This window comes from Lentihominibacter sp., assembly GCF_046951855.1.
Taxonomy (GTDB): domain Bacteria; phylum Bacillota; class Clostridia; order Peptostreptococcales; family Anaerovoracaceae; genus Lentihominibacter; species Lentihominibacter hominis.
This window is the reverse complement of the sequence record NZ_JBKTXS010000015.1, coordinates 1-50,941: the sequence shown is the minus strand read 5'-3', so window position 1 is coordinate 50,941 and position 50,941 is coordinate 1. Positions and strand designations below refer to the sequence as shown.

At 41.2% G+C, this 50,941-nt stretch carries 43 protein-coding genes and 1 riboswitch; of the genes, 29 read left to right on the top strand and 14 right to left on the bottom strand.

Going from position 1 to position 50,941, the window contains the following annotated elements; all coding sequences use genetic code 11:
- Positions 1–42: 42 nt before the first annotated feature.
- The 3 genes from ACLR96_RS05750 to ACLR96_RS05740 all read right to left on the bottom strand — a co-directional run bounded on the left by ACLR96_RS05750 (position 43) and on the right by ACLR96_RS05740 (position 2,423).
- Positions 43–966, bottom strand: a complete 924-nt coding sequence (locus ACLR96_RS05750) for an Ig-like domain-containing protein (RefSeq protein WP_177270867.1) — start codon at positions 964–966, stop codon at positions 43–45.
- Entirely contained in the window at positions 966–1,418 is a 453-nt protein-coding gene (gene tadA / locus ACLR96_RS05745; RefSeq protein WP_177270866.1) for a tRNA adenosine(34) deaminase TadA, read from the bottom strand. Before tadA ends, ACLR96_RS05750 begins: the two co-directional genes overlap by 1 nt.
- A gap of 108 nt (positions 1,419–1,526) precedes the next feature.
- The gene (locus ACLR96_RS05740; protein WP_177270865.1) at positions 1,527–2,423 is read right to left on the bottom strand and encodes a hypothetical protein; all 897 of its coding nucleotides are present in this window, start codon (positions 2,421–2,423) and stop codon (positions 1,527–1,529) included.
- A gap of 59 nt (positions 2,424–2,482) precedes the next feature.
- Here ACLR96_RS05740 and ACLR96_RS05735 point away from each other — a divergent pair, with 59 nt between their 5' ends.
- The 15 genes from ACLR96_RS05735 (at position 2,483) to ACLR96_RS05665 (ending at position 23,916) form a co-directional block, all read left to right on the top strand.
- Complete coding sequence (locus ACLR96_RS05735; protein ID WP_177270864.1) at positions 2,483–3,121, top strand: CvpA family protein; 639 nt, start codon at positions 2,483–2,485, stop codon at positions 3,119–3,121.
- Positions 3,121–4,101, top strand: coding sequence for a helix-turn-helix domain-containing protein (locus ACLR96_RS05730; protein ID WP_177270863.1), 981 nt, complete (start codon positions 3,121–3,123; stop codon positions 4,099–4,101). Before ACLR96_RS05735 ends, ACLR96_RS05730 begins: the two co-directional genes overlap by 1 nt.
- 85 nt (positions 4,102–4,186) lie before the next feature.
- Positions 4,187–6,502 carry a M28 family metallopeptidase gene (locus tag ACLR96_RS05725; RefSeq protein WP_177270862.1) on the top strand — a complete coding sequence of 772 codons (2,316 nt, stop codon included), beginning with the start codon at positions 4,187–4,189 and terminating at the stop codon, positions 6,500–6,502.
- A gap of 180 nt (positions 6,503–6,682) precedes the next feature.
- Positions 6,683–8,848 (top strand): M28 family peptidase, encoded by a 2,166-nt coding sequence (locus tag ACLR96_RS05720; protein ID WP_177270861.1) that lies wholly within the window; start codon positions 6,683–6,685, stop codon positions 8,846–8,848.
- Between the two features lie 182 nt (positions 8,849–9,030).
- Entirely contained in the window at positions 9,031–10,659 is a 1,629-nt protein-coding gene (locus ACLR96_RS05715) for an amidohydrolase family protein (RefSeq protein ID WP_177270860.1), read from the top strand.
- Between the two features lie 2 nt (positions 10,660–10,661).
- Complete coding sequence (locus ACLR96_RS05710; protein WP_177270859.1) at positions 10,662–12,029, top strand: Sapep family Mn(2+)-dependent dipeptidase; 1,368 nt, start codon at positions 10,662–10,664, stop codon at positions 12,027–12,029.
- 365 nt (positions 12,030–12,394) lie between these two features.
- Positions 12,395–13,882 carry a ribosomal protection-like ABC-F family protein gene (gene abc-f, locus ACLR96_RS05705; protein WP_177270858.1) on the top strand — a complete coding sequence of 496 codons (1,488 nt, stop codon included), beginning with the start codon at positions 12,395–12,397 and terminating at the stop codon, positions 13,880–13,882.
- A gap of 131 nt (positions 13,883–14,013) precedes the next feature.
- Positions 14,014–15,639, top strand: a complete 1,626-nt coding sequence (locus ACLR96_RS05700; protein WP_177270857.1) for an amidohydrolase — start codon at positions 14,014–14,016, stop codon at positions 15,637–15,639.
- Between the two features lie 104 nt (positions 15,640–15,743).
- A complete protein-coding gene (locus ACLR96_RS05695; protein ID WP_177270856.1) occupies positions 15,744–17,387 on the top strand; it encodes an amino acid permease in 1,644 nt (547 codons plus the stop codon).
- A gap of 263 nt (positions 17,388–17,650) precedes the next feature.
- Positions 17,651–17,827, top strand: a riboswitch (Lysine riboswitch).
- A 224-nt stretch (positions 17,828–18,051) separates the two neighbouring features.
- Positions 18,052–19,314, top strand: a complete 1,263-nt coding sequence (gene lysA / locus ACLR96_RS05690) for a diaminopimelate decarboxylase (protein WP_177270855.1) — start codon at positions 18,052–18,054, stop codon at positions 19,312–19,314.
- Positions 19,315–19,390: 76 nt separating this feature from the next.
- A complete protein-coding gene (gene dapF / locus ACLR96_RS05685) occupies positions 19,391–20,224 on the top strand; it encodes a diaminopimelate epimerase (RefSeq protein ID WP_177270854.1) in 834 nt (277 codons plus the stop codon).
- A gap of 76 nt (positions 20,225–20,300) precedes the next feature.
- Positions 20,301–21,176: a 4-hydroxy-tetrahydrodipicolinate synthase gene (gene dapA / locus ACLR96_RS05680; RefSeq protein WP_177270853.1), complete on the top strand. Its 876-nt coding sequence runs from the start codon at positions 20,301–20,303 to the stop codon at positions 21,174–21,176.
- A 25-nt stretch (positions 21,177–21,201) separates the two neighbouring features.
- Complete coding sequence (dapB, locus tag ACLR96_RS05675; protein ID WP_177270852.1) at positions 21,202–21,921, top strand: 4-hydroxy-tetrahydrodipicolinate reductase; 720 nt, start codon at positions 21,202–21,204, stop codon at positions 21,919–21,921.
- A gap of 44 nt (positions 21,922–21,965) precedes the next feature.
- On the top strand, positions 21,966–22,658 hold the full coding sequence (gene dapD / locus ACLR96_RS05670; protein ID WP_177270851.1) for a 2,3,4,5-tetrahydropyridine-2,6-dicarboxylate N-acetyltransferase: 693 nt from the start codon (positions 21,966–21,968) through the stop codon (positions 22,656–22,658).
- Between the two features lie 259 nt (positions 22,659–22,917).
- The gene (locus ACLR96_RS05665) at positions 22,918–23,916 is read left to right on the top strand and encodes a helix-turn-helix domain-containing protein (RefSeq protein WP_412265410.1); all 999 of its coding nucleotides are present in this window, start codon (positions 22,918–22,920) and stop codon (positions 23,914–23,916) included.
- Here ACLR96_RS05665 and ACLR96_RS05660 read toward each other — a convergent pair.
- Positions 23,903–25,270 carry an MATE family efflux transporter gene (locus tag ACLR96_RS05660; protein WP_177270849.1) on the bottom strand — a complete coding sequence of 456 codons (1,368 nt, stop codon included), beginning with the start codon at positions 25,268–25,270 and terminating at the stop codon, positions 23,903–23,905. The two genes, ACLR96_RS05665 and ACLR96_RS05660, sit on opposite strands and share 14 nt — an antisense overlap.
- Before the next feature lie 166 nt (positions 25,271–25,436).
- Positions 25,437–26,507 (bottom strand): branched-chain amino acid aminotransferase, encoded by a 1,071-nt coding sequence (locus ACLR96_RS05655; protein WP_177270848.1) that lies wholly within the window; start codon positions 26,505–26,507, stop codon positions 25,437–25,439.
- 326 nt (positions 26,508–26,833) lie between these two features.
- On the opposite strand from ACLR96_RS05655, the gene ACLR96_RS05650 reads away from it, so the two are divergent.
- From ACLR96_RS05650 to ACLR96_RS05625, 6 genes are all read left to right on the top strand, one after another.
- Positions 26,834–27,538: a SanA/YdcF family protein gene (locus tag ACLR96_RS05650; RefSeq protein ID WP_243206880.1), complete on the top strand. Its 705-nt coding sequence runs from the start codon at positions 26,834–26,836 to the stop codon at positions 27,536–27,538.
- A gap of 13 nt (positions 27,539–27,551) precedes the next feature.
- A complete protein-coding gene (locus ACLR96_RS05645; RefSeq protein WP_177270847.1) occupies positions 27,552–28,781 on the top strand; it encodes a DUF362 domain-containing protein in 1,230 nt (409 codons plus the stop codon).
- Between the two features lie 97 nt (positions 28,782–28,878).
- Complete coding sequence (locus ACLR96_RS05640) at positions 28,879–30,021, top strand: aminotransferase class V-fold PLP-dependent enzyme (RefSeq protein WP_177270846.1); 1,143 nt, start codon at positions 28,879–28,881, stop codon at positions 30,019–30,021.
- Between the two features lie 172 nt (positions 30,022–30,193).
- Entirely contained in the window at positions 30,194–30,568 is a 375-nt protein-coding gene (locus ACLR96_RS05635) for a hypothetical protein (RefSeq protein ID WP_177270845.1), read from the top strand.
- 23 nt (positions 30,569–30,591) lie between these two features.
- Positions 30,592–33,366 carry an FAD-dependent oxidoreductase gene (locus tag ACLR96_RS05630; RefSeq protein WP_177270844.1) on the top strand — a complete coding sequence of 925 codons (2,775 nt, stop codon included), beginning with the start codon at positions 30,592–30,594 and terminating at the stop codon, positions 33,364–33,366.
- A gap of 2 nt (positions 33,367–33,368) precedes the next feature.
- Positions 33,369–34,547, top strand: coding sequence for an FAD-dependent monooxygenase (locus ACLR96_RS05625; protein WP_177270843.1), 1,179 nt, complete (start codon positions 33,369–33,371; stop codon positions 34,545–34,547).
- A gap of 58 nt (positions 34,548–34,605) precedes the next feature.
- Here ACLR96_RS05625 and rlmH read toward each other — a convergent pair whose 3' ends face one another.
- Both rlmH and ACLR96_RS05615 read right to left on the bottom strand, forming a co-directional pair.
- On the bottom strand, positions 34,606–35,085 hold the full coding sequence (gene rlmH / locus ACLR96_RS05620; protein ID WP_177270842.1) for a 23S rRNA (pseudouridine(1915)-N(3))-methyltransferase RlmH: 480 nt from the start codon (positions 35,083–35,085) through the stop codon (positions 34,606–34,608).
- Between the two features lie 2 nt (positions 35,086–35,087).
- Positions 35,088–35,882, bottom strand: a complete 795-nt coding sequence (locus tag ACLR96_RS05615; RefSeq protein ID WP_177270841.1) for an MBL fold metallo-hydrolase — start codon at positions 35,880–35,882, stop codon at positions 35,088–35,090.
- A 134-nt stretch (positions 35,883–36,016) separates the two neighbouring features.
- Here ACLR96_RS05615 and ACLR96_RS05610 point away from each other — a divergent pair, with 134 nt between their 5' ends.
- Together ACLR96_RS05610 and ACLR96_RS05605 are read left to right on the top strand one after the other, a co-directional pair.
- Positions 36,017–36,568, top strand: coding sequence for a ribonuclease HI (locus tag ACLR96_RS05610; protein ID WP_177270840.1), 552 nt, complete (start codon positions 36,017–36,019; stop codon positions 36,566–36,568).
- 60 nt (positions 36,569–36,628) lie between these two features.
- Positions 36,629–37,936 carry a metallophosphoesterase gene (locus tag ACLR96_RS05605; protein ID WP_177270839.1) on the top strand — a complete coding sequence of 436 codons (1,308 nt, stop codon included), beginning with the start codon at positions 36,629–36,631 and terminating at the stop codon, positions 37,934–37,936.
- Here the strand turns inward: ACLR96_RS05605 and ACLR96_RS05600 are convergent.
- The 6 genes from ACLR96_RS05600 to ACLR96_RS05575 form a co-directional block, all read right to left on the bottom strand.
- On the bottom strand, positions 37,898–38,227 hold the full coding sequence (locus ACLR96_RS05600; RefSeq protein ID WP_177270838.1) for an ArsR/SmtB family transcription factor: 330 nt from the start codon (positions 38,225–38,227) through the stop codon (positions 37,898–37,900). The two genes, ACLR96_RS05605 and ACLR96_RS05600, sit on opposite strands and share 39 nt — an antisense overlap.
- Before the next feature lie 148 nt (positions 38,228–38,375).
- Complete coding sequence (gene cysK, locus ACLR96_RS05595) at positions 38,376–39,314, bottom strand: cysteine synthase A (protein ID WP_177270837.1); 939 nt, start codon at positions 39,312–39,314, stop codon at positions 38,376–38,378.
- Between the two features lie 13 nt (positions 39,315–39,327).
- Positions 39,328–40,617: an O-acetylhomoserine aminocarboxypropyltransferase/cysteine synthase family protein gene (locus ACLR96_RS05590; protein WP_177270836.1), complete on the bottom strand. Its 1,290-nt coding sequence runs from the start codon at positions 40,615–40,617 to the stop codon at positions 39,328–39,330.
- A gap of 228 nt (positions 40,618–40,845) precedes the next feature.
- The gene (locus tag ACLR96_RS05585; protein WP_177270835.1) at positions 40,846–41,283 is read right to left on the bottom strand and encodes an Rrf2 family transcriptional regulator; all 438 of its coding nucleotides are present in this window, start codon (positions 41,281–41,283) and stop codon (positions 40,846–40,848) included.
- Positions 41,284–41,616: 333 nt separating this feature from the next.
- On the bottom strand, positions 41,617–42,744 hold the full coding sequence (locus ACLR96_RS05580) for a glycoside hydrolase family 3 protein (RefSeq protein WP_412265405.1): 1,128 nt from the start codon (positions 42,742–42,744) through the stop codon (positions 41,617–41,619).
- 24 nt (positions 42,745–42,768) lie between these two features.
- A complete protein-coding gene (locus ACLR96_RS05575; RefSeq protein ID WP_177267827.1) occupies positions 42,769–43,368 on the bottom strand; it encodes a biotin transporter BioY in 600 nt (199 codons plus the stop codon).
- A 169-nt stretch (positions 43,369–43,537) separates the two neighbouring features.
- On the opposite strand from ACLR96_RS05575, the gene dapA (ACLR96_RS05570) reads away from it, so the two are divergent.
- The 5 genes from dapA (ACLR96_RS05570) (at position 43,538) to ACLR96_RS05550 (ending at position 49,302) form a co-directional block, all read left to right on the top strand.
- On the top strand, positions 43,538–44,413 hold the full coding sequence (gene dapA / locus ACLR96_RS05570) for a 4-hydroxy-tetrahydrodipicolinate synthase (RefSeq protein ID WP_177267826.1): 876 nt from the start codon (positions 43,538–43,540) through the stop codon (positions 44,411–44,413).
- A gap of 153 nt (positions 44,414–44,566) precedes the next feature.
- Complete coding sequence (locus ACLR96_RS05565; RefSeq protein ID WP_177267825.1) at positions 44,567–45,055, top strand: MarR family winged helix-turn-helix transcriptional regulator; 489 nt, start codon at positions 44,567–44,569, stop codon at positions 45,053–45,055.
- Positions 45,052–46,791, top strand: coding sequence for an ABC transporter ATP-binding protein (locus ACLR96_RS05560; protein ID WP_177267824.1), 1,740 nt, complete (start codon positions 45,052–45,054; stop codon positions 46,789–46,791). The genes ACLR96_RS05565 and ACLR96_RS05560 overlap by 4 nt, the downstream gene beginning before the upstream one ends.
- On the top strand, positions 46,791–48,617 hold the full coding sequence (locus ACLR96_RS05555) for an ABC transporter transmembrane domain-containing protein (protein ID WP_177267823.1): 1,827 nt from the start codon (positions 46,791–46,793) through the stop codon (positions 48,615–48,617). Before ACLR96_RS05560 ends, ACLR96_RS05555 begins: the two co-directional genes overlap by 1 nt.
- Before the next feature lie 76 nt (positions 48,618–48,693).
- Entirely contained in the window at positions 48,694–49,302 is a 609-nt protein-coding gene (locus tag ACLR96_RS05550; RefSeq protein ID WP_412265401.1) for a DUF4825 domain-containing protein, read from the top strand.
- Positions 49,303–49,426: 124 nt separating this feature from the next.
- Here the strand turns inward: ACLR96_RS05550 and ACLR96_RS05545 are convergent, their stop codons facing one another.
- Positions 49,427–49,735: a GIY-YIG nuclease family protein gene (locus tag ACLR96_RS05545; protein ID WP_177267821.1), complete on the bottom strand. Its 309-nt coding sequence runs from the start codon at positions 49,733–49,735 to the stop codon at positions 49,427–49,429.
- 167 nt (positions 49,736–49,902) lie between these two features.
- Between ACLR96_RS05545 and moaA the strand changes: the two genes are divergently transcribed.
- The gene (gene moaA / locus ACLR96_RS05540; RefSeq protein ID WP_177267820.1) at positions 49,903–50,856 is read left to right on the top strand and encodes a GTP 3',8-cyclase MoaA; all 954 of its coding nucleotides are present in this window, start codon (positions 49,903–49,905) and stop codon (positions 50,854–50,856) included.
- The last annotated feature ends 85 nt before the right edge of the window (positions 50,857–50,941 follow it).

Genomic DNA, 50,941 nt, shown 5'->3' with positions numbered 1-50,941 from the left:
GTGAAAAAATAGGTGAGCTTTTGGCTCACCTATTTTCTTATGTTATTTTTTCTTGTTTTTGGAATTCTTTTGTTTTCCTGTCTGGTTTTTAGGATTTGTGGCGCTCTTTTTGCCCTTTTGTTCCTGAGCCTTAATAACTTTTACTTTATATTGGCTTCCGGCTTCAGATATAGGCCTTGGCGCGGAAACTTTTTTAGTTGAAGCTGCTTTTCTTTTAGCTGCTTTTTTTGCTTCTTTAGCTTCAAATTCTGCATCAAGCTCGGCTTCTTTTGCTTTTTGTTTAGCGAGTGCTTCAGCTTGTTTTGCCTTTTTCTTCTGGTCTTTTTCCACGATTTCTTCTACAGATTTACCTGTTCTTTTGGCTTCTTTATATGGATTTACGGTTTCTTTTTTGTTTTTCTGTTCATTTTCTTTTTCGGCTGCTTTTTTTGCGCTTCTGCTGGTAAAGAATATCATTCCGACAATCATCACTACCATCATTATTGTATATACTGTAGTGGATTTGGATTGATCAAGCGTTTTAAATTCAATGGTTTCTTTGGTTCCCAGTCTGGTGCCGTCTGTAGACTGGAGGCCGTCGCCTATAGTAAGCTTATACTTTGTATTTCCGGCGATAGTAACATCTGAGTCTATAACATCCGAAACTATCATCATAAGCCCTTCTTCTTTATGACTGTAATAAACTTTGATAGGAATAGCGTCGCCGTTTTTGTCTGTAAGTTTAAATTCCTTGGCGTTGGCCTTTCTCACGTCTTTGGATTCGGGAAGCATTTCCTTGCTAAAATAGATCTTGACACTGAGATTCTCTACAGAAACACCTTTGGCTCCGTCTTCGGGAGTCGATGACTTGATGGTAAAGCCTGCTTTTTCTGAGGCGGTATCCGACTCGCCTGCTGCAAAACTTGCAGGGGCCAGCATAGCCATCGTTATAATCATTAGGCAGATCAAAGCTCCTATTCTTTTCATTACTGTTTTTCCTCCGCTTTCCTTTTTCTTAATTGTTTAAAAAAGTCTTTCATTATGCCGGAGCATTCTTCCTGCATAAGACCTGTTTCTATTTCGGTAAAATGATTGAGTCTGCGTTCCTGAGGAATATTGAACACTGAACCGCAGGCGCCTGATTTTGGGTCCATGGTTCCTATGTAAAGTTTTTCGATTCGGGACCATACTATGGCTCCGGCACACATGCTGCAGGGTTCTGCCGTTACGAACATAGTGCAACCGATGAGACGCCATCCCTGTAAATGCTCGGCGGCCTGCCGTATGGCTGCCATTTCTGCATGTGCGGTGGGATCCTTTCTTGTTTCGGTCTCGTTGTGACCTCTGCCTATGATCTCACCGTCTCGTACTATTACTGCACCGACGGGAACTTCTCCCATATCGGCAGCTTTTTTTGCTTCCTCAAGAGCTTCAAGCATATACTTTCTCATATACCTTACAATGGTATCATATTTTGGCCTGTCTATCAAGGATATTTTGGTTTGTCTTTTATTAGGGCAAGGCAATGGGGAGGACATGAAAGGATACTATTTACTTGAGTTTTCTGCGGAAATAGGGAGTTCCTCTATGTGACCGTTATACCTGTTTATGGCTGCAATCCAGTAGCCATATATCTTCTTTCTTCGTTCGTCTACAGACAGAGTTTCATCGTGGGCTTCTGCTTCCATTCCAAGTATAGGCTGCCAGAATACGAAACCGGATTTCCCTCCGTCAGGCTGTTCTTCCGGGAAGAATCTTCCGGGAATGCCGAGAAAGTAATGGGTATCCTGCCATCCGTACAGAAAGTGTCCGTATTTTGTCATGGGAGCGTTTGATCCGGGAGATATCATAGGGAAAAGACTGCAATCAGTGATTTTTTTCCATGTCGCCTTTGTCATATCTTGATCGAAAGGAATTATGTCGGCAAAACTATCTTGTTTTTTTGCGATCTCTATACAGTTTTCGAGAACAAATTTATTGTAAAAAGGGCTGTAGTCCTTAGGTGTGGTGTTTTTTGCGGAAGTTTCTTCTTTTGAAAGCGTAAGATCGCCGCTGAGGACAGGGTGGAGCGCTTCGCGGGAATTGACCATGGACATTGCCGCAACAATAGCGGTGGAGAAATCCCAAAGAGCCATGCCCTGTCCGTCCAGATCGTTGAGATTTATACGGAAGCTGCCTTCTCCCGTGCCGTAAGCTGATAGTGATATGTTGCCTATCATATGATAATGGCGTTTTTCTTTTTTTACACCCGTGAAAATGAGTTTATATGAGTATTCTCCTCTTGGGAAAAACTTCACATTATCTACTGTAACAACGATAAGGCCTTTATCTCCATCGGTCTGTAATTTGATATATCCTCGCATTTCTTTATCCTGATCAAAAGAGAATCGTTTATTCTCCTCTTTCAGCATAATTGGTTTTCTGGTGATATTTGTGAAATCCATTGTGTCCTCCTTGTTTATTCATAGTTTTTTTAGTAATATATGAAAAGAGGGGAGAGGCTATGATTTTAGACATTATAATAATAATAATTTTAATAGTACCGATGTCAGTGGGATTGTTCAGAGGTTTCATATATATGCTGCTGCGTACTTTCAGCTGGATAGGAGCTGTAGTTGCGGCGTTTTTTCTTACAGGTCCTGTATCGAGAGCCATGCGGGATGGTTTTGCAGGAGATATGATATCTGACGGGGTTTCAGGGAAAATCAGAAGTTCGATGTCTTTTTCGGACACTATTCATGAGGGGCTTCCTGATATAATAAGCGGGGGGCTGAAAACGGCCACATCGGGGGCGGTTGATATCTTCTCAGAGATGATTACCAATGTGGTTATATCAGTGATAAGTTTTCTGCTGATTGTCTTTGCTGTAAAATTATTGGTCAGATTTTTCATAAAGCCTGCAGCAAGGCGCAGGGATCCGTCGATTTTAAGTGCGACGGACAAGCTCATGGGGCTGATGGTAGGTTTTTTTGAGGGTTTTCTTATGGTTTTCATTTTTATGGCACTGCTGATTCCTGTCACCGGACTGGCTTCTGAGGGAATGGCCCAGTCGATAGTTGAAAATCTCAAAGAGTCGGTGATAGCAGGACCTTTGTATGATAATAACTTCCTATTGGTTATAACGGGAGGAGTTTTTTCTTAATGTTTGACGATTTCTTCTTTTTCATGTATATCTTTGCCGGCTTTGCAGGAGTACTGGCGGTTATTCTGGCAGTGCTGCTGATAAAATATTGGTCATCCGGAAACAAGATTCTTCTTGGAGCTATACGAAATTTTACAGTCTGCACAGCATTGATAGATTTTCTTTACTTTTATTTTGATTACGATATGATTGTGAACGGCAGATATGGAAGTAATGCATTTCTGAGAATTGCAGACATTGGACTTTTTATAGGGCAGGTATATTTTTGGGCTGCTTATCTGAGAGAAAAGAGTATGCCCGGCAGTGAAAAGACAATGCGGGCAGAAAAGCTGTCTTTTGCTTTTATAGTGGTGTGTGCTGCTTTGGCTATAGCGGGATATGGCTTTCTTATGAGTGATTATTACAGCGCAGATACGCAGATAGAGCGTGTGGGAGCTATTGTTATTGAAGCAGCTATAAGTATTATTCTTACCACGGTGAATCTTTTTAATCTCAAACTCACTCTTCCTGAAATAATACAGAAAAAATGCAGACGTTATATAATATGGATTTCGGCGCTGCTTACCATTAACGGAATGTGGAACGGGTTTCTTGTGATATCCATGCTTACAGGGAATCTGGGATATATGATGCAAACTGTTTTTGATCCGACATCACTGTTTATATTAATTATAAACATAATGACTATACTTTTGATATTAAGTGAAGATTTTTCTGCCTTGTTTAAGGCTTCTGAGGATGTTAATGATGAATCTGATTGTCTAAATATACGGTTGGATTATATTGCTGAAACACATTTTCTAACTGAAAGAGAGCGTGAAGTTATGGAGTTGGCTTACAATAAAATGACTAATCCCGAGATTGCACAGAAGCTTTGTATTTCTAAATATACTGTGAAAAACCATATGCATAATATATTTGAAAAACTTGATATTTCAACGAGAACAGACCTTATAATGTTTATAGATAATGAAAAATAGTCCATAGTGGACTATTGATTTTTACTCTTTGTACGATTAAATTGTGATTAATCTGAAAATTCAATTTAATCGGAAGGAGTGTATAATGAAAAAAACATTGCTTGGAAAAGGCATGGTCGCTGTTACTGCGACCTTGGTGGTGTTGAGCGTGGTGTCTTTTACAGGATGTGGCGCCAGCTCTGACAGTGCGGTATCTGATGACATCGCAGCTCTTGAGAAAGCTGTAGATGAAGGATATGCTAAGGAGATGACAGAAACCTTGGCTTATGATAAAGCGCTTAACGATGTGGACACCAATTACAGAGGCGGAGGAAGTGAGGCGGAGATTGCCGCATCAGAGTATTTGGCGGAAGAGTTTGAGAAGATAGGTCTTTCTGATGTGACTCGTGATGAAGTTATTGTTGACGGATGGCAGACCGGTGAAAGTTATATGACTGTAGGGGACATCAAGATAGACGATATGGTTTCCTATCAGGCTACAGGAAGTCATAATACTAAAGGGGAAGCGAATCCGGTATCTATCAGAGATATGAGTCAGGCAGAGACAGGCGACCGAAAAATTGCAATAGATAAGGACTGGTCTTCCATGGAGATAGTAAATGTCGGTACAGGTACTCAGGAAGAGTATGAAGGGATAGATGCAGAAGGCAAGATTGTGCTGGCAGCAGTGAATCAGTGGACGGAGAACTGGATAGACCAGCCGTATACGGAAGCTTTTTATCATGGCGCAGCAGCTATCGTTACATATCAGTATGAAGAAGATCAGCAGGGATATGGAATGTATGACCTCATAGATAATGAGGACGCGTGTGATACTATTAATGTCCAGGATATATGTGCAGAAGATCTGATCCCGTGCGGCAGTATCTCCCCTAAAGATGCAGGCAAGATACTTGGGATGATGGAAAAAGAAAAGACTGATACTCTCGGTGACGTTGACTTTAAACTGACTTGTGACGTAATGCCGGATACGGAAGCCTATAATGTGGTAGGAAAACTCCCGGGAACGGAGAACACAGGGCAGCAGATAATTATCAGCGGTCATTATGATAAGTATCATGGCGGGGTTAATGATGACTGTACAGCTGTGGCTTTAACGGCCGGAATAGCTAAGGCAATGATTGATTCGGGATATGAGCCTAAAAATGATATTTATTTTGTAGCTCATGCAGCTGAAGAGTGGGGCCTATCGGGAGCGGCAGATGACTGGGCGATAGGTTCATGGCAGCAGATAACTAAAAAACATCCTGAATGGCAGGGAACGACTCTTGCCCTAATCAATTTTGAAATGCCGGCAATAGAATCCGGACAGACAGAAGGAACTGTTCAGACAAGTTTTGAATTAAATACAGCTGTGGACGGGTTTATTGAAGAGGATATGCTTAATTCTTCATATTATAAAGATGGTGTAACTGTTTCCAATGATCATAATATGGGGATGAGTGATTGTATCTCATATCAGCGAAACGGGGTTCCGGCTATAATCAACAGTCCTGATTTTGATGAGCCTGTAGAGGGAGAAGTAAGCAGCAGCAAAAACTGGATGATGGACAGATATCATACAGTGTATGATGATATGAGTACATATTCTTCTGAACTCATGGAGTATAATATTGCTTTTTATGGCGGTATGGCAGAATATCTTGATACAAATCCGGCTCTTGAGCTTGATATAACATCAAGATGTGATATGCTGAGCGAACAGATTGAAGGGACAGAAGCATACCTGACTGAAGATCAGCAGGGACTCATAGAACAGTACAAAGAGAATCTTGAGCAATTAAGGCTTGCAGGCGAAGCTCAGCTTAAGAAAGCTCAGGATATCAACGCAGAATATCAGGAAGCTTATAAAAATGAAGCAAGTGCTGATGAACTTTCAGATATTACAGCTAAAGGAACACAGCTCAATAAAATTACTCTGAAAGCTTTCAGGGCTATGGAAGACGAACTAATGGGCATGATTGGATCAGATACTAACATGACGCTTCATATGACTGCGCAGGCAACTTTGGAGGGATATGACAAAGTTATCTCTGATCTTAAATCCGGGGAGGTCACCGATGAGGGTGATGACAGTACATTAGCTTCAATAGCGAGCCTTGGAGGAGGAACAGAATTTACTGCATTCGGATACAGCAAGTATTCTTATGATAAGCTTTTGGAATCTGTAAACTGCGATGTTGTAACAGATACATGGGGATATGGAAAGTCTGCGAGACTCATCGATACATACGATGCAACACAGAACGTGATGACTCAGCTTTATGGAGAAGGTACGGCTGATTACAGTGCTTCTGTTGCAGGTTATGAGGCAGCGGCTGAAAAGATGAAGGAGGCGCTTGTAGGATTTGTTGAAAAAGAAGTTGCCGGTATGAATAAGGTGACAGAAATTTTAAAGTAATAAAATATTGAAGCTTGAGGCTTTCCGGGATATTTGGAAAGCCTCTTTTTTAGTGAGAAGGGGATGATATAAATGTATACAAAACAAAATATCAGTAGATCATTGCTTTTTTTGCTAATTTAATGTAAAGTTGGATTAATCAGAAAATTCAATTCATTTAACTGAAGGGAGAGTGAAATAATGAGAAGAGGCTTTAAGAGATTGACTTGTCTGGCAGCTTCACTCACAATGGTTATTTCTATGACGGCATGTGGAGGCTCGGACAATAAGGTAGACTCTGATTTGTCTGTAGAGGCTGATGTACAAAATTATATCGACAGCATAGATATGGAGTATGCATATGATCTGGCTGAAACACTGGCGTATGATGAAGAATACTGGGACAACGAACTGGGATGGAGAACTTCCGGTTCTGATGCAGAACACAAGACCGCTGATTTTCTTGAAAAAGAGATGAAAGAGATTGGGCTTACAGATGTAGAGAAAATTGCCACTACAGTGGACAAGTTTCAGTTCAACGATTCAAAGCTGACGATCGAGGGAACTGATATAGATCTTATGCCTGCGTCATATCAGTGCAACGGTACTGATGCCGACGGGATAACAGCGGAGATCGTAGATGTAGGAACAGGTTTTGAAGCTGACTATGAAGGTAAAGATGTATCAGGAAAGATAGCGCTTGCCGGAGTAGATCAGTGGAATGAAGCATGGATAGATAATTATATAAGACAGGCCTATGTAAACGGGGCGGTTGCTATTGTAACTTATTCTACCGGCGGATACGGAGAGCTTAATGATGATACTGTAAATGTACAGGATGTTTGCTGCGCTGACCTTATGCCTGTAGTTGCAATAAGCCCTAACCAGGCAGAAGATATACAGAAGGCTATAAAAGATGGGAACAGCAACGCGACATTGATGGTTGATGCAGTCATGGAAGAGGGAACAGGAACGACTTATAATGTTGTGGGAAAGATAAAAGGAAAATCATCGGATCAACAGATTCTTGTTGCAGGCCATTATGATAAATATTGGTATGGATTCCAGGATGATTCGGCTGCTGTTGCTCTGGATTTTGCAGTAGCAAAGGCGCTTATAGATTCTGATTATACTCCTGAAAACGATATTGTAGTAGTGGCTCACGGAGCAGAAGAATGGGGCGTTACAGATTCTCAGTTCGATTATACAACCGGAGCATGGGGCATGATGCATGAAGCTGATCTGGGATGGTCAGGAAAAACATTGGCGCTTCTAAACTGTGAACTGCCGGCATTTGAAGTTGAGGAGAACAAACTTAATATAGCATGTGTGCCTGAGTTTGGAACATTGGTAAACAAGATGGTAAGCGAATCAGGTCTTGTTGCGACTTCGGGAGATGTGACAGTTTCAGAGGAAGCAGGTTCTGTGAATGTTATGGAGGATGGTGTGTCTTACAGATGGCATGGGGTTCCTTATTTGATAAACGGATTTGAAGACGATACATTCATGCAGCAGAGATATCATACGTCTTCAGATGATAAAGATACATGGCATGAAGATACCATGAAAACAAATCTCAACTGGTACGGGGCTTTCGCTATATATATTGATAAGATGCCGGCATTGGAGCTTGATATCCAGACAGCATGCAGTGATCTTGAGGAAAATTTTGATGAAGAGATAGCGAACAAGGCCGGAGTTGATACAGCGGCATATATGGATTCTCTGAAAGATTTTAAAGAGGCGGCAGGAAATCATAATGATAAAATCGCAGATCTGAATGATAGATATGAGAAAGCCGTAGAGGAGAACGCATCTGATAAGGACATAGAAGAGCTCAGAGAGGAAGGCGCAGCTCTCAACAAAATAACACTGGAGGCTTTCAAAATCATACAGGAAGAATGTACTAAAACAGATGATGTAGATGTATATACAGGACATCCTAATCTTGATGCTAATATTTCTTCTCTGGAGGGAATGATAACGGCTTTAGAGCAAGAGGAGCTTTATGCTGAAGATGAGGAATCCGGAGCTCTTGATATAGCATGGACATTGAATGGAGAAAAAGATTATGCTTATTATCTTTTCGACCAGAGAGTCGGCGATGATATTATAGCTCAGTATGATCCTGAAAAGTTATCTGATAACAAAGCGTATTGGGCGCTTGACAGAATGATTCCCGTATGCTATGTAGGCGAGACCACATATGACTTAGTAAGACAGGCTGATGATGAGAATGCTGATATTGATTATGAAGGTGCGATAAAGACCTATAAAGACCAGCTTAACAAACTGCTGCCTTATGTGAAGACATACAGTGATCAGGAGATGGCGGCAATGAAGACAGTAACAGACATGTTCAAATAACTGCAATGCTGCCGTTGAAAATTGCCGAATCCGGAATAATATGAGGGGATTCGGCAATTTTGCAGTTAAAATAATTATAAAATACGGCTTGACCATACCTGAGGGCAGGATAATATAATAAATAAAAATTCTGTTTAAAACCTATTAAGCCTGTAATATATTATATGAAGAAGGAGGATTCTATGAAAGCTGATAAAATTTATATAAACGGTAATATTTTTACTGTTAATGAAAATGATGATTGGGCTGAGGCTGTGGCCATCAGAGGTAATGAAATAATTTATGTTGGTGACAATGCCGGCGTACAGATCTTTCGTGCAGAAAATACAGAGATATGTGATCTGAATGGCAAGATGATGCTGCCGGGATTTATCGACGGTCATTGCCATCCTGTGATGGCGGCTCATTATCTCTGCGGAGTATATCTTCAGGTGGAATGGAGCATTGAAGAATGCCTTGAGGAAATACGCAGATTTGTCAGAGAGAATCCGGACAATCAGACATATTTTGGAATAGGATATGCAGAATGGATATTTGATGAAACCGGACCTAAAAAAGAGCTGCTGGATGATATTTGTGCTGATAAACCTATGATGATATTGGGAAGCAGCGCTCATGAAGCTTGGGTCAATACAAAAGCTCTTGAGATCGCCGGCATAACAAAAGAGACTCCTGATCCGATACCGGGTTTTCATTATTTTCACAGAGATGCTCAAGGGAATCCTACGGGGCATTTGCTGGAAATCTCCACACAAAGCATGATAATGGATAAAGTGGATTTTTTTGATGACAGGAAAATAGAAGGAGTTATAAAAGAAAATTCTGATGGCTATGCTTCGATGGGGGTTACGTCTACTTGTGATATGGGATCGCCTGAATTTGGTCTTAAAGTTTATTTTGGAAAAATTCCTGAAATGATTGAAAAGGGAACTTATAAACAGAGATTCTTTGGATGCGGCCGTATGGTAGCCGAGAAAGAAGATGTAGATATCGTCATGCCGAGATTGAGAGAGTATAGGAAAAAATATGATTCCGATAAATTCAAAATACATTTTCTGAAAATAATAAACGATGGTACACTTGAAACCAGATCTGCGGCTTTAAGCCAGCCTTATGATGAAGATGGATCGATGGTATATCCTCTTTTTGACAGGCAGGAAATAGCCAGATTAGGTGTTGAAGCGGCGAAAGAAGGTTTGGATATCAATGTTCACGGTATAGGAGATGAAGCTATAAGCGGTACGCTGGCTATGGCTCGGGCTGTGAGAGATGCCGGATATAATGACTGCCGTATAGTGAACTCTCATTGTGATTATGTGAAGGATGAAGAATTGTCGCTATTTGGTAAATATAATGTGGTTGCCAATACTACATGTGTCTGGCATTACGGAAATCCTGATATGGAGAAAGTCATTGGAGACAGACAGAATCATACGTTTCGGCTTAAGACAATGATAGCGGGAGGATGCCGTATGGGTCAGGGTTCGGATTTTCCTGTAGACGAGTTTGGCAGAGAGCCACTTAAAGGAATAGAAATGGGATGTAGCAGGCAGCTTTTTGATCATCCGGAACTTCCTGTGCTCAAACCTTATGAAGAAAAACTTTCTGTTAAAGACGGTATAAAGAGTTATACGATAAATAACGCTTATCAAATGCATATGGATCATAAACTTGGATCTATACAGCCGGGGAAATATGCAGATCTGGTGATTCTGGAAAAGAATCTGTTTGATATCCCTGTATCAGAGATACATAAGGTAAAGATTTGTGAAACAGTGATGGATGGTAAAACCGTATATAAGGATAATTAAATATGAACGAAAAATTAAAAAACATATTAAAGGATTACAAAGATGAGATGACGGAAAAGCTTCAGGAGTTTATAAGAATAAAATCTGTTACAGAAGAAAATCCTGAGGACTGTTCAGAGGAAGCTCCTTTCGGAGAAGGTCCGAAAAAAGCCATGGAATTTATGATAGAACTTGGTAAGTCTAAGGGATTCAGGTCTGTCAATTATGATAATATGGTATGCGAACTGGAATTCGGAGATGACAAAGACGATGCGGTCGGAACTATAGGTCACGTTGACGTTGTTCCGGCAGGCGGAAACTGGACATATCATCCGTACGGCGGGCAAATACATGAAGGAAGGATATATGGACGCGGAGCGGTAGACGATAAAGGGCCTACTATAGCAGCCTTTTATGCTGCTCTCGCCATAAAGGAGAGCGGCCTTCCTCTCAGCCGGAATATAATTCAGATAATCGGGACTAACGAGGAAGGCGGCAGCTTCCCGTGTCTGCGTCATTATCTGGAGAACGCTGAACGTATTCCATCCTGTGGTATCGTTCCTGATTCGTATTTTCCTATATGCTTTTCCGAAAAACATTTCGTCAACACAAAACTTACAGCAAAATCTTCTATAGATGGAGAAGCGGTGAAATCAGTAGGGAAAAGACGGATTCTTAAAAGTATAAAAGGCGGAGATGCGCTGAATGTGGTTCCGACTTGGGCAGAAGCTGTGTTTGCAGACGAAGATGGCAATATAATTCAAACCATAAGAGAGAACGGAGTCTCGGCTCATGCGTCAACTCCATGGCAGGGAGAAAACGCCATAGCTAAGCTAATAGAGAACATAGCAAGTCAAAGCTTTGAGCCTCATGATATCTGCCGCACTATCGGTAAATTACCGGAGCTTCTGTGTCGGGATGTCACCGGAGAGGGGCTTGGTATTTGTGTGCGGGATGAGACTGGGGTGACTACTAATAATGTGGCGCTCATAGATTATGAAGATGGAATTTTGTCTGTTTCGTCTAATGCGAGACTGCCTCTTTCGCTGGGGATAGAAGAAATGTCTGATAGGATAAAAAAATCCATAACAGGCACAGGCATGTCTATGGAGGTGACACATTTCATAGAGGGCTTTTATACAGATCCCGAAAGTGAACCTGCAAGAACTCTGATAGAAGTATACAGAGAAGAAACCGGTGATATGGATTCTATGCCGTATGCAAACGGCAGCGGATCGTATGCCAGAATAATGAAAGGCTTTGTGCCTTATGGAATGGCTTTGCAGAGTGAACCTTTGCAGTTTCATGTAGAAGATGAATCTGTTTCTTCAGACTGGCTGTTTAAGACCGCTCAGATCTATGCAGAAGCTCTTTACAGGCTGGCTAAGTAATCTAATGGATTCTGAAGTTGATTTTGATACAGCTATTTGATATAATATTAAACAAATCTGAGAATGAGGTGAAAGGATGTATAACTTTTCTTGCAAATAATTTATATATGAGCAGTCATATCGTTTTTGCGGTATTGTCTGCAGTTTGCATGAAAGTTAGCAAAGCTTTTTATAACATGGGAGATATCGGTTTGCGGTGTTGACGGAATGTGATAAAATCTGCTGCCGGATATGATAGGTGTATCAGCAGATTTTGTACTTAATACTCGGGTCAATAAAATAAATTGAATTTTGAGCTGTTTTGAGCTATGAGAAACTACTTTCTTGTAGCTCTTTTTTTTTTGTGTGAATAAGGAGGAATATTTATGAGTTTGATAAATGTAGCAGGCCTGACTTTTTCTTATGACGGCAGTTTTGATCTGATCTTTGAGGATGTGGATTTTCAAATTGACACAGACTGGAAACTGGGGCTTATCGGAAGAAATGGCCGAGGAAAAACAACATTTCTGAATCTTCTTCGGGGACGGTACGAGTACAAAGGAGTGATAAAAAGCAGTGTCTGTTTTGATTATTTCCCTTATGATGTGGATGATAAAGATAAATATACCATAGATGTTTTAAGAGAGATTGCCCCTGAGTGTATGGACTGGGAGCTGTACAGAGAATTTGCACTGCTGAAGATTGATGAAGAAGTGATGTATCGCTCTTTTTCGTCGCTGTCAGGCGGAGAACAGACCAAGGCTCTTCTTGCGGCTTTATTTTTGAAACAGAATAATTTTATGTTGATAGATGAGCCTACCAATCATCTTGATTCGGAAGCCCGAAAAATAGTAGGAGAATATCTTTGTAAAAAGAAAGGCTTTATTGTTGTTTCTCATGACAGAACACTTCTGGATATGTGTGTGGATCATATTATTTCTGTAAATAAAGCGGATATTCAGATACAGAAAGGAAACTTTTCATCATGGTATGAAAATAAATGCAGGCAGGATCAGATGGAACTCAATGAAAATCATAGGTTGGAAAAGGATATTCAACGGCTTTCTTCATCGGCTAAGAAAACTGCTGTGTGGTCAGATAAAATTGAAAAGAGTAAATATGGCACGAAGAATGCAGGTCTTAAGGCTGACAGAGGGTATGTGGGGCATAGGTCCGCTAAAATGATGAAGCGATCGAAGTCTGCAGAAATGAGACGGCAGAAAGCTGCCGAAGAAAAGTCAAAGCTTCTTCATAATATCGAGAGGACTGAAGTTCTGTCTGTTTCAACGCTTATTAATAGCAGCAGCAGACTTATAGAGCTGAATAATGTTTCATTACTTTATGGAGAGAAAACAGTATGCGGCGATGTAAATTTGTCTTTGAGACAGGGAGAGCGACTATCTGTCAGAGGAAGAAATGGCAGCGGAAAATCAAGTCTGCTCAGGTTGATAAACGGTGGGGGCATTACCTACACCGGTGATGTATACAAGGCCCGAGGACTGAAAATTTCCTATGTTCCTCAGGATACTTCGCATTTAAAGGGATCTTTGAGCGAATATGCAGAGAATCTCGGGATAAACGAGAGTATCTTTAAGTCTGTTCTGATAAAAATGGGGATGGAAAGAGCACAGTTTTACAAAGACATCAGTCAGTTCAGTCAAGGGCAGAAGAAAAAGGTTTCCATAGCTGGAAGTCTCTGTGAAAAAGCCCATATTTATATTTGGGATGAGCCGCTGAATTTTATAGATATCATATCTCGTATGCAGATAGAAAATGTGCTTATACGTTGCAGACCCACAATGGTTTTTGTGGAACATGATATTTCATTTTGCGAAAATGTGGCAACAAAAGTAATAGAGCTTAAAAGAGTTTAGAAATATTAATTTTTTTAAGAATATTTAAAAAACATCTTGACTTAGCCCCTACAAGAGGTATTATAATTTTTAAAAAGTTAAAATTTTTTAAAAATTAATGCTGATTAAATATTCGCAAAAAGGAGGGCATAATGAAGGCAGACAAACTGTATGTAAACGGCTATATATTCACAGTGGACAAAGAGCAGGAATGGGCAGAAGCGGTTGCAGTCCAGGGAAACAAGATTATCTATGTAGGAGACAGAGCCGGAGCTGACGCATTTTGCGATGATAAAACCGAAATCCGCGATCTTGGGACAAAGATGATGCTGCCCGGGTTTATAGATGGTCACTGCCATCCCGTTATGGCGGCGCATGTTCTGTCTCAGATTGTATTCGATATAGACTGGACTCTCGATGAATGTCTCATGCAGATAAAAAGATACGTAGAGGAGCATCCTGAGAGCAGTTCGTATTTTGGGCTGGGATATGCCGAATGGCTTTTTGATGAAAAGGGGCCTCGAAAAGAGCTTCTGGATAATATATGCCCGGATAAACCGATGTTTTTTTTAGGAAGCGGAGGTCATGAAGCATGGGCAAACAGCAAATGTTTTGAAGAGGCAGGAATTACTTCAGATACTCCGGATCCTCTTCCGGGACTTCATTATTTTTCAAGAGATGAAGAAGGAAATCCTGCCGGACATGTGGTAGAAGGACGATCCCAAGCCATGATTATGACTAAGATCGACTTTTTCGATGCAGAAAGCGTTGTGAATATAATGGCGGAAAATTCAGCCGATTATGCGTCTATGGGCGTTACAGGGACCGCTGATATGGGTATGTATGCTTATCTGGAAAAACAGTATTATGAGGCGCTGGATGCTGTAAGGAGCAGCGGAAGATATCTTCAGAGATTCGTAGGCTGTACATGTCATGTTGAGGATCAGAATCTGGTGGATTTGCGGATTGAAGCTCTTATAAAGGCTCGTGAAAAGTATAATGATGACAGATTCAGAATGAATTTTTTGAAGATTATAAATGACGGAACGATGGAAAGCAGGTCGGCTGCCATAAGCGAACCTTATCCTGAGGATGGATCTGTTGTGAAGCCTCTTATGAACGAAGAACAGGCGGCAAAGGCCGGACTGAAAGCGGCAAAGGCCGGACTGGATGTAAATATGCATGCCATCGGAGATGTAGCGGCTAAGTCAGTAATAGCTATGGCGAAAGCTATCCGTCAGGCGGGATATGATGACTGCAGAATAACTTGTTCACATTCTCAGTATATTGCTCCTGAGGATATTCCGTTGTTTGGGAAATATAATATAATCGCAAATTCGACAGGTGTATGGATGTATGGAAACCCTCTTATGGATAAAGTTCTCGGTCATATAAATAATGAGACTTTTCGTATGAGAAGTCTTATAGATTCAGGAGCAAAAATGGCGCTGGGCAGTGATTTCCCTGTTGATGAGTATGGCAGGGAACCGCTCAGGAGTATACAGATGTGCGCTACAAGGAAGATGTACGGCCAGCCGGATGCTCCGGTACTGGAGCCGGCGGATGAGGTAACTACGGTGAGGGAAGCCATTGAAGGGTTTACTATCAATAATGCCTATCAGATGCATATGGAAGATGTGATAGGGTCCATAGAAGTAGGCAAATACGCTGATTTTGTTATTCTTGAAGAGAATATTCTTGATATACCGCCGGAAAGGATTTATGAGGTGAAAGTCTGTGAGACTATTATGGATGGAGTAACTACATATAGTGCATAAGTGCATAGAGAAAATACAAGCCAAGTTGGCTGTATATATGCTTCCTTAATATAAGGAGGCGAGAAATTATCATTATTATTTTATTTTATGAAAGGAGAAAGATTATGTCAAAAGTTAATTACACGGGTGGACAGATATTGACAGATGCCACGCCCGGTATGAAAAAGAAACATTTTGCGCTGTCGACTATGGTTTTCTTTATCTACTGTGCGTGTGCCGGCGGAGCTTTTGGTATTGAGTCTATGATTTCATCATCAGGACCGGGGCTTACATTGCTGCTTCTTGTGCTGATCCCGATTCTCTGGGCGATGCCTATTGGTCTTTACTGTTCGGAACTTTCGAATCTTGTTCCGGTAGATGCCGGGCCTTATGTATGGTCAAAGATGGCTTTTGGAGAGTTCTGGGGATTTTCCATGGGATTTTGGATGGGATTGGCAAATTTCCTTACAGGTCCTGCATATGTAGTTCTGGCTGTTGATTACATAGGCATGTATGTGCCGCTTACACCTGTTACGGCATTCCTTCTCAAAGCGGTGTTTATTCTTGTGTTTATGATTATAAACCTGAGAGGCCTTGAGGAAGTAAGTATCGCAAGTACAATATTCTGTATTATAATCCTGATTGCTTTTGCGGCGGTAACAGTAGTAGGTCTCATACACTGGGAAAACGATCCTTTCACACCGTTTATGGTTGAGGGGGATAATGCATTCTCCAGCTGGGGAACAGGTCTTGCTATAGGTGTATGGATGTACTGCGGATATGTAGCTATCTCATTTTTGGGCGGCGAAGTTGAAAATCCGCAGATCATTCCTAAAGGAATGAAGATTGCTATTGTTATCATCACTGCGAGCTACATACTCCCGACACTGGCAGGTATCGTATCTGTAGGTCCATGGAGTGAATGGGGAGTAAGCCTTGATTATTCATCAGTGCTTTCGGTAAATATAGCTCCTTGGGCAGGTGCGCTGTTTATGATAGCAGCTGTGATAGCTCAATGTTCCATATTCAATGCTCTTATAACATCGGCTTCAAGATCTTTTATCCCTATGGGTCAGGATAATCTTGTACCGAAGTTCCTCTCCAAGCTGTCACCTAATAGAAGAGTACCTGTAATTCCTATAGTTCTCGTAGCTGTAGTTAACATGATTCTCGTAAACCTTAATTTTGAGATACTGGTTACGATTCTTTCACCGGTACTGTTTGTTCTTTATGTAGGATTGGCTTTTGCTTATGTTAAGATAAGAAAAGAATATCCTGTAGAAAAGAGAGGGAATCTTTATTATGTGAAGAGCAAACTGGCGCCTTTATATATCTGTGGGGGGCCGCTGATAATAGGTGTCATCAGTTTCTTTGTAAACGGGACTGAATATTTTCTGCTGGGCTTCATCGCTATTCTGGCGGCCGTGGTATTCTATCCTATTTGTAAATGGATATATGGAGGATTGTATAAGAAAGATCCTGAAAACAATCCGATAAATCCTAAAACTAAGTTGGCTGTAGGCGATATAGAACGATTCGGATTTTTCTTCCTGTTGTTTGGCGCTGTTTGTCTGATCGGGTCTTTCTTCCTCGTTTGGTATGAAGGAGGTTGGGGACCTGCATATTATCTTGATATGTATGGTTCCGGAATCATGAGTAATTTCTGGCTCATGATAGATATTGCAAGATGGAGCGGCGGGATAATGCTTGTACTGGGAATTGTGTTCCTGATTGTCGGAAAAAAATGTGATCCTATACCTAAAGACTGATACTTGCAGTAATATTTTTGCAGACTCGGATTTATTCCGGGTCTGTTTTTATCATACTGTTATTTTTGCGAAATACAGCAAAATATATTTTAGAATAGAATCAATGCTTTGTATAAGGGAATTTAAAATTCTGTAAAAAGGTAAATGTTTTCATAGATAGCGTTTTATTAAAGTTAAAACGAGAGCGGTTATTTATGATATCGCTGAATATCAATAAAAGCGCCTTGCATAATAGCTTAATATTTAGTATACTTACAGAAATAATAGTTGATAGAGGTGCGGACCAGATGAAGAGATGAGTAGCCGGCAGGCAGTGACTTACTCGGAGGCGACTCCGCCGAACCGGTGTTTCAGGCGTGAGGTTCCGGTGGGCATATGGCTAATAGCCATATGACTGTCTGCTTAGACGTTATGGTCACGGCAGTTGTGCTATCCTTATATGATCTTGGTTCTGCGAGTCAGTAAGGTATGCCCCTGCTGGCTTTTTATCATACAGGAGAGCTTAGCTGAAAGTATCTGTCTTTTGGGATGCCGAAAAACAGACTGTAAAGCAGGCATAAAGCGGTCTAAAGTATCTTAAACTTTAGGTCAGCAGGCAGTTTTTGATGCAGAGATGTCAGGCAGCAACCGGACTATAAATTTAAAACAACAGGAGAAATAATATATGGAAACTTTACGGATTGGAGGAGTAGACTGCCGAAGTCTTGCAGATGAATTCGGTACTCCTCTTTATGTTTACGATGAAGCAAAGATAATGAAGCAGGCAGATGATGCAGTCTTAAATTTTTCTTCAGACAAATTTGATACTGAGGTGGTGTATGCTTCCAAGGCCTTTTCTTCAGTGGCGCTGTTCAAACTTCTGGCGGCGCAGGGGATAGGTTTTGACGTAGTCAGCGGTGGAGAGCTGTATTGTGCTATGAAGGCTGGCGTAGGTATGGATAAAGTCTATTTTCACGGCAATAATAAGAGCGATCAGGAGATAGAAATGGCACTTGATGCCGGGATCGGATATTTTGTTATAGACAATGTGATGGAATGTAACCGTCTTGTTGGGCTGGCAGAGAAGAGGAAGAGAAGTACTAAAGTTCTGCTGAGAATAAATCCGGGTATATCAGCGCATACACATGAATACATAATGACTTCTAAGCCGGATTCAAAGTTTGGGATATATATAGAAAACAAAGAACATATCTATAATGTAATAGACACTCTGAAAGAGAGCCCGTATATAAGGCTGGCGGGATTTCACAGCCATATAGGATCTCAGATAATAGATGCAGAATCTTTTGAAAAAGCTCTTGGTACTATGATAGAATTTCTTGCGGAGATGAAGAGATCGAAAGGTCTTGATAATTTGGAGCTGAGCATAGGTGGGGGATTCGGTATAAAATATGTAGCAGAAGATGATCCCGTTCCTCTTGGACAGATGTGCGCCAACCTCGTCAGATATGCAGAGGAAGCTCTGAAAAAAAGCGGTGTGACTATCTCCAAGCTTATAACTGAGCCCGGAAGAGCTATGGTGGGAGAGGCAGGATATACTATTTATACAATAGGAGATATGAAAAAAAGCGGAGATAAGAATTATATTTTTGTGGACGGAGGTATGAGTGATAATATCCGTCATGCGCTGTATGATGCAGAATATACGTGTGTGCTTCCGGAAAAGTTTTCAAAAGAGCCTCAGATTTCATATTGTATAGCAGGTAAAAACTGCGAGTCGGGAGATATATTGATTGCGGATATAATGCTTCCTGAGGCGGAAACAGGCGATTTATTGACAATTTATTCTACAGGAGCGTATGGGTATTCCATGGCGAGCAATTACAACAGGCTGGGCCGGCCGGCAGTGGTTTTTGCCAGAGACGGGAAGGCCAGACTGATAATAAAACGGGAAACTTATGAAGATCAATACAGATTGGAAGTATGAGGATTTTCGGAAGTTGCTCTTAAAGTGATTTAATGATAGGATTTAAATAAGATAACAGAAAAGGTCAGGTAAGTTAATGATTTTATTTTCAAAATATCACGGCTGCGGAAACAATTTTGTGATAATAAAGGAACGTGAGCTTTCGAGACATATCAGACCCTCCGATTATCCGGAATTGGCGGTGAGGATGTGTGATATCAGTACAGGCGCAGGTGCTGACGGAATGATAGTTGTAAGGCAAGATCCTGCTCTGGAAATGGTTTTCTTTAACTGTGACGGCAGCAGGGCACCGATGTGCGGCAATGGTATAAGGTGTTTTGCTCATTTTTGCAAGAGAGAGGGTATTGCGACGGAGGATTCATATTCTGTTAAGACGTTGGCCGGGGATATGGTAGTGGAAGTGACTTGCCGGGAGCCTTTCAGGGTTAAGATAAATATGGGAAAACCTCTCTTTTCTTCTGATGATATAAAAGTGGATTTTAAAGGAGAAAACTATCTTCTCAGAAATCTTACGCTGGACGATGGAACAGATATAGAGATAAACAGTTTATTTATGGGGACTATTCATACAGTGGTGTTTATGGATAATCTTGAATCGGCGGATATTCCCAAACTTGGGGAGGAGATCTGCAACCATCCTGTATTTAAAGAAAAAACAAATGTGAATTTTGTAAAAGTGGTGGATCATGAGACGTTGGAAGTGAAGACATATGAGCGCGGCGTTGGGATGACTTTGGCGTGTGGAACCGGCGCATGTGCTTCTGTGTTGGTTGCCAATATGCAGGGACGATGCGGAAAGCAGGCGGATGTTCTCCTTAAATTGGGAAAGCTGAGTATAAGCATAGCTGAGGATGGCAATGTGTATATGGAAGGCCCTTCTGTCAGAATATTGGATGGGAAGTTTTACTGAGCCGGATAAAAATATAGTAATATATGTAAACTTTATGCTGTGCAATCGCAGTCAGCGACAGAAAGGAGACACACAAATGTTGCAAGGATCTATAGTGGCTCTGATCACTCCTTTTAAGGAAGACGGAAGCATTGATTACAACAGATTGGGCGATTTGGTAGACTGGCATGTGGATCAGAAAACCGACGGGATTTTGGTACTTGGAACCACGGCGGAAACACCGACTCTGACAGCCGATGAGGAGGAAGAGATTTTGAGGGTTGTTCTTGACAGGGCAAAAGGAAGGGTTCCTGTTATTGCCGGTAGCGGTTCGAATAATACTCAAAAATCCATAGAGAAAAGTTTAAAATATGAAAAAATGGGAGCTGATGCTCTGTTGGTGATTTCCCCGTATTACAATAAGACCAGTAAATCAGGTCTTGTAAAACACTTTATTCAGATTGCGGATTCTGTGGAAACATCTATACTTATCTACAATATTCCGGGAAGAACAGGCATAAATATTCCGTATGAAGTAATGGAAGAAATCAGCAGACATAAGAATATAGTAGGTGTAAAGGAGGCCAGCGGAGACATGGCGCTGGCAAGCAGATTCGCGAAGCTCATAGGCGACGGCTTCAATATGTACTCGGGAAATGATGACATAAATGTGCCGATCTTATCTGTGGGAGGCATGGGCGTGATTTCCGTACTGGCTAATATACTGCCCCGACAGACTCATGAAATGGTGAGAGCATATCTCGACGGGGATGTCAGAAAAGCAAGGGATATGCAGATAAAATATCTTGATTTTATCAATGCTCTGTTTATTGAGACTAATCCTATTCCTATAAAAGAAGCCATGAATATGGCCGGTCTCAATGTGGGAGGATACAGAATGCCTCTATGTCCTATGGCCGATAATACGAAGGCTGTTTTAAGGACTGAAATGGAAAAATTGGCTTTGTTTTAAAAAATCAATGAAAGGGAATAATAATATGAAAGTAGCTATTTTAGGCGGCGGCGCAATGGGAAATGTGCTTGCTCAGATGACTGAAGAAAAGGAAGGCTTTGAACTGGCAGGAGTTATAGAACCTTTGAAAGGACAGACTCCTGATGAACTGAAGGAGATCGATGTTATCATAGATTTCAGCAATCCTGCCAATCTGGAGATGCTGGATGGATATTGCAGGAATCACAGCTGTCCTGCTGTGATTGCCACTACAGGTTATGAAGAACAGCAGATTAAGCAGATTGAAAAACTTGCCGAATCGGTTCCGGTAGTGTTTTCTGCTAATTATTCACTGGGAATTAACGTTATGAAGAGAGTGATATCAGAGATAACTCCTATTTTGGAGGATTCTTTTGATATAGAGATAATAGAAAAGCATCACAACAAAAAGCTTGATGCGCCGAGCGGAACTGCCAAGATGCTTTTGGCTGCGGCTGATGAGGAAAATGATTATGAACATGTTTTCGGAAGAGACGGCAATAGAAAACGCGGCAAAGAAATCGGTGTGCATGCAGTAAGAGGCGGCACCATAGCAGGAGAGCATACTGTTATATATGCGGGAAATGACGAGATACTGGAGATAAAGCATACTGCAGGTTCCAAGAAAATTTTTGCTGCAGGAGCGTTGAAGGCCGCTGAATTTGCAGCTTCAGCTCAGGCGGGACTTTATAATATGGAAGACGTACTGTTCGGCTTGCAGAAATAAAAATTTTCGGATGTAAAACAAAAGAGGAGGAGAACATACCAAAGATGGAAGCAAGAGAAATAATAGAGTTTATAGGAAATGCGGAGAAAAAAACTCCGGTTAAAGTTTATGTAAAAGAAAAAAGTCCTGTGGATTTTCAGGGCTGCAAGGTATTCGGATGTGGAGATAAGATTGTGTTCGGAGACTGGAAACAGGTGAAGGGAATCCTGGATGAAAACAGAGAAAAAATAGAAGACTATGTCATAGAAAATGACTGCAGGAATTCGGCTATACCTCTTTTGGATATGAAAAATATCAAAGCGAGAATAGAGCCGGGTGCGTTTATCAGAGATAAAGTTGAAATTGGTGATAATGCAGTAATAATGATGGGAGCTATAATTAATATCGGAGCAGTCATCGGTGAAGGCAGTATGATTGATATGGGTGCAGTTCTCGGCGGAAGGGCTACAGTGGGAAAGAACTGTCATATTGGGGCAGGTACTGTTTTAGCAGGAGTTATCGAGCCCCCGAGTGCTCAGCCCGTTGTAGTGGAAGATGATGTGGTGATTGGCGCCAATGCTGTTGTACTTGAAGGCTGCCGTATAGGAAAGGGAGCTGTAGTTGCTGCAGGAGCTGTAGTCGTGGATGATGTTCCCGAAGGTGTTGTCGTAGCAGGCGTGCCGGCAAGAATTATCAAAGATGCAGCTGACACCGATGCAGAAAAACTTGAGATAGTGGATCTTTTAAGGAAGCTGTAATTTATATAAAGACAATGAATAATGAACCGGCCTTGAAGTATCAGATAGGAATTCTGATGATTCGGAGGCCGGTTTTTTATGGCAGGATAAGAAGTAAATTGTGTAAAATGGCCAAGGCAGCTGTGATGCAACCGCCAGTTGACATATTTCAAAGTGACCTTGGTTGTACGCAACAGGCTTTTTTGCTATCATACCATTAGCTTAAGCAGGAAGAGACATTATTGTGAAGTAAAGAACCAATTACCAGGAGGCAAATGGAATGTTATCGGAAAAGATTATGGATTTAAGAAAGCAAAGGGGATGGTCTCAGGAGGAACTGGCGTCAAGGCTGGATGTTTCTCGCCAGTCTGTATCAAAATGGGAGAGTGCAGCATCTGTTCCGGATCTGGATAAGATAATAAGAATAAGCGAAATTTTCGGTGTGAGTACAGATTTTCTTCTTAAAGATGAAAATGAGCAAAAAGATCTATATGAAGGAAGCCTCACTTCCGTTTTATATGAGGAACATCAGCAGTATTTCATAAAAGAAATTACAGAAGAAGAGGCAAATGCTTATATCCAGCTGGTGGAAAATGCGTCAAAGAAGATCGCGGCAGGTGTTTCCGCCTGTATTTTTTCTCCTGTAATACTGTTGATTCTCATGGGATTGGTGAAAAGCAGCCGACTCACTATGCATGAAGATTCTGCAGCTGCAGCGGGAGTGATTGCTCTGCTTCTTATCATAGCGGCAGCTGCAAGTGTTTTCATAACATGGGGCCTTAAACTGGAAAAGTTTGAATATATCCAGACGCAGCCTTTAGCGTTGACAGAGAGAACTGAAGAGGCTGTGAGAAAAAAGCAGAATGATTTTGAGCCTGATTATAAGCGGTTCATAACCGTAGGGGTTATGTTATGTATCGTATGTGCGGTACCTCTGTTTGCAGCGGTCATGTTTCATGCCTCTGACAGCATGTATTTTTATTGTACGGCTGTTCTTCTTATGATGGTGGCTATAGGTGTATTTTTTCTTGTGTGGGCAGGGACGATACATGAAGGATATGAGAAACTTCTTGGTGAAGGGGATTATTCTCCTGAAAAAAAGATTGAAAAAAAACGCAATGATAATTTGTCAAAAGTATATTGGTGTACTGTTACGGCTGTTTATCTGGGCGTCAGCTTTCTTACAGGCAGGTGGGATATAAGCTGGATTATCTGGCCGTGTGCCGGAGTATTCTTTGCAGCCGTCTGCGGTATAGCTGCTATGCTTAGAAAGAGATAGCTTTTGTTTTCTCGCTTGTATGGTGTCTTCGCTGTCTGTGGATATAATACAGCAAGCATACGAGAAGAGTAAACAGGGCGGCAAAAACAGTGGATAGACCTATCTGGAAAAGCTGCGGGTGGGCTTTGTTACTGGCGAACCAGGCGTAAGGTATTTTCACCAGAAAAATAGCGCAAAGCCCTTGGGCCATGACAAAAGCAGTTTTGCTCATGCCGTTGAAATATCCGGTAAAGCAATAAGCGGCAGATAGAATGAAGCATTCTATAGATGTGGCTTTCAAAAACTCGGATGAGGCAGCGATAACTTCGGAATCCCTTATAAATATTGCTGAAAGCAAATCTCCGTGAAAAAAGGAAATAAAAGACATAACTCCTCCTAAAAAGACAGCAGTCATCATACCTGTCCACATTGCTTTTCTTGCTCTTAGGTATTGACCTGCTCCAATGTTCTGAGCTGTGAAAGCAGAGATTGACTGCATATAAGACATAGGTATCAGAAGCATGAACATTACCAGTTTCTCAGCTATGCCTACACCGGCAGAAGCAGTAACACCCAGAGTATTTACGAAACCTATGAGGATTAGATAAGATGTCTCATTACACATATCCTGAAGAGCAATGGGGGAGCCGAGCTTTATGATAGCAGATGCTGTGGATCTGTCAAAATATAAGTCTTCTTTAGTGAAGGGAAAAGGAAGCCCTGTCCGTTTAATCAGTATCATGGAAGATAAAACACTGATAGCCTGCGCAGCGATAGTAGCAATAGCAACTCCTTCTGTACCCATATTAAATATATTTACAAGAATAATATCACCCAAAATATTTGCTGCACAGGCTATGGCAACAAAGAGAAGCGGCGCTTTCGAATTTCCCATTCCTCTGAAAACAGCGCTTATCACATTGTAAGCGACGATGAAAATACTGCCTGCGCCGCAGATCTGTATATAATGGATGGTCTTTTCCAGCGCTTCTGCAGGGGCATTCATTAGTATCGCAATAGAAGGGGCTGCGAAGAGCATTATTATGCTCAGAAAAATACCAAGGGTTGCGAATATCCATATGCTGGCAGAAATTACTTTAGCTGAAATGCAGAAATCTTTCTTTCCTATAGTCTGGCCTAACAATACAGTGGTACCCATTGAGAGGCCGGTTATTATTCCTGTGACGATCAGCATTGTCTGACTTCCTGTGGAGACTGCGGATACGTCGGCAGGACTGCAGAAAACGCCTACTGCCCATAAATCCACAGCTCCGTAAAGGGACTGGAGGATCAAGGCAAGAAGAACAGGCAGTGAGAATTTGAGAAGAGAAGAGAGGATGGGCCCCTCGAGAAAAGTATTGTTGTATTTTTTCATTTATGCTCTCCGTTTATTTCTTCAAAATTTATCTGGGATATGATATTAAGCATGTACTATAACCTAAGCATTAGATAAAGTCAATGCTGAAACAAAAAGCTTGATATATTGCATTAAAAAAGCTGCCTATACCGATACAATACAGGCAGCTGATTTTGTGATGTGTTTATTTAACTTCTACTGTCCAGTCCATATCGTCTTTTACTGTTCCTGTCTGGATCCCGTAAAGCGTATCATAGAGTTCCTGAGCCACAGGCCCGATTCCTCCGCCGTTGATTATCATGGAATCACCCTTGTAACAAAGCTCTCCTACAGGAGAAATAACAGCAGCAGTACCGGATGCGAACATCTCCTTGAACTGTCCGTTTTTATAAGCATCTACTACTTCGTCGATAGCCAGTTTTCTTTCGGATACTTTTATTCCTTTTTTCTTCAAAAGAGCGATAACGGAGTTTCTTGTTATCCCCGGGAGGATTGTTCCGTCAAGAGGCGCTGTTATTATTTCGTCGCCGATCATGAAAAAGGCGTTTGACGTACCGATCTCTTCTACATATTTTCTCTCCACTCCGTCCAGCCATAATATCTGTTCATAGCCTTTTTCGTGGGCTTCTTCCTGGGCTTTCAGACTGGCAGCGTAGTTTCCTCCGCATTTTGCTTCACCTGTGCCTCCATCTGTAGCTCTTACATATTTATCCTCTACATAAATTTTGGTAGGAGTCAGACCGCCTTCATAGTAAGGGCCTACGGGACTCAAAATTATGATGAACTTGTAGTGCTTTGAGCGGCGAACTCCAAGGAAGGCTTCGTCAGCAATGATAAAGGGCCTTATATAAAGAGCGGTGCCTTCTTTTTGTGGTATCCAGTCAGCATCAACTTTTACAAGAGCTTTTATAGCTTCCACATAAAGATCTTCGTCTATCTGAGGAATACAGAGTCTGTCATTGGTTTTGTTGGTTCTCTTGGCGTTCATGTCGGGTCTGAAAAGCTGAACTTTGCCGGCAGGAGTCTTGTAAGCCTTGAGCCCTTCAAACATTTCCTGAGCATAATGGAATACAACAGCGGCAGGATCCAGACAAAGAGGGCCGTAAGGAACGATCCTTCCGTCGTGCCAGCCTTTGCCGTCTTCATATTCCATGATAAACATGTGATCGGTAAATTTAGTACCGAATCTCAGAGTATTGGGATCAGGTTTTGTTTTTGGATTGGGATTTTTCGTAATTGTAAAATCGTATTTCATGACATTCTCCTTTTATATATAAAAAATTTTTAATTAGCTGTTCTTTATGTTTTCTATTTTACAATAAAAATATTGGAAAGTCCAATAATTCAACAATAATATAACACTAAAATTGTTAATAATCAACAATAAAAATAAAAAATAATTATGAAAATAAACAAAATGGTTTCTTTGACAGTCATGAAAGGAAAAAATTGTGTGAGTCAGCAGTCGGGAATCGTATGACAAAGATAATTTCGCATTATAATTGCGAAGCTGCTGAAAAAGATGTAAAAAATATTTTATTTCTTTAAAATCACATAAAAACCGTATATAATAAAAAAGTTATGAGCAGAAAAGATAGAAAGAAGAGCATGCCGTCAAGGGTGCTTTTTACATTGATAAAAATAATTATAATTTCAGTTATCGTTATCATAGGACTGAATTTTTACGTGATCAAAAGCACTCAGTCTGATATAGCCGCAGTGTTCGAACAGCCTGATGATACTGCTACAGATCAGGAAATCAGCAAGATGAAGAGTATAGAGCCTGACTGTATACTGGTGCTTGGGGCTTCTGTAAATGCAGATGGAACTCCAAGTTCTATTTTGGAAGACAGGCTGGATACAGCGATAGACTTGTATCATAAGGGCGTAGCGCCTAAGCTTTTGCTTTCCGGTGATAATGGGCAGATGGTGTATAACGAGGTCCAGGCTATGAAAAACTATGTTATGAAGGCGGGAGTTGCAGAAGAAGATATTTTTCTTGATCATGCGGGGTTTTCCACATATGAATCTGTCTACAGAGCGAATTATATTTTCAAAGTGGACAGTATGATTGTAGTGACTCAGACTTATCATCTCTACCGGACCTTGTATGGATGTAAGAGAATGGGGATAGAAGCGATGGGAGCGGCTTCTGATCAGTACACATATTCGGGACAGGAAAAACGTGAGGTAAGGGAAGTGATGGCACGGGATAAGGATTTTGTAAAATGGATATTCAAACCCCAGCCTACATTTTTAGGAGACGCCGTACCTATTTCAGATTGATGGGAGTATGATTATGGCAACAGAAAAAAATACAATCGCTGTATCTTCGAAGGTAGCTGTCGTAAGATGTGACACGTATGAGGAACGAAGTGTAGAGGCGGCGGTTTTTAGAGCAGTTGAGCTTTTGGGAGGGCTTGAAAGTATACTTTCAAGCGGAGAGAAGGCTTTGAGCCGGGAAAGCCGTATAATAATGAAACCGAACCTTCTTGCAAAGACATCCCCCGATAAAGCCTGCACCACGCACCCTGCAGTCTTTAAAGCTGTAGGAAGCCTTCTTCGAAAAAATGGATATAATAATCTGAAATATGGTGATTCGCCGGGGAATCCTATGATAAAAGTAGAAAAAGTAGCAGAAGAATGTGGAATAAAAGAGGCGGCTGATGCTATGGATATACCTCTGGGGAATTTTGAAAGCGGTATTCAGGTGGACTTTCCGAAAGGAAGAGCAGCCGACAGATTTATACTGTGCGATGAAGTTGTAAAAGCTGACGGAATAATTAATATCTGTAAAATGAAGACCCATCAGCTTGAACGTATCACAGGAGCTGTGAAAAACACTTTCGGCTGTGTGTATGGAATAAATAAGGGAGCATCTCATGCCAGATTTGCTACGGCAGAAGTTTTCGCAAAGATGATAGCTGATCTCAATAATCTTGTGAAACCTAAGCTTCATATAATGGATGGTATAGTAGCTATGGAAGGAAATGGCCCTCAATCCGGAACTCCTAAAGCTATGAATGTTATAATGGTTTCACAGGATCCCGTGGCATTGGATGCAGTGTTTTGTTATCTTGTAGATCTTAAACCGGAACTAGTTCCCACAAATGTGAGCGGGATGGAGCAGGGTGTAGGTTCATGGCAAAACTTGAATATAATAAGTGAAAATGGACAGATGACTATAGAGGAGGCTGTCAAAGAATATGGCGACAGGTCGTTTAACGTTCAGAGAAGCACTGAATACAGAGGAATGCTGAAGCCCATAAGATTTTTGAGACCTCTGCTTGAAAAAAAGCCAGTGGTCAAAACAGAGAGATGTATAGGGTGCGGCATATGTGTCAATGCATGCCCCGTAGAAGGTAAAGCTATTTATGTGAAGAAGGCAAAGAAGGGGAAGCCTGCAGCTGTGTATAATTATGACAGATGTATAAAATGTTACTGCTGTCAGGAAATGTGTCCCGAAGAAGCCATTACAGTGAAAAAATCACTTCTTGCAAGGATCATGGACCGCAACTGGAAAGTTTAGATCAGAACAAAAGTTATTAAAGGCGCATATCTTAATATAGGTTATGGAATAGATACCGTAGCCTATATTTTTTTCTTTTTATTGCGGAGGTATGTAGATGATTTATCTGGATAACGGGGCGACATCATATCCGAAACCCCCTGAAGTATCGGAGACAATTATGGATGTAACAGTTAATTATTGTGCCAATCCCGGAAGGGCGGGACATTTTATGGCTGCAAGAACAGCGCAGGAGATTTTTAAGACTCGTCTGTCTGTAGCGCGGCTTTTTAATATAGAGAATCCGGGAAGGATAGTTTTTACCAAGAACTGTACGGAATCTATAAATATGGCACTGAAAGGAGTGCTTTTGCCGGGAGATCATGTGATAACAACATCAATGGAGCATAATTCAGTACTCAGACCGCTACATAGCCTGAAACAAAATGGCGTAAAAGTAAGTACAGTAAAATGTGACAAGGCAGGAAGGCTGTCTGTGAATGATGTAAAAAAGGAGATAACGCCAAGGACAAGATTAATAGTGATGACTGCAGCCTCCAATGTTACAGGGACGAAAATGCCTGTAGAAGAAACAGGGAGACTAGCTCTTAGGAATGGGATATTATTCATGGTAGATGGAGCACAGGGCGCAGGTCATATGGATATAGATGTAAAAAAACAACACATAGATATTCTTGCGGCTCCGGGACATAAAGGCCTTCTCGGACCACAGGGGACAGGATTTTTGTATGTAAGGGAGGGCATTTATATGGCGCCTTTTCTGGATGGGGGAACAGGGAGCAGATCAAAGGATCTCGAGCAGCCTGTGGATTTTCCCGAAGGATATGAGGCGGGAACAGTAAACAGTCCCGGAATAATCGCATTGGGAGCAGCGGTACGTGTGATTTCAAAGCTTGGTATAGATGTGATAGAGGAGCATGAACGCAGGCTTACAGAAAAACTCCAAAGAGGGCTTTCCGAAATACCGGGTATAGAGCTTTACGGACCTGAAGATACTTATGAGAAGACTGCTGTAGTCGCTATGAATATACATGGGATAGATTGTGAAGAAGTAGCTGACGTATTTAATAACAGGTATGGTATTGCTGTAAGAGCAGGATTTCATTGCAGCGGTGCGGCTCATGAAACTATAGGGACAGAGAAAACAGGATGTGTCAGATTATGTCCGAGTATTTATACCACGGAAAAAGAGATAGAAGAGACCATTGCAGCAGCGGCGGAGATTGCGGCAGGCAGATGAAACCGGAGAATAGGCGAAGCAGTTAAGTGAATTCATATGTTTATCATCTTGGCAGCAAAATAATTCGGCACCGTCAGAGTATATTGTTCCGATGGGTATATTGAACATGGGATAAAGCCCGTGGTATAATATTTGTCGGAATTACAGTTAATGAGCAGAAGGAGGTGCCGTCATGGCTGCTGAACAAAGCGTTTATGAAGGCCGCAAAGGGCAGAGACGGCTGAAGGCCATAGAAAAATATATAAATAGGGTGAATGAGGAATTCGATCATAACTATACAGACAGCCCGGAGATGAGATATCTTGATGAGGAGCTGGAATGGATCGGCACATCCAGACTGATTTTCGTAATGGCTCAAAGAAATGTACATTTCAGATGGAATGGTATGAGAGATTATGGATATATACGTTTGTGTAAAAGATGGATAGTCGGAAATGAGCTGAGGCAAATTACGGCAGATGCCATGGCAGCTATGATAAAGGATATTCTGCCTGCGGAAATGTGCTTTGAGCTCAGTGATGAATTGGCGGCTCTGGAAATTTCCTGATATATGGCAGACGGGAGGAAATCATGGAATTTAATTTAACTATAGATAAAAGAACGGAGGCTGCAGTAAATTCTAAATTATGTGTCAACTGTGGAAACTGTAGCAATATATGTCCGACCGGAGCTATTGAAGAATATAGAAAAACTGTATGCTGCATGTTTCCGGACTGTGGGGAAAATAAATATACGGAGAAGAGAGCTTTTGGTGAAGCTTTGAAATTGTCGGTTGAGGCAGGATGTAAACAAGGGTGTCCGCTTGGAATATCTCCCCAGGCTGTGGCCAGGCTTGTGGAGAGCGGAGATCTCAAAGAAGCATATAATCTTATAGATGAAAAGAATCCTATGCCGTGGGTATGTGCTTCTATCTGCAGTCAGAGCTGTCAAGATAACTGCAGATTGAAGTATATATCGGAAGAGCCTTTGAATATGAGAGCGCTGGAAGGTTACATATTGAGTAGAACTGATACAAAACCGTATAAATATATAAGACGTTTTGATGAAAGAATCGCAGTTATCGGAGGAGGAGCGGCAGGCTTGACCGCTGCTTTTGAGTTGGCCAAGGCGGGATATGCGGTTACCATATTTGAAAAGGACAGCAGACTTGGAGGAGCTCTTAACTGGGGTATTCTTGAGTTTCGCCTTAACAAAACTATGCTTAAATCAGAGATTGAGAGAATACTTTCTGATAGTATAGAAGTCAGGTATGATTGTGAGATCGGTTCCCGATATATGTTAGAAGATATTTGGAATGAGGGATTCAGCGCATGTCTCATAGCAGCAGGTGCTTCCTCAGGTGTAAAGGTATCTTTGCCCGGCTCTGATGCCGAGATGGTTTATGATGGAGTCAATCTGATGAGGCAGATAAACGGAGGCGAAAAAGAAGGAATAGAGCTGGGAGATACTATAACGGTTATCGGAGGCGGTGAACTGGCAGCCGTCATATCGAGGGCTTTAAGACGTCTCGGAAAAGAAGTTATATGCGCCTCTATGGATAGAGCCGACAGTCTTCAGATCTGTGAAGACGATCTTAAGGCGTTTGCAGAGGAAGGTGTGGATTTCAGGCCTATGATCGGACCTAAACAGATAATTAAAGAGGGAAGCCGGGTAAAGGCTGTAGAATTTATCAAGGTGGAATATTTTCCTGATGAAAGCGGCAGACTTAGGCCTCATGGAGTTAAGGGCAGTGAATTTAATGTATTCTGTGATACTGTAGTATTTGCCATAGGACAAAAATGCAGTGTTGAAAAAATAGGAAATATGGAGACATATCCTAACGGTAAGATAAAAGTTGACGATAGATACAGAACTAATAAGCCAATGGTATTCGCATGTGGAGAGGCTTGTTTTGAAAACAGATCGGTGGCGGAGGCTATGGCATCAGGACGTGCCGCAGCTTCTGAGATAATGGGGATGCTCAATGGCATGCAGATAAGAGCGCAGGAAAATATTATAAAAAATGCTCCCCATAGTTCCGTAATATATGCCGAAAATATACAGAGAATAGTGCCACAGTTTGAAAAAGCCATAAAGGAAGATGATTTGGATCATATTGAGCCGGGTTTTGCAGAGGATATTCTTACTGTACTGCGGGCAGCCGGGATAAAAGAGGACATGCCTGTGTTTACATATAAAGAGAGTTTTCAGGATCAAAAAAGAAAAGTAGCTATAATAGGCGGAGGAATATCAGGAATAACTGCGGCAATAGAGTTGGCAGAAGCAGGGTATGCTCCTTCAATTTTTGAAAAATACTCGTCTCTGGGAGGTCACTATAAGTGGCTTTCTTCCGAAAAACGCATAGATAAGGAACTGTTAGACAGGGAGCTCAGAAAGGTAGCTGATTCGGGTATAGAGGTTATATGTGATATCGCAGCTGGTTTCAGTCCTAATATAGATAAGCTGTTTTCTATGGGATATCAGGCAGTGTTGTTTGCTATCGGAGAATCCTGCGGCGTGAAACCACAAATGGAGAATGCAGAATGCAGAGGGGTTTTTGAAGTGGTTTCTTTGATGGGAAAGCTTATGAACCACGAAAAAATTGAAGGCGTAAGGATGTTGGTTACCGGAAGCGATGAATTGACGTTTGATATTGCCAGACTGCTGAGAGAAGTATGTGAGCAGGTAACGGTGCTTGCTCCCATGAGCAAAGGAAAGCTCAAAGCAAGTGTTGCTTCTGTAGCTGCGGCTCTTGATGAAGGTGTTAATTTGGTGACAGGCGTGGAACTGACAGCTATAGATCAGACAGACGGAAAAATTTCAGGAGTTAAGTGCAGGGTTATCGAACGTGATATAATCATAGATATACCTTGTGATACTCTGGTTTTGGGAGACAGTGCAAAACCGGATACTGAGGCTGTAAAAGCGGCGAATCCGGGGCTGGATATAGATTCGAATGGATATATACAGGTTGATGAGCGGCTGATCACAAGCGTCTATGGGGTTTTCGCCATAGGTGATTTTGATATGAGCTCTGTGGAAGCAGGGCGTGCAGGAGCAGCGGCAGTGGAAAGTTTTTTTAAGTCTTGTGATTTTCCGGCAAATGGAAAGTTTAGAAATACCAGTGAAGTCTTGTCAGGAGCTTCCGTACAATATGATATATTTGAAGGAAAGTCTTTCGTACAGCCCGGTTTTGAGGCGGGAAGGAAACTTTTGAGCAGAGAGCAGGCGGCTGTGGAAGCATCAAGATGTCTGTCCTGCGGATACCGCAAAGCGGCCTCGGAAAGATGTATGGGATGCGGAGTATGCGTCCGGGTATGTCCTGTTAATGCTATAACATTAAAAGCTGTAAAGGAGGAGGCATAGAGATGGCTTTCGCAGAGAGAGAAGTGATAATAGCAGGGGCAGGTCCTGCGGGATCTATATGTGCATCATATCTTGCAAGAGCGGGGGTGGACGTGTTGCTTCTGGATAAGGATATCTTCCCCAGAGATAAGGCCTGCGGCGATATGCAGTGTGAAGGGCTTGTTTATCATATGGGTGTTTTGGGAGCGGTTAAAGAGCTGGATGCTATGAGCACATGTATAAGAAACCTTAAACTTATAAGTGACAGTGGATGCGAAACGTTGATACCCTTTGAATGTTACTGTGCTTCTCGATATGATCTTGATAAGCTTCTTGTTGATACCGCCGTGAGACATGGAGCTGAACTGAGACAAAGCTGCAATATTACAGATGTGATGAAAGAAAAGTCTGCTGTTACCGGTGTGAAAGTCAGATACAGGGGAGAGGATCTCCGTATAAGAAGCAAGATTCTTATTGGAGCTGATGGATCCTTATCTTCTGTTGCCGGAGCCATGGGAATCATGAAAGAAAAACCATATGGTATATGGACGGGACGCCGGGCATATTTTAAAGGTGTGAAGCTCGACAGAGGACTGGCAAAGGATCAGTATGAAGCTTATGGTGTGTTTGCTTTTTCAAGTCTTTTGGGAGCAGGATATTTCTGGGTGATGCCTGTGGGCAGAGACGGAGTTAGAGAAGGTCTGTGTAATGTGGGAATGATGATTCACGGAAGAGACGTTTTTGATAATACTGAAGCGGCAAAGATTTTTTCTGAGTGGGTCAGCAGGACACATAAGATATCGGCTATGTTTGCGACTGCTCGTCAGATAAGCCCATGGGAAGGCGGAAGAGTTAATGATATAAGCTATGGCATACATAAGGCCGGCGATGGATTTATGATGATAGGGGATTCGGCTGCTTTGTCAATGCCTTTGGAAAACGATGGGCTTTCTGTTGCAGCCGAATCGGCTAAAGCTGCCGCTGACGCGGCTGTGGCAGCTCTTGCCGAAGGGGATGTTTCAGGTCAAAAACTTATGTATGAATACAGAAGAGTTTTGAAGATAAAGAGCGAAGAAGAGATGACTGAAAGTCTGAAGGAGACCAGACTTTTGATGGAATCCATGTATGATCCGGGTGTAATGAATAAGACTATAGATCTTCTTGAACATGATCCTGTATATAGGAGAAAGCATTTAAAATAGAAAATATGTATCATATTTTCTGAGAGGATATCTTTGCATAATAAAAAACAGAAACGTATTATTTGTGATACGTTTCATTTTTTATGATCTTAAAACTTCTGTAGATCTGCTCCAGAAGAATTATTCTCATCATCTGATGGGGAAATGTCATAGCTGAGAAGGATAGTTTGAGATCAGCTCGGTCGCTGACTTGTTTTGAAAGACCGAGAGACCCTCCGATGATAAAAACTATGCTGCTTTTTCCTGTAACTGCCAGATTCTCCATACAGGCGGCGAGTTGTGTGGATGATAGAGCAGTACCGTTGATTTCCAGTGTTATCACGTAGTCTGAGGGCTTTATTTTATCGAGAATATCTCTTCCTTCTGCAGTTTTCACCGCATCTTCGTCAGCCTGTGACGGATTGTTTCGAAGAGGATTTTCTTTAATTTCTGTTATCTGCAGACGGCAATATTTGTTCAGTCTTTTTGAATATTCTTCTGCTGCGCTTCGCCAGTATTTTTCTTTTAGTTTTCCTACTGTTAATATTGATATATTCATTATTATACCTCATACATATAGCTGAGACAGTCTCGCATGGCTATTCCCAGTTTCAGCTGGTTTCCCGGGATGATGTTTTTTTCCATAAGTGTATTTTTTACTGTAAGAAGGGCTACCGCCGGATCGTTGTTTTCATGGCTGAGATGTCCCAGGAGGATCTGACGTTCTTTAGGATTTGCCGAGGCAAGGCGACACAGGCATTCTCCTGCCGAGACATTGGAAAGATGGCCTGTTTCTCCCAGGATCCTGTGTTTTAGAGGGTATGGATATCTTCCCATGAGCAGTATTTCTTTTTCGTGATTGGCCTCAAGAAGAAGAAGATCCGCATCTATTATTTCATCAAATATACTATCTGTTATATAACCTACATCTGTAACGATGCTTATTTGTTTATTTTCATGATATATGGAAAATCCAACAGGATCTGCTGCATCGTGAGGTATGGAGAAAGGCCGTATCATAAAGTCCTCTATGTAAAAATCTTCTCCGGTGCGAAAAATTCTCTGCTGAGTGGGAGCCACAGGTTTTTTGATGCCTCCCCATGTTCCTTGGTTTGCATAGACTGACAGACCCGGCAGTTTTTTTGACAGGACGGATACACTTTTCACATGATCGGTATGTTCATGGGTTATGAGAAGTCCTTTTGCATATTCGTGAGGAGTATTGGTATCATCCAGCCCTTGCAGTATTTTTTTTCCGGAGATTCCTGCATCTATAATCAGGGCTGCTGAATCGTTTTTTATTAGGTAACAGTTACCGCTGCTTCCGCTGGCAAGTGAACAAAATTTTAATGACATATGTATTTCCGGTCTCCTTTACTATATTAAGATACTCCAAAGGACCGAAAATGTCAATTTGTACTATATATAGACATGGACACATAAGGGATGATATGATAGATTTTATATCATAGGAAAAAGGAGACGTTAAAATGAGGGATGATAAAATCTTGAGGATATATACGGACGGAGGCTGCTCAGGCAATCAGAATGATGAAAATCTGGGCGGCTGGGGAGCAGTCATGGAATTCGGTACAGCATGTAAGGAGATTTATGGAAGTGAACGTAATACCACTAACAACAGAATGGAAATGACAGCTCTTTTAGAGGCCTTTAAGGCTGTAAAAAAGGAAGGGCAGATAATACATGTGTTTTCTGACAGCAGTTATCTGATGGATTGTTTTCGAAAAAAATGGTATGAGGGATGGCAGAAAAACGGCTGGAAGACATCGGCGAAAAAAAACGTGGAGAATCAGGATCTGTGGAAACAGCTTATACCATATACTCAGCGACATACTATATCATTTTACAGGGTTAAAGGTCATGTTAATTTAGACAGCAAATCTGTGGATTTTGATAAGCTTTACTCTAAGTTTATCCAATGGAACGGCAGTGAATTTTCTTATGATGATTTTACATATGTTACAGCTAAAAACAACAGAGCTGATGAGCTTGCCAATATGGGAATAGATGAGCTCAGATAAATTTTTCCTTCGTTATAAAAACTGCGCGGATGTGTAGTATATATAACGGGGGAATTTTTTATGAGAAAAGGGATTATTATTATTGCTGTGCTGATAGCAGTTTTTCTGACTGTCGGCGCTGTAGGTCTGGTTGTATTTGAATTCACCGGGAATAGTGAAACCGGCAATCCGGAAAATTTTTTGGATAGCAGAAATCGGAAGGAAATCCGGGAAAGACAAGTAATTATTTCTTTGAGCGAGAAACCCGATTCTATCTATATAAGCTGGAAAGGAACAAAAAAGGGGCCTAAATTTCTTCGAGTGAGCCAGAGTAAGGAAGATCTGCCAAAGTCCGAAGCTATAAAGGCTGTCTCAGAGAAAGCTCTTAAAGGAAGTTATTATAGATATACGGCAGAGCTGAACGGATTGGGATATGGTAAAAAGTATTATTATGAAATAGGTGACGGAGTTATGTTTGATTCTCCTCAAAGTTTTATATCTCCTGAAACGGCAGGGACAGACTCGTTTCTTTATCTGGGGGATGTTCAGTTTGATGTTTCGATGGAAGAATATCAGAGATGGGGAGAAATGACAGAGGCTATTTATGAGAGACATCCTTCGTTAAGGTGTGCAGTTATAGGGGGAGATATGGTGAATATACCCAGTGAAACTGCCCAGTGGAACGGATTCTTGGATAACTGTCAAGTCTTTTCGAAGCTCCCACTGATGACAGTATCAGGAAACCATGAAGGTGTCAGCTCTAATAAAACCTATAAAAAGCTGTTTGCATCTCCGGAAAATGGCCCGGATGCTGAGGAACTCAAAGAGGATTTTTATTATTTTGATTATGGAAACTGTAGATTTATTATGACTGACAGTTCTTTTCTTACTGATGAGAGACGTGAGAAAATGGGTGATGACACATGGCAGGCTTATGAAGAAGCAGTGGAGGAATGGCTTAGAAAAACGCTGCAACAAAGCACTAAGATATGGAATATTGTAGTGACACATCATCCTCCTTACGGTATGCATGACAGAGATACTGTATCGCCACAGCTCAGAAAGTTATGGGTGCCGATAATGGAAGAATACAATACCGATCTTGTTTTGTGCGGACATCAGCATATGTATATGAGAACAGAGGAGATAAATGGAATAACATATATAATGGGGAATTCCGGTCAGCGTAAAAGTGAAGTTTATGATGGCAGTAATGCTCCTGATTACTGCATGGCTGCATATGGAGATGGGATGAATTATCAAGTGATCGAGGCTGATTGGAGAAAATTGCAGATAATATCCTATAATGAAAAGGGCCTCATCATAGATGAGACCTCGCTTGAAAAAAACTTAGGATTCCATATTCTCAAATTTTTTGGTGGCAACTAAATAATCGTTGAGGGTGCCGAGATGCACGTAATAGTAAGAATAGCGGTCTTCTTTCTGGACCTGGAGAAGTTCGGCATCCTTCAGCTTTTTTACATGCTGTGATATGGTGGCCTGTGAGTAATCAAAGTGATTTACAAGGTCCTTATTACATACACGTTCTCTTTTTTTGTTTGCGGCCATTATGTATCTGAATATCTTTATTCTGGCGGGATGCGCCAGAGCATCTGATATCCTGGCAATGAGCAGGATATCACGCTCTTTCATTTCATCTATTTCTTTTCTCAGTCTCATATATTATTATTACTCCTATCTGGTGGGGATTCGTCAAAGCGAACAATAATAGTATACTGATGAGCAAAAAATATGTCAACTTTTGATTTTTTTCACTGTAACACAGAAGGTACTTTGTTTTATGCCAAACATTACAATATATGGCTGACTAACGGCTGCTATCATTAAATAGCGCTGTAGAAAGATATCTGTCACCCGTATCCGGAAGCAGGATAACTATGTTTTTTCCCTTGTTTTCCGGGCGCTTAGATAATTTAATGGCTGCCGCGACTGCGGCTCCTGATGAAATACCTACAAGAATTCCCTCTGTTTTCGCTATTTCTCTACCGGTTTTAAAAGCTTCATCATCTTCTATGGCAATGACTTCATCGTATATGTCGGTATTCAATGTATCAGGAATAAATCCGGCGCCGATTCCCTGTATTTTATGAGGTCCGGGAGTTCCTTTCGAAAGTACCGGTGAAGCGGCAGGTTCTACAGCTACGATTTTTACCGCAGGATTTTTTTCTTTTAAATATTTTCCGATGCCGGTTACAGTTCCGCCCGTGCCGACTCCTGCGATAAAGATATCTACATTTCCGTCTGTATCGTTCCAGATCTCCGGGCCTGTAGATTCATAGTGAGCTTTAGGATTGGCCTTATTTGAAAATTGCTGCGGCATAAAACTGCCGGGTGTTTCTTTGGCTATCTCTTCTGCTTTGGCTATGGCTCCTTTCATGCCTTTTGCTCCTTCAGTCAGAATTACCTTTGCGCCATATGCCTTGATAAGATTTCTTCTTTCTACAGACATTGTTTCGGGCATGGTGATTATAATGTCATATCCCTTTGCAGCGGCAGCTGAGGCCAGCCCTATACCTGTATTGCCGCTTGTAGGTTCGATTATAACAGATCCTTTTTTTAATAATCCGCTTTTTTCGGCGTCTTCTATCATAGCTTTGGCTATTCTGTCTTTTACGCTGCCGGCAGGATTAAAAAGTTCTAATTTTGCCAATAGGACAGCGGGAACATTTTCTTTCTTTTCCATACGGGAAAGGCGCAGCAACGGCGTATTGCCTACCAGTTCTGATGCAGATTTATATATTTTCATTTTAATCACTCCTTTATTTTAATATAGCTGAAAAGGCGTTTTTTAAATCATTTATAATGTCGTCAATATGTTCGGTTCCTATAGAAAGACGTATAGTGTTTGGTTTAATGCCTTGATTTTTAAGTTCCTCTTCAGTACACTGACTGTGAGTTGTTGTTGCCGGATGAATAACAAGTGATTTCACGTCAGCTACATTAGCTAAAAGTGAGAATAACTTGAGATTATCGATAAAATCTTTGGCATCCTGAAGGCCGCCTTTAATATTAAATGTGAAAATGGAACCACCTCCGTCAGGAAAGTATTTAGCATAAAGTTCCTTTTGGTTTTTGTCGTCAGTTGCGGCGGGATGATGGACTTCTTCGACCTGAGGATGATTTTTAAGAAAGTCTATCACCTTAAGGGTATTCTCAACATGACGTTCGACTCTTAAAGATAGTGTTTCCAATCCCTGAAGAAATATGAACGCATGAATTGGAGAAAGAGTGGCGCCGGTATCTCTTAAAAGTATAGCTCGTATCTTTGTGATAAAAGCTGCCGGTCCTGCTGCTTTTGTAAAGCTGATACCGTGATAACTTGGATTTGGTTCTGTAAGGGAAGGGAATCTGCCTGATGCCTCCCAATCGAATTTACCGCTGTCTATTATGATTCCTCCTATGCTTGTTCCATGGCCTCCTATAAATTTTGTAGCAGAATGGACAACGATGTCTGCTCCATATTCTATAGGCCTTACGAGATATGGGGTTGCAAATGTATTGTCGACTACCAGTGGGATTCTATGAAAATGGGCTATATCCGCGATCTTTTGAATATCCACTACATCGGAATTGGGATTTCCCAGTGTTTCTATAAAGATTCCTTTAGTATTATCTTGAATAGCTTTTTCAACAGCATCGTAGTCGAATATATTTACGAATGTTGTAGATATACCATATTGCGGCAATGTGTGAGCAAGAAGATTATAAGTTCCGCCGTATATATTTTTGGCGGAAACAATATGATCACCGTTTTGTGCCAGATTTTCTATGGTATAGGATATAGCTGCTGCTCCGGAAGCAACTGCCAAAGCGGCAGCGCCTCCTTCTAAAGCTGCCATTCTCTGTTCAAATACATCTTGGGTGGGATTGGTAAGACGGCCGTAAATATTTCCCGGATCCTGCAGTCCGAATCTTGCCTGTGCGTGATCGGAATTTTCAAATACATAGGAAGATGTCTGGTATATAGGGACAGCTCTTGCGCCTGTAGTTAAGTCGGGTGTTTCTTGTCCTGCGTGAAGTTGTAATGTCTCGAAGTGATATGTGTTCATGGGAAATTCCTCCTTTTGATATTAGTTTTATGCCTTATTACCTATTAACTAGGTGGGTTTATATGAATAATAACACCATAAACATACTGTGTCAATAGGTTTTAGCGGAAATAATTTCTAATGATTCTTTTTTCTGTTGGTTTTATTATATTTAAAATAATAAAAAGCTGAAAGCTCAATGCTTTTTTCGCAAAGGAACTTTCAGCAAACGGTAAAAATATATTGATTTTATATGATGTAATCCCCTCCGGAATTATCTAAAGTTTGTTTTACCAGATCTTCCAGAGTTATACTTTCAAGATAATTATCTACTATTTCATTGAGCTTCTGCCACATAGGAAGAGTAGGACATCCTTTTGATCTTGAGCATTCGGCTGTTTCTCCTTTAAGACATGCCACAGGAGCCAGAGAGCCTTCCGTAAGTTTCAGTATTTTACCTACAGTATATGAAGCCGGAGTGCCGGAAAGCCTGTAACCTCCTCCTTTGCCCCTTAAGCCTATCACCATTCCGTCTTTCACAAGTATCTTGATTATGGATTCCAGATATTTTTCAGATATATCCTGGTTTTTTGCTATTTCTTTGAGCGGTATGTATTTCTCTGTGTCATGAGACGCCAGTTCTATCATGACCCGAAGAGCATAGCGACCTTTTGTTGATATCATCATAACGGGTGCCTCCTTTCTTCCTTTTTATAGTTTTATTATACACATGTAGAGCTGATTTAAAAAGAGAAAATAACTTTAAGGCGAAAAAAAGAAAACTGCCGAGGGCAGTTTTCTTTTCGTCGTTATCATTATTATCATTTTATTAGGAGGTGTTTCCTAAATTTGAAGGGGGCTGCTGTGTTTTAGGGATTGAGAAGAAGAAGTGTTTATTTGTTAAAGCAGCCCTCTTGCTTATTTTTTTCAGCAATTGTTTTCCTTTGCTGTGATCTTATAATAACAATGGAATATGCCATTTTAACGGTGCTATTGTGAAGACTTGTTGAAAAGAATATGTCAAAACAATGACAAGTCTTTTTTCCATAATAGTATGCGCCTCACGGATGTATCAATCCTTTCTTCTGATATAGTCCCGTTATTTACTGCTTCAAGAACTGCTTTGTACTGACTGGCAAAATCTCCTGTACAGAGTATGTCGTTACCGGCCATTATAGCTGTAACTGCGCTGTCGGTTTTAGGAGAAAAATTTGATACGGCTCCCATAGAAAGATCATCAGTAATTATAACACCCGAAAAGTTCATATCGTAACGCAGAATCCTGTGAACAGCAGGCGAAAGAGATGCAGGGAGACTTTCATCCAATGAAGATACTATGTTATGGGAGACCAGTACGGAAGGAGCGCCGGCATCTATGCCGGCTTTAAACGGAAGAAAATCGTTTTCTTCCAGTTGTTTTTCAGATCTTTTATCTATAGACATTCCTTTATGTGTATCAGCGGAATTGCCGTATCCCGGAAAATGTTTCAGACAGCATCCTATATTGTCCTCAAGAGATGCTTTCGTAACAGCGGCAGCATATTGGGAAGTAATCTGTGCATTTTGGCCGAGGCTTCTGGAAAACATGAAATCTTTTGGGTCCTGGGAGATATCACATACAGGCGCCAGATTAAGATTAATACCTAATTCGGAAAGAAAAGCATTTTTATCGTGAGTATCTTTAATTATGGCATCCATACCTCCGGAAGCAAAGATTTCTCTGGGAGATTTGAAAGGCTCACTGCGAAATGATGGTGAATTACTGATTCTGTTCACTGTACCGCCTTCTTCATCTACAGCAATGATAGGCTTTATATTGCAGATATCATTTATGGCTTTAAGTTGTGATATGACGGATGCTTTATCTTTTTCAGCAAAGCTTGAATGAAACAGCAGTACGCTTCCCAGATGATATCGAGATACAGTTTCCGGAGACGGAGTACCATTGTAAAAGCACCCCATGAACATCTGACCGATTTTTTCTTCCAGAGACATTTCATCGAGTTTTTGTTCTATATAAGCTGTCTGCCCTGCTGATCTTATATCATTGAGTGTAATATAAGCCGGATCATGTAGTTTTAAAACTATCAAAAATACAGCAAGAAGTATCAGAGCAAAAGATATTGTGACGGAAAAAATTCTTTTCATATGTTCTGCTTTCCTTTTGAGTTTTCAGATACCGTTTTTATTTAGAAGCGGTCTGAGTTTCCTTACTAAAATGGCGGCTGCCAGTATTTTTAGAGCATCTCCCGGTAAAAACGGGAAGACACACGACAGAAGAGATGTCCAAAGTGGGGTGCCTGTACTTATCATGAACCACGCTGTACCAAAAGCATAGCATATAATAAGTCCGGCTGCCATGGTCAGAGCATATAATCCTATAGCCGGAAAATGTATGTATCGTTTGTCTTCTGTGGTTTTTAAAGCACTGCGTCCGGAGATAATGTCAGCGGTCAGACCGATGATGAACGCAGCGGCTATATATCCTATTATATATCCTCCGGTGGGGCCTGCCAAGACTCCTATTCCTCCTCTGAACCCGGAAAACACGGGAATTCCCACAGCTCCCAGCAATACATACACTGCCATACTTATAGTACCGTATTTTTTGCCGAGTATACCACCTGTAAGGAATACAGCCAGTGTACCCAGATTGATAGGCACAGGTGTGAATCCCAGGGGAATAGTTATAAAAGAGCAGATGGCGGTTATAGCGGCAAAAATTCCGCATAAAATCATCATTGCAGTACCGGAATAATGTTTTGTTGTCATTAGTATTATCTCCTTTTCGATTAGAATGTTGATTTCTTCAAAAGAGATTGTAAACCTTAGACATGAGATTGTCAACTAAATATAAGATTGTTAACCTAAATTATTTTATGTGCATATTATGAATTTAAGACCATAAGTATATAAGATTGAAATTTTCAGGGAGGTAGAAATGATAAGAGGATCTATCGTAGCTCTCGTAACGCCCTTTGATGAAGAAGGCAATGTTGATTACAAACGATTGAGAGAGCTTATAAACTGGCATATCCATCAAGGCACTGATGCCATACTCGTATTGGGAACTACAGGGGAAACGCCTGCTCTTTCCGAACAGGAACAGGATGAGATAGTCAGAACGGCTGTTGAAGAAAGCAGCGGCAGAATACCTATCATCGCCAACAGTGGAGGCAATAATACGGAGAAATCCCTGGCTAAAAGTATTAAATATGAAAAAATGGGGGCTGATGCCTTACTGGTGATTACACCGTATTATAATAAACCTAATGAAACAGGAATGCTGGAACATTTTTATACTATAGCCGATAATGTGAATATACCTATATATATTTATAATGTTCCGGCAAGAACGGGCATATGTATAAGCCCCGAGATAGTCGCAAAACTTTCGCGCCATAAGAATATTGCCGGAATTAAAGAAGCAAGCGGGGACATATCATATGTGGCAAAGCTTTCAAGACTAATAGATGATGATTTCAGTATATATTCGGGAAACGATGATATTACAGTGGCTCTGATGTCTATGGGCGCTGCGGGGACTGTTTCCGTATGGGCTAATTTGATGCCAGACAAGGTAAGTAAAATGGCTCATGCATATCTTGACGGAGATACGGAAAAAGCTAAAAAGATACAGCTTGAATATCTGAATCTGATAAATGCGCTTTTCTGTGAAACCAATCCTGTCCCTATAAAAGCCATAATGAATATGAAAGGAATGAGAGTAGGCGGATGCAGACTGCCTCTGGGGCCGCTGAGCAGTGCTAACAGGAGAGTGCTTAGAAGTCTTGCTGATGATATAGATAAAGAATAATTATTATCAGAATTTACAGAAATGTATAGTATGTGAAGATTTTGTTAAAATATAAATAGTTGCATTGACAACCATTAATGACATGATAAAATGGTGCCTATTGATAATGGTTGCAATGGCAACTATTTATTTTGAAAGGAATCTTGCCGTCAAATGAAACAGATTACTAACGGAACATCAGGTATGAAGTACTGCGGTCCCACAGTTTTAGGCCCTATACATATGTATTTTTCCATAATATACAGACATGGAAGAGTGATGCACGATAAGGTTATGAGACAGTTTGGTCTGACAGGTCAGCAAATGGGATATTTGAAGTATATCAATGAAAATCCCGGAATTTCCCAAGAAGAGTTGTCCAGATATGCACAGATTGATAAAGGTGCTGTAGCAAAAGCCATAAAGGATATGGTTTCTAAAGAATTTGTGGACAGAAGGCAAAATCCGGGTGATAAACGGGCATATTGCCTTTTTCCTACAGAGAAAGCCGGACGTGTATATCGCTTGGGAGAGGAGACTTACATGAAATTTGAGCGTAACATCACAAAAGGGATGAGTGATGAGGAGATAAAAACTTTGACTGTGCTGCTCGGTAAGATGACACAAAACATAGCGGAAATGCTGGAAGGAGGAAAGATATGAAGACAGTTTTTAGATACTACAAGCCGTATATATGGCTGATAGCGCTGATTTTGGCATTCCTGTTCGGACAGGCTATGTGTGAGTTGGCTTTGCCTGGATACATGTCTGACATAATCAACAACGGAATAGTAAAACAGGATATGGATTATATTTGGAAAACAGGCCTGATAATGCTGGCGGTTTCAGCCGGTACAGTATTATGTTCGCTGGCAGGGAGTTTTTTGGCTTCCAGAGTATCAGCGAAGTCGTCCAGAGATATAAGGAGGGCATTGTTCAGAAAGGTAACGGCGTTTTCGGCTGCGGAGCTGGAAGATTTTTCTACAGCATCTCTGATAACGCGTTCAACCAATGATGTACAGATGGTGCAGCAGGCAACAGTAATGATACTTAGATTGGCGTGTTTTGCTCCTATGATGGGAATAGGAGCTATAGTAAGGGCATTGAATACAAGTGTATCTCTTTCATGGACTGTAGGCCTTGCTTTACTTGTCATAGTCTGTATCATGCTTATGGCTTTTTTTCTTGTACTTCCCAAATTTAAAGTACTGCAAAGCAAGCTTGACAGACTGAACCTAATTATGAAGGAGAGATTGTCGGGAATACTTGTAATAAGAGCTTTCAATACTGAGAAATCAGAAGAAGAGAGATTCGATACAGCTAATGTGGAACTGACTAAGATAAATGTGTTTGTTAACAGAGCAATGTCATTTATGATGCCTTCTCTTATGTTTGTGATGAACGGAGTAAGTATTCTCATAATATGGGCAGGCGCACATTTGATAGAATCACAGGATCTTATGATAGGGGATATGCTGGCATATTTGCAGTATGCTATGCAGGTGATAATGTCGTTTCTGTTTATAACTATGATGTTTATAATGATACCAAGAGCTGCCGTCTCTGCTCAGAGAATAGGACAGGTACTGGATGTGGAGCCTACTATAGAAGACTCTCAAAAACCGCAGAGTTTAGAAAATCATAAAGGCGTCGTACAGTTCAGCAATGTATCCTTTGCTTATCCTGATGCTGAGGAGAAAACTCTGGAAAATATAAGTTTTACTGCACAGCCGGGGAAGACCACGGCTATAATAGGCGGTACGGGAAGCGGGAAATCGACACTTATAAGTTTGATTCCGAGGTTTTATGATGTCACGGAAGGTGAGATACTTCTTGATGGTATTAATATCAAAGATATGACACAGCATGAGCTCAGAGATCAGATAGGTTACGTACCTCAGAAGGGAATGCTGTTTTCGGGAACCATAGCAACTAATCTGCAGTATGGCAAAGAAGATGCGACAGCCCAGGAAATGCTGGAAGCCGCTGAGACAGCTCAGGCGCTGGATTTTATAAGCGAAAAGGAAAACGGGTTTGATGAAGAAGTGTCTCAGGGAGGGACTAATGTTTCCGGAGGGCAGAAACAAAGACTTTCTATAGCTCGTGCTTTAGTGAAGAAACCTAAAATATATATTTTTGACGATAGTTTTTCAGCGCTGGATTTCAAAACAGATAAAGCCCTCAGAGATGCTCTTAAAAAGAAGGTCGGAGACAGCACCATCATAATCGTAGCGCAGAGAATAAATACTATTATAGATGCTGATCAGATTCTTGTAATGGATGAAGGAAAGCTGGCCGGAATTGGATCTCATGAAGAATTGATGGAGAACTGCAGTGTATATAAGGAGATCGCATTATCCCAGCTTAGTGAACAGGAATTGGAAAGGGGGCGTAAATAATGGCAGGAAAGAAAAAGGGACCGGGTCCTGGAGGGCCGGGAGCCAATATGATGCCGGGGGAAAAAGCCAAAGATTTCGGAAAGACAATGAAAACTCTTGTCAGATACCTTTCCCCGTATAAATTCAGACTTGTAGCGGTATTCATTTTTGCCATAGCAAGTACAGTGTTTTCCATAATTTCACCTACTATATTGGGAGATGCCACCGATAAAGTAGTAGAGGGTCTGATGGGAGGCATGGGTATAGATTTTGAAGGACTGCTTTCTATATTGCTGCTTCTTCTGTGTCTGTATGGTTTGAGCTTGCTGTTTGGAGCAGCGCAAGGATGGATAATGGCAGATGTTTCTCAGAAAGTCATATATAATCTTCGTGATAAAATGTCGGTGAAGCTGGACAGACTGCCGCTTAAATTTTTTGACAGTAAGACTCATGGTGAGATACAGAGCAGAATGATAAATGATATAGAGACTGTGAATCAGACTTTGTCAGTGAGTTTGACGCAGATAATAACAAGCTTTACAACTATAATCGGTATATTGATAATGATGCTGCGTATAAGTGTACTTATGACAGTGACGGCTCTGGTAGTGCTGCCGCTTTCAATGCTGGTGATACGCCTGATAGTATCCAAATCCCAGGGGCATTTTAAGAATCAGCAGAAATATCTTGGCTATGTCAACGGACATGTGGAAGAAATGTACACAGGACATGATATCGTAAAAGCATTTAATCGGGAAGAAGAATCTCAAGAAACCTTTGAGAAGTATAATGATAAGTTATGCGAATCTGCATGGAAGTCACAGTTCTTGTCGGGAACTATGATGCCTATAACTAATTTTATAGGAAATATGGCATATGTGGCAGTATGTCTTTTGGGCGGCAATCTTGCCATAAACGGCAAGATCTCTATCGGTGATATACAGGCATTTATCCAATATGTGAGAAGCTTTAATCAGCCTATCTCACAGGTAGCTAATGTTGCCAATCAGCTTCAGTCTACAGCTGCGGCTGCAGAGAGAATATTTGAATTGATAGATGAGGAAGAAGAGGTAGGCCTTGATGAAGCTCCTGAAAAAGTAATTGATGTAGATGATGTAAAGGGCAGGGTAGCTTTTGAGAATATAAGGTTTGGATACAGCCCGGATGAAACTGTTATACATGATTTTTCATTTGTTGCACAGCCGGGACAGCGTGTTGCCATCGTAGGTCCGACAGGAGCTGGAAAAACCACTATAGTCAAGCTTCTTATGAGATTTTACGAGCTTGAGAAAGGGAAAATTACAATAGACGGATATGATATAACTAAATTGTCGAGGTCAAATTTAAGAGAGATGTTTGGTATGGTACTCCAGGATACGTGGTTAAATAATGGTACTATCCGCGAAAATATAAGATATGGTAATCCGGACGCTACTGATAAAGAAGTGGAAGCGGCTGCTAAGGCGGCTCATATAGACCATTTCGTAAAGACCCAGAGCAAAGGATATGATATGGAGGTAAATGAAGAAGCCACTAATATTTCTCAGGGACAGAAACAGCTCCTCACAATAGCAAGAGCATTTCTTGCAGATGCTCCGATACTGATTCTTGACGAGGCCACAAGCTCCGTTGATACAAGAACAGAGGCACTGATACAGCAGGCAATGACAAATCTTATGAAAGGGAGAACAAGTTTTGTTATAGCTCATAGATTATCTACGATAAAAGATGCTGATCATATATTGGTACTTAATCATGGAGATATAATAGAGCAGGGAACTCATGAGGAACTATTGTCACAAAATGGATTCTATACCAATCTTTACAACAGTCAGTTTGCACAATAGATACACTGCTGTCACATACTCGTCATAAAAAAATGGTATAACTGTATCATCATATAAAAAGCGAGGATATAGTGTGATGGGAAAACTTATCAACAACAAACGTGCTGTAAAGTGGGTTCTCATGGGACTGATCGCAGTGATAATCGGGTTTGCGGCCATTCTGTTTTCCGTGAGTATGGTAAACGGAGACAAAGAGGTTTCTGCCCAAAGCAGTGTAGACACGGTGAGTTCACAGAATATGGTGATAGATTCTTCTTCGGAGTATGCCGATAAGCTCTATGGCTGTCTGGTCTCAGATGTCAATGATACTGCAGCTGTGGTGAAACTTCTGGAGACTATGGGACTCGAAAGTGTAGCCGGTAAGTATAATGCTACCATTAAAACAGAAGGTGATATGCATATATTATCTGTGTCGCTGGAGGATTCTGTACAGAAAACCGGGAAAAAAGTTTTAGACGGGAATATGAAGAAGTGCGCTCAGCAGATCATGGCGCTGGTACCATCTGTAGGACAGGTACAATGGACGTATTCTCTGATTTCTTCGGAAGAAGCTGATGAAACCGTTACGGTATCTGTAGACGAGGAAGCGGCTGCAGAGAAGCTTTCTAAAGATATCAAATCTTACGGAACCTCTGCTGATACATTTAAAGCTCTGCTTGAAGAGCAGGCTGGGCTGTCCCAATGACGGCAGATTGATATCTGCAAGCTGTGATATTATGAAGGGGTATTGATTTTAATAGATGAAAAAAAGCTGCCTGCAAGGTATATTGGACTTGCGGCAGCTTTTTTGAGTAAGAATATCAGTCGGATCAGCTTTTTTTCAGCAAATTTTTCGATGAATTAAGCAGCTTCGTTTTCTTAAGACGTGACATTTTTTTTATGGCGGCTTCACGTTTCATAGCGGATATTTTATCGGGGAAATATTCAAGATATACAGGGCAGAGCGGGCCTCTGCCCTTTGTGTATTTTGCTCCTTTTCCGTCTCTGTGAGCCGATAAGCGTTTGTTAAAATCATTGGACCAGCCCGTATAAAATGTGCCGTCGCCACATCTTAAGATATAGACACAAGGACGGCTAAAGCTTTTATTTTTTGCTTTGTTTTCTTTTGTTTTATCCAAATCAATACACTCTCTTTTCTTCCTGTAATATAATTATGAAGTTTGTTGTGTGAAAAGTCAACAGACTAAAATCCAGTACGATTAATGGGTCAATACCAGCAAAACAATTGCTGACTCCCGGGTTCTTTTCTGATATAATGTGGTTAGAATGGAGAAACTATAGATCTATGATAGACAATTACGGAAGAAAAATAGATTATATGAGGATCTCGGTGACAGAACTATGTAATCTCAGGTGCAGATATTGTATGCCTGAAGAAGGTATCGTCAAAAGGGATCATGAAGAAATGATGACGGCTGAAGAAACCGTAGATGCGGTAAAGGCTGCGGTTTCTCTTGGAATAAGCAAGATAAGAATAACGGGTGGAGAGCCGCTGGTGAAACGAGGGATTGTCAGTCTCTGCAGGCAGATAGCAGCCATAGAGGGCGTCAGAGAATTATGCATAACGACAAATGGAACTTTACTTCCCAGATATGGCAGAGAACTTAAAGATGCCGGGGTAAACAGAGTTAATATCAGTTTGGATACTCTGGATCCTGATAAATACAGAGAGATAACAAGAATTGGTGACCTTCGGGAAGCTTTGGATGGCGTAGATGCGGCTTTTGAAGCGGGATTTGAAAAGGTAAAGATAAATACAGTTCTTATGGGCGGATTTAATGATGATGAGATAAAAGATTTTGTGGCCTTGACATGCGACAGGCCTTTGGAAGTAAGATTTATAGAACTGATGCCAATAGGCGGAGGCATGGACTTTGATAAAGCAAAGTTTATAAGCTGTCAGAGTGTATTATCTGAAGTTCCAAAGCTGAGACCGCTGGGTTGTTCTGACGGTGTGGCGGTGATGTACAGCCTGCCGGGGGCTATGGGCAGGATTGGACTTATACGGCCTATAAGCTGTGAATTTTGCAGGGAATGCAACAAGATAAGGTTAACGGCTGACGGGATGCTGAAACCATGTCTTCATTCGGATGCTGAAATTTCCATAAAAGGAAAGAGCCGGGCAGAGATGGAATTAGTGATGCAGGATGCTATATTGCAGAAACCACAGATGAGAGATCATCTGGATGCTGACAATCCGAGTCATGCCGGAAGAAATATGAATAGTATAGGAGGTTGATGATGGCAGACTTCACTCATTTTAATGATGATGGCAGAGCCAGAATGGTGGATGTGGGCAGCAAGTCTGAAACAGAGCGTATCGC

What these genes read in the sequence shown, in the direction of transcription:
- ACLR96_RS05730 (WP_177270863.1), top strand. Translation starts at nt 3,121, where the DNA reads ATGTTTGACGATTTCTTCTTTTTCATGTATATCTTTGCCGGCTTTGCA.
- abc-f (WP_177270858.1), top strand. Translation starts at nt 12,395, where the DNA reads ATGAGTTTGATAAATGTAGCAGGCCTGACTTTTTCTTATGACGGCAGT.
- ACLR96_RS05555 (WP_177267823.1), top strand. Translation starts at nt 46,791, where the DNA reads ATGGCAGGAAAGAAAAAGGGACCGGGTCCTGGAGGGCCGGGAGCCAAT.
- ACLR96_RS05725 (WP_177270862.1), top strand. Translation starts at nt 4,187, where the DNA reads ATGAAAAAAACATTGCTTGGAAAAGGCATGGTCGCTGTTACTGCGACC.
- tadA (WP_177270866.1), bottom strand. Translation starts at nt 1,418, where the DNA reads ATGCTTGAAGCTCTTGAGGAAGCAAAAAAAGCTGCCGATATGGGAGAA.
- ACLR96_RS05665 (WP_412265410.1), top strand. Translation starts at nt 22,918, where the DNA reads ATGTTATCGGAAAAGATTATGGATTTAAGAAAGCAAAGGGGATGGTCT.
- ACLR96_RS05635 (WP_177270845.1), top strand. Translation starts at nt 30,194, where the DNA reads ATGGCTGCTGAACAAAGCGTTTATGAAGGCCGCAAAGGGCAGAGACGG.
- ACLR96_RS05575 (WP_177267827.1), bottom strand. Translation starts at nt 43,368, where the DNA reads ATGACAACAAAACATTATTCCGGTACTGCAATGATGATTTTATGCGGA.
- ACLR96_RS05550 (WP_412265401.1), top strand. Translation starts at nt 48,694, where the DNA reads ATGGGAAAACTTATCAACAACAAACGTGCTGTAAAGTGGGTTCTCATG.
- dapA (WP_177270853.1), top strand. Translation starts at nt 20,301, where the DNA reads ATGTTGCAAGGATCTATAGTGGCTCTGATCACTCCTTTTAAGGAAGAC.
- dapB (WP_177270852.1), top strand. Translation starts at nt 21,202, where the DNA reads ATGAAAGTAGCTATTTTAGGCGGCGGCGCAATGGGAAATGTGCTTGCT.
- ACLR96_RS05580 (WP_412265405.1), bottom strand. Translation starts at nt 42,744, where the DNA reads ATGAAAAGAATTTTTTCCGTCACAATATCTTTTGCTCTGATACTTCTT.
- ACLR96_RS05700 (WP_177270857.1), top strand. Translation starts at nt 14,014, where the DNA reads ATGAAGGCAGACAAACTGTATGTAAACGGCTATATATTCACAGTGGAC.
- ACLR96_RS05660 (WP_177270849.1), bottom strand. Translation starts at nt 25,270, where the DNA reads ATGAAAAAATACAACAATACTTTTCTCGAGGGGCCCATCCTCTCTTCT.
- ACLR96_RS05610 (WP_177270840.1), top strand. Translation starts at nt 36,017, where the DNA reads ATGAGGGATGATAAAATCTTGAGGATATATACGGACGGAGGCTGCTCA.
- ACLR96_RS05560 (WP_177267824.1), top strand. Translation starts at nt 45,052, where the DNA reads ATGAAGACAGTTTTTAGATACTACAAGCCGTATATATGGCTGATAGCG.
- ACLR96_RS05710 (WP_177270859.1), top strand. Translation starts at nt 10,662, where the DNA reads ATGAACGAAAAATTAAAAAACATATTAAAGGATTACAAAGATGAGATG.
- ACLR96_RS05645 (WP_177270847.1), top strand. Translation starts at nt 27,552, where the DNA reads ATGGCAACAGAAAAAAATACAATCGCTGTATCTTCGAAGGTAGCTGTC.
- ACLR96_RS05735 (WP_177270864.1), top strand. Translation starts at nt 2,483, where the DNA reads ATGATTTTAGACATTATAATAATAATAATTTTAATAGTACCGATGTCA.
- ACLR96_RS05590 (WP_177270836.1), bottom strand. Translation starts at nt 40,617, where the DNA reads ATGAACACATATCACTTCGAGACATTACAACTTCACGCAGGACAAGAA.
- rlmH (WP_177270842.1), bottom strand. Translation starts at nt 35,085, where the DNA reads ATGAATATATCAATATTAACAGTAGGAAAACTAAAAGAAAAATACTGG.
- ACLR96_RS05625 (WP_177270843.1), top strand. Translation starts at nt 33,369, where the DNA reads ATGGCTTTCGCAGAGAGAGAAGTGATAATAGCAGGGGCAGGTCCTGCG.
- cysK (WP_177270837.1), bottom strand. Translation starts at nt 39,314, where the DNA reads ATGAAAATATATAAATCTGCATCAGAACTGGTAGGCAATACGCCGTTG.
- ACLR96_RS05585 (WP_177270835.1), bottom strand. Translation starts at nt 41,283, where the DNA reads ATGATGATATCAACAAAAGGTCGCTATGCTCTTCGGGTCATGATAGAA.
- dapA (WP_177267826.1), top strand. Translation starts at nt 43,538, where the DNA reads ATGATAAGAGGATCTATCGTAGCTCTCGTAACGCCCTTTGATGAAGAA.
- ACLR96_RS05650 (WP_243206880.1), top strand. Translation starts at nt 26,834, where the DNA reads ATGAGCAGAAAAGATAGAAAGAAGAGCATGCCGTCAAGGGTGCTTTTT.
- ACLR96_RS05715 (WP_177270860.1), top strand. Translation starts at nt 9,031, where the DNA reads ATGAAAGCTGATAAAATTTATATAAACGGTAATATTTTTACTGTTAAT.
- ACLR96_RS05740 (WP_177270865.1), bottom strand. Translation starts at nt 2,423, where the DNA reads ATGGATTTCACAAATATCACCAGAAAACCAATTATGCTGAAAGAGGAG.
- ACLR96_RS05630 (WP_177270844.1), top strand. Translation starts at nt 30,592, where the DNA reads ATGGAATTTAATTTAACTATAGATAAAAGAACGGAGGCTGCAGTAAAT.
- dapF (WP_177270854.1), top strand. Translation starts at nt 19,391, where the DNA reads ATGATTTTATTTTCAAAATATCACGGCTGCGGAAACAATTTTGTGATA.
- lysA (WP_177270855.1), top strand. Translation starts at nt 18,052, where the DNA reads ATGGAAACTTTACGGATTGGAGGAGTAGACTGCCGAAGTCTTGCAGAT.
- ACLR96_RS05605 (WP_177270839.1), top strand. Translation starts at nt 36,629, where the DNA reads ATGAGAAAAGGGATTATTATTATTGCTGTGCTGATAGCAGTTTTTCTG.
- ACLR96_RS05750 (WP_177270867.1), bottom strand. Translation starts at nt 966, where the DNA reads ATGAAAAGAATAGGAGCTTTGATCTGCCTAATGATTATAACGATGGCT.
- dapD (WP_177270851.1), top strand. Translation starts at nt 21,966, where the DNA reads ATGGAAGCAAGAGAAATAATAGAGTTTATAGGAAATGCGGAGAAAAAA.
- ACLR96_RS05655 (WP_177270848.1), bottom strand. Translation starts at nt 26,507, where the DNA reads ATGAAATACGATTTTACAATTACGAAAAATCCCAATCCAAAAACAAAA.
- ACLR96_RS05565 (WP_177267825.1), top strand. Translation starts at nt 44,567, where the DNA reads ATGAAACAGATTACTAACGGAACATCAGGTATGAAGTACTGCGGTCCC.
- ACLR96_RS05640 (WP_177270846.1), top strand. Translation starts at nt 28,879, where the DNA reads ATGATTTATCTGGATAACGGGGCGACATCATATCCGAAACCCCCTGAA.
- ACLR96_RS05695 (WP_177270856.1), top strand. Translation starts at nt 15,744, where the DNA reads ATGTCAAAAGTTAATTACACGGGTGGACAGATATTGACAGATGCCACG.
- ACLR96_RS05600 (WP_177270838.1), bottom strand. Translation starts at nt 38,227, where the DNA reads ATGAGACTGAGAAAAGAAATAGATGAAATGAAAGAGCGTGATATCCTG.
- ACLR96_RS05720 (WP_177270861.1), top strand. Translation starts at nt 6,683, where the DNA reads ATGAGAAGAGGCTTTAAGAGATTGACTTGTCTGGCAGCTTCACTCACA.
- moaA (WP_177267820.1), top strand. Translation starts at nt 49,903, where the DNA reads ATGATAGACAATTACGGAAGAAAAATAGATTATATGAGGATCTCGGTG.
- ACLR96_RS05615 (WP_177270841.1), bottom strand. Translation starts at nt 35,882, where the DNA reads ATGTCATTAAAATTTTGTTCACTTGCCAGCGGAAGCAGCGGTAACTGT.